The sequence below is a fragment of the Alteromonas sp. BL110 genome, from assembly GCF_003443615.1.
Classification (GTDB): domain Bacteria; phylum Pseudomonadota; class Gammaproteobacteria; order Enterobacterales; family Alteromonadaceae; genus Alteromonas.
Genome location: NZ_CP031967.1, coordinates 4382760 through 4440430, shown reverse-complemented (window position 1 = coordinate 4440430; position 57671 = coordinate 4382760). Strand labels below are relative to the sequence as shown.

Sequence of the window (57671 nt, the reverse complement as noted above, 5' to 3'; positions counted from 1 at the left end):
GAAGAGTTTCCTGACTGGCTTGAGCGCACCATAAAAGCGCTTTATCAGTCTAAGCGGCAAGGCTACGGCAATGTGACCATTGCCCAGTAAAAACGGATTATCCTACAGCTAAATAGAAAAGTAGATGTGCGAAGCCTGAAAAACCGGACTTCGCATGCCTAAACATCCCTTAAATTATTGGCTCATAATGCCATTGATGCGAATCGTAGTGAATTTGAGCGCGATCGTACTCTCGCTCAGAACGCCAATTTCTATTATTTAGCTTAGCGGAAACACCAGGGTAGAGCCTCTTGTTTGCAATAAGCTTAATATCCGTCTGATAGTTTTCTTTCGCGGCTTTAACGTCGTTAGCTTTATTCTCTAGCCACTCAAGAAGCGCGCTTTCATTGTTAAAAAGCTCCAGGGCCTCTGCCGCCTTGCGCTGTAGTTCTTTAGGGATCTTCTTACCCTGAATAAGGGCAATTTTTTCTTTGTGTTTTAAGTTATTCTCTCGAATCTGCCTTAATAACTCATCAAGTGAATCTTTGCGCTCGAGTAGTTGGTTAAAGCCTGGACTGAAATCGACTTTCAACGTGCTTCCTGAAACCGCACCCAGCGTACCTGCTTCAACACGGTCTTGACTAATAATGTCACAGGCAAATAAATTACCCATGGGTTTATCAATTTGCCCCACGATTACCGCACCACCGCAGCGCAGTCGGCTGTACGCAAGTTGCCTGCCGACCGTAATATTTCCAACGCACTGAATATCAATGCCTTGACCATGCTGAACGTGAATGCTTCCCGCGGCTACGAGTTTGCACTGGAAGTCACCTTGCTTATCGTTCACCTTACCCATGGCACCTTCGGTAATAATAATGTCACCGCCAGACTCAATATAAGCCGACTCTACGAAACCGTTAATAGTAACGTCACCTGCTGCTTTAATTTGCATTTTCTCGGTGACATCGCCATTGACTAATACAGCACCTTCATAATTTACATGCCCTGACCCGACGTTAACGCCATTACAAATAAAGGTGTCATCAATATTCATAACTTGGTCACGGTATTTAGGCATCCCTGAAATCGCCGACATTAATAGATTTGCGTCGCTATCAGACAACACCGTTCCTGTACCCATTTTAAAATCCACCCATTCGCCTTGAGCGGCAGAGATTGTGTTTCCTTTCACATCAAAGCCTGAACGCCCTTTAGTAGGTGGAGTACGGCGCAGAACAGGCGTGTTTATTTTCACGCATATCACTTCGCCTAAGTTGCGCATGTCAACGCGTTCGCCTTCGTTTGTTTGCGGTTTAAGTATTCGTTCGAGCGCGTTTGGAACAAGGGGAATAAACTTTGAATTTTTTCCATTTCGGGCAGGAAGCCCTTTGGCGATGGTTTCCTCTAAAACGGTGCCGGGTGCAGCATTCCTAGCTGCTTTTAGCATCGCGTCTATTTTCTTAGTGCTCACACCTCGAATCACTCTATTTTTAACCGCTAACGATTTAACTGTCGCGAGAGATGGGAGTTTGCCGCCATAGGGGGTAGTAAGAACTAAGTTTGCGATCATGCCATCTTCAGGCACCCTAAATTCAACTTCTGCGTTTTTGCGTTCGCCAATACGTTCTTGAACCACGGTCCCATCACCCGTCTTAAAGTAATGGTTTGCCGTCTCACAGGCAGATTTCAACGCTTTTTCTGACACATAAAGGCGCTTGGTTTCGCCGCTTTCCAATTGCTGCCTAACTTCACGAATATCCACTTCTGATGTAAATTCAGAAGGGGTGAGCATAATGTTTATATAGGTTCTTGATTTGTCGAAGCTTATTGTAACGCCATTCATGACTTCTTATTCCCTTACGCGCGTGTATTGTTATTATCGGCGGATGTCATCAATTCCTTGACTACGTTTTATCCTTTACCGCCTCAGTTCAACTATCATTAATTTATGATGTTATAAAACCTCCGTCAAAGGTTTTTAGCATACTGATACAGGGCACGCAGTATGGCCTGCTTGTCAGGGTTGTCACTGTGTTCGTGAGCTAACGCCTCAAGCCTCATCAAATAGTTTTCTAAGGTAATTGAGCCGCCAAACGCGGGGTCTGTTAGTCTAGCTTGACGGTGATACTGCCACTTTGTCATCTCATCAGCGGTGAGCGTATTAGGGTAGTTGCGCGCACGATAACGAAAAAGCTGTTTTCGCAAACCTTCATGCTGGGTTTCACCGCTGAGCGTAGCGAGGTCGTCAGGCTTAGCATTAATAACACGCTCGCACCAACGTCTATCTTCGTCATTTAAAAAACCACCGCTATACAAGGCGTGATCTATGTCATGCTCTGTACTGTTGAGTTCTTCGTCGTACACATTTACAAGCTTAGCAGCAAGATCAGTAGAGCCTGCGAGTGTTTTGTAATTGTCTAGGCAGCGTTCTCGATCAAGACCTAACCTAGCGGCGTTTTCTTCAGTCATCGCTTTGGCTGTGGTAATAAAAGGGGAGCGATTAATGTGAATGAGTTTAAGGCCCGGGCGATCTTTAACATCTGAATACGTATCCGCTGGTGCGTAAAGCGCCTGTCTTATCTCTTCGGCCGAGTCGTTTAGCAAGCTGTCTATATCATGGGACAAATCTATTGCTATAAACGCATTAGAATTGGTTGGGTGCTTAGCGATTGGCATTACCCAAGTGCAACACCCCTGAGAGGCCGGTAATTTAGAGGATATGTGCAAAAGTACTGAAGGTTTGCTTAAGTCAATTTGCTGCATAACCGTATGTTTATTGCGTAGCGAGAGTGCATACTCAAATAAACGAGGCTGCTTTTCTTTGATAAGCTTTGCCAAGGCGATGGTTGCATAGACATCACTCAACGCATCGTGTGCATTTTCGTGACCAATGTTATTTGCAGCAGTGAGCGATTCTAATTTGAAGCTAGGTGTACCATCTTCTCGTTCTGGCCAATTAATTCCTTCAGGTCTAAGCGCATAACACGCTCTTGCCACATCAATAATATCCCATCGGCTATTTCCGTTTCGCCATTCCCGTGAATAGGGATCGTAGAAGTTACGGTAAAATAGATAGCGCGAGACTTCATCGTCAAAGCGAATGCTGTTAAATCCTACACTACAGGTGTTTGGTGTAGACATCTCTTGGTAAATTCGCGCTGCAAAATCCGACTCGTTCGAACCATCTCTTATTGTTTGCTGCGGCGTAATGCCGGTAACCAAACATGCTTCTGGGTGAGGTAGATAATCATTAGCAATGGCGCTCATAACGTTGATGGGCTTTCCAACAACATTTAAATCCATATCTGTTCTTACCGCGGCAAATTGGCAGGGGAGATCTTTTTGTGGGCTAGTGCCAAATGTTTCAAAATCGTGCCACAAAAATGTAGGTGCGTGCATAACCACCATTGCTTATTAGTAAAACCTTGCACGCAGTGTACACCGCGACAATTTTAATACCAAATGCTGTTGGTTTTATGCCCAACATTACAGAGGCTTAAAACGCTAAAGTGTCGCTGTAACTCACGGTTTTGTCTTTCGATTTTATATAAGGTTTTTCATTATAAACTTGCGCAACAAAACATCTCTGACTAGCTTTAAGTTATTACAAGTGATACGGAAATTATTGGCTTGTCGGTCCTACCATCTAAACCTGCGTTTAACGAAGCTAAAAGCACTTTTATATTGGCAGTTGTTCTTGCTACCTTGCTGATTGTGTTAGTTGTTAGTTTGTTTGAAAGCAATATAAAAGCGACGGCGGAAAGCCAGGCTTTTGAGGCTTTAGAGAAAAGCGCCTTAAGCGTGGAAAACGTCGCCGAAATGCAGGTGGTGAAATATCTTAATGCGCTTAATTTTTTGCATCAGACACCGCCAATAAGCGGCATAGTTCGAGCAACCCAGAATGATAAATTAGACCCTAAAGATGGCACAACGCTCGACCAGTGGAAGCATCGCTTAGAAACCATATTCGTTGCCTTTATTGAAAACAATAGAGAGATTGATCAGTTAAGGGTCATTAAGGCAGATGTAGAGGGAAACGAATTTTTAAGGGTGGAGCGCGAAGGCGGGAGTGTTCTAATCGCCAATAGTAGTGATTTACAGGCGAAAGCATCACGAAATTACTTCATTGAAAGTGTAAAAAGTAATCAAGGCCAGTTTTACATTTCGGGTATTAACTTAAATCGCGAATATGGAAAATTGGAGTACCCTTACAAAAGCGTAATTCGGCTTTCCTTACCCATCTTTAGTGAAAGTGGTGAGCGTTACGGTTTATTAATTATGAACGTCAATGCGCAGTACCTGCTTTCTCAAATGACCCAAACGTTGACTACCAACCAGACGCTTTACGTCACTGACCGTGAAGGGTATTTTGTATTACATCCTGACGGTCAAAAATCTTTTTCTAAAGACTTAAACCCTTCTGTAACATGGCAAAGCGAATTCTCTGTACCCCAATTCAAGGGGCGAACCAAAATTACGCCTGAAGATGAAACTCAGGGCGTACACTATGCTGTCTCTCGGGCGTTCACAATTGGTGCAAAAGATCAGAGCGCTACCTTTTATCTTCACATACTTCTACCGCAATCCGAAGTTAGTGCGCTGATAAACGAAAAGCGACTGAGCGTTTATAGCGTGATTGGCATCGTCTCGATTATCTTTGTCAGTATTTTGCTTTTTGTATATCGCAGCAATACAAAGAATATTGAATTAGCTAAAGTGCGCGGTGAATCTGCTGCTATTGTCGATATTTCAAAAGATGCCATCTTTAGTGTGGACTCCACCGGCATTGTCAAAAGCTGGAATAAAGCTGCGGAGTCACTTTTTGGGATCCCTCCTCAAATAATCATCAATCATCACTATTCATCTTTTGCTCCATTATCCTTGTTAGGACTAGAAGATGTGCTTGTTAAAGGTGGTAAGCAAGTCACCTTTAACAAGCCTTATGTCGATGACGATAACGATGAGCATTCGCTATTGATCACCGCGTCGACGATATGGGGAGAGCATTTACAGTTTTCAGGTGTTGCCGTAGTAATAAGAGATGTTACAGATGAGCAGAAAGCGAAAGACGCTATTGAACGAGTCAACTTAAGGCTTGAAGAAAAAGTGGTTAGTAGGACAAAAGAGCTAGTTGAGGCCACGCAAGAAGCGCGTAAAGCAAGTAAGGTAAAGAGTTCGTTTATTTCTAATATTAGTCATGAAATGCGCACACCCCTTAACGGGGTAGTCGGCTCATTAGCTCTATTAAAACGCCAACCACTTAACGAAAAGGCAGAGCAGTTGGTTTCTATGATGGAAATCAGCTGTAACAACTTAAACGTGCTTATAAACGATGTACTGGATCTTTCAAAAATAGAGGCGGGAAAACTGGATATTAACCAGCAAAGTTTCGAATTACTCTCACTTATCGAGTCTATTGCTAAAGTGTTCGCTATCAAAGCGGCAGGTAGAGGACTAGAGTTACTGGTGGATACATCAGAAGTACCGAAAATAGAAATTAACTCAGATCCCCACAGAATTAACCAGGTATTGAGCAACCTGCTAAACAATGCGATTAAGTTTACCGAAACGGGGCACGTTAAGCTCACACTGTTTTTGAGCGAACCGGTATCTGGTGTGCAGCGGTTACATTTTAGTGTTGAGGATACGGGGGTTGGTATAGCAAAGGACAACCAGCCCAAGCTTTTTTCTGCCTTTACCCAGGCTGATGCCTCAGTGGCGACACAATACGGCGGTACAGGGCTAGGATTATCTATTTGCAAGCAGTTATGCCAATTATTAGGTGGGGATATTACCTTTGAATCGGAGTTAGGAATGGGAAGTAAGTTTTCGTTCTATATTTCGGTTCCCGATACTGCATCAGGTAAGTCAGCAAACTCCGACCAAATTGAACGAGAAGAAAAGTCACTACTTAGTCATATTAAAGTGGGTGTCTCTTCTGCTTATTTACCGCTACAAGCGCATATAGGTAAACTTGCTGAATACGTAGGTGCTACTCCACACGTATTAGATACACCCGCTAGCGCGATTCCTTGGGAAGATTACAACATTCTTTTACTAGATGAATCGAGCGCTTTAATTGGTGAACTCGATAAAGAATGGGAACGCTGCGAAAAGGACGGAAAAGCTAGCAAAATGCCCGTTGTCTATATTCTTCAAAAGTTAGAAGGCGCTCCGTATGAGTTTACGCATTTAACGCCTTTGTATTTACCCAAGCCCCTGTTCCGCTCTACGTTTGTTACGGTTAAGCAAGGTTTAGATGCTGTTAAATATAGTGGTCTAATTAATAAAGCTACTTATGAAGACAGCCATAGCAGTACATTAGAAGACGAAGCTAGGGCCGAAGAGCAAGTCAAACCACACTTTTCCATAGAGAACTCACGATTACTTATCGTTGACGATAATATGATAAACAGAGAGGTGGCTAAGGGCGTATTAGAGTGCTTACCTTGTAAATTATATACCTGTGCTGACGGGGAAGAAGTGATTGCTTTTCTGCGCAAATGCGATGACAAAGGCCGTCGCATTCACAGTATTTTGATGGATTGCCAAATGCCTAAAATGAATGGCTACGAGGCAACTCGTGCTATTCGAGAGGGAAAGGCAGGCGCCATGCATGTTGATGTACCCATCATAGCGATGACGGCAAATGCTATGCTAGGCGAGAAGGAAAAGTGCTTAGCAGCAGGGATGAACGACTTTGCAACCAAACCGGTTATTGCAGATGTACTCATACCGAAAGTAAGGCAGTGGCTAGTTAATCAAGTGACCAAGCTAGCTGGCATCGAGCTTAAAAATTCAGAAATTGATACCCAAATTGGCGAGCGCACAAAAACTCCTCTTTCAAAACCCCTAGAGCAAACAAGTAATAGTGCGTCGGTGCCGCCCTTGGTAGACAGCCTGCTTGGCGCTATCGATAGAGACTTGGAGCAAAGCGCTGATGAGTCTATGAACGTAATAAACCATTCACCGGAAAATAATGCTAGCGATGATGTTTTTGTTCAATCTGAACTTGGCGACGCGTTAGGTAAGCCTGAAAGTATTTCTAACGAGAGGGCGAATGCAATAGATAATGACTGTTGGGAAAAAGAGGATGCGATAGCTCGCATTATGGGAGATAAGGCGTTGTTCTCGCGGGTTTGCGAGCTTTATTCTCAAAGCGCGCCTGAAAAATTTAAGCTTTTAGATAGGGCCGTAGAGGAACAGGATTTTGCACAAGTACAAGTCCTCTCTCTTAAACTTAAAGGAATGTCTGCAGATATTGGTGCAGTGCAGTTACAAAAAGATTTTGAAGCACTGTGGGAGTTATCAAAAGTAGCAGATTGGGTAAAAGTAAAGGCGTTAATCCCATCTATCGGCGACGATCTCAATACCTTTTTAGAACTTCTTGAAGTAGCCTAGATTATCATCTTTCAGTGTGTCATCTTAATTCGCTATAAATACGATAATAACGTCGCTTAATTGTGTTGGTTTATATGCCTCGAAAATAAGCGGTGTTTTTTCACTTTTAAAGGAGTTAACCGTTTGAACCTTTCTCGCATTTTCCATCAGTCCAATAAAGTTCGACATACGCTGTGTGCAATCAGTGCTTTAGCAGCTTCGCTAGCAATTGTTAGTACTAACGCATCAGCGGCTAATACTCACCAACAAAGCCCAAAGGTTGCCATCGCCATTCATGGCGGAGCGGGTACCATTTTAAAGTCGTCGATGACACCTGAAAAAGAGGCGAATTATATAAGAGTATTAACTCACGCGGTAAGACATGGTTATACCTTACTTAAAGAAGGTGAAAAAGGGGAAGTCGCGGTGGTAGAAACCATCAAAATCCTGGAAAGCTCACCATTGTTTAACGCCGGTATCGGGGCTGTGTACACGTTTGACGGTGAACATGAACTCGACGCGTCGATAATGCATGGTGGCAGCAAAAATGCTGGAGCGGTGGCGGGCGTGAAAACAATTCGAAGCCCAATCGAAGCGGCACTTCTTGTAATGAACGCATCTCCTCATGTCATGCTATCAGGAGCAGGTGCTGAAGAATACGCGAAACAAAACGGTCTTGAGCAAGTGGATAATTCGGTTTTTGATACTGAGTTTCGCAAGCAGGCTTTAGATAAAGCGAAAGCTCGTATGGAGCAAGCCTCTATTGGTTACGGTTTACAACAGGGTAATGAGCGCTTTGGAACCGTAGGGGCGGTGGTATTGGATAGTGAAGGCAACATCGTTGCAGGAACGTCAACAGGTGGGATGACGGCGAAGCGATATGGACGCATTGGCGATTCCCCGGTTATTGGTGCAGGCACCTATGCTGACAATGAAAGTTGCGCCGTATCGGCTACCGGGCATGGCGAATATTTTATTCGGTACAACGTGGCCGCAGATATTTGTGCGCGAATGAAGTATCTGGGGGTAACGTTAAATGACGCTGCGAATTCAGTGGTCAATGACGTTCTGATGAAAGCCGGTGGTGATGGTGGAGTAATTGCTATTGATGCAAAAGGAAACATCGCGATGCCGTTTAATTCAGCGGGTATGTATCGCGCGAGTATTGACATAAATGGCGAAGTTACCGTGGCGATTTATAAAGACTAAACATTTAAAAGCGGTTGTTACTTTAATGTTAAATTTACTGGCTTGTATTCAACGAAACGTCTAATCTTAAAGTGATAGCGAAAATTGCTTTCACGTGTGGTTAATAATAATTGAAGTGCCGTAACGCCCAATAGTCGCAGTATCGGTCACATTAGGCGCCACGGCTGGAGAATCGAAAATGGAATCGTTGCAAGTCAGTGATTATATGAATACTCACCCTGTCAAGCTTCATGTCGATATGCCGGTAGCGCAGGCTGTTGAAGTGCTATTAGCTAATGGGCAAAGTGGTGGGCCTGTACTTGATGTAAAGGGAAAAGTCGTGGGCTTTTTATCCGAACAAGACTGTATCGCTCAAATGATTGCCTCTAGCTACTATCGCGAACAAATTTGTAGGGTAGGGGAAATCATGAAAACGCCGGTGGTTTCGGTTAAGCCTTACATGTCAGTAATAGAACTAGCGCAATTGTTGCTTAAGGAAAAGCCACGGGTTTACCCGGTTGTAGATGATGATGGCGTGCTTTTAGGCTCAATTAACCGAACGGCCGTGCTTCGCGCTATTGACGTTCAATTAAATGACGGGTACCAGCGAGCGGGTTAGCTAATTTGGCAACGCAGTATCCGATTGTTAGTGCGGCCTTAGTGCTGCCGGCTCTAAGCCATTTCTGATTAAGAGACCTTGTATTGTTAAAAGAGGCGATAACATGTTTAACGCCTCTTTTTAATTTCTCTTTTTACTAACGTTATCTGTTACAAAACTACATAAATCTATCGGTATCTTCAGCAAGTTTTCTTATTGAATTTTTTAGCGACGTACCACTTACTAACTTGAAGTTCTGTGTTTGGCTGGGCATTACGTTTCGGCCATCTTGAACCACCCAAAGGCCCTCGGTAAATCTTTCCCCAAGGTTCGCATTGGTTACATCAAGCCCATCTGTTTCTGATGCGCCGTCTATTTGCCGGGCCTTGTCGGCAGTGATTTGAATGAGTCCAATAAACTTAAGTGCATCAGGTTTTTCGCGGTGAATTTTATAGATAGCGTAACTATCATTGCCCTGGCTAGAGGCAATAAGGTAGGGTTGGGCGTCTACATCGAAAAGGCCCAGCCCTTCTACATCTGATTCTACAGGCGCCACTATTTTCGCAATGAAGCGAGGCTCTTCGTTACTTGAGCTCACGTTCAAAGCCCATATACCAGCGCCTTCTTCACCGAGGTAGGCAGTATTTGTTTTAGTATTTACCACGCATCCTTCAGGTTGTGAAGGTAGCGAAAATGACTGTGTTAAGCGCCCATTGAGGGTTTTGGCTGTATTAATAGATAGATGATATCGTTCAAAGCGTCCGCTGGTATCGTTTGCAAACACTTGGGCTACGCCGTTTGATACAAACATACACAAGCCATAGATATCACTAAGCGTAGTGCTAATATCACCAAGGTGAACCATGTCCCCGCGTTTATCTATTTCAAATACTGACAGACTGTTATTTGAACGGTTTGATGCTACTGCAATATCAAATGTCGAAGTATCACTTTTTTGAACGTCTTTTGTTTCAACAGATACACGGTATCCCACGTCAACGTTATTTACTCTGCCTACAGGCAGGCTTTGGATTAGCTTACCGGATAAGTCGTAGCTATTGAGGGCTCCTTTTTTGTCTGTGCCGAAAACGCGACTTTGCTCTGGGATGAGTGAGTTAACCCAAATGGCTGGGTCGTCAGCAGCATCACCATAATTTTCTACCGGTTCGGTTTCGATTTCAGGTGTAACACTGATAATTCCATACTCACTTTCGTTTGTATTGGTGGCTTTTGTATGGGTGTCTCTGCTAGTGACGTTTGCAAGACCGGTGTCGCACTGACTATTGAGTAGTGCGTTGCTTAATTCTGATGAAAGCTGTGTGTAAAAAAAGTTACCTGATTGGTCATCATCAACAATAAGAGAAATGGTTTGTTCTTCGCTATTTAGCGATAAATGGACGAATTCAGGCTGAACAAAGGTAGTTTTACCATCTGCATTGTTTACCTTAAATGCCGAGTTGCCATCTCCTACATCATAAACAAGCGAGACAAACTGCGTCAGACATGGGGCTTGAAACCACACTCCGCTGACAGCGGGGCTAACCCAAGCGGAGACTCCCACGCTATCTTGCTTCGATATTGAGGGTAGAAACAAAGCAGAGACACCCATGTTTCCTTGCGTTGGTGTAACCCAAGCAGAGACACCCATGTTATCTTGCGTTGGGGTGGAATGCATTGGGGTGACACCCATGCCGTCTTGCATTCGAATGGATGGCAGGGTTGCCACACCTTCAATAGCAACATCTTGATTATAAAAAATGAGGTTTTTCGCTAGCTCACTTTCAATATTGGTATCTAGCTGCCAAACGCCGGCATATTCGTCGGCTAGATATAAGGTTTCAGTATCGGTATTTAGGGCGCAGCTTTTAATACCCGGTCCTATCGCAAAGTCGCGAAGCGACAAAAAGCTTCCGTTGTGAACTTCATACTGATGTAGTGTGCCAGTAGCATCAATGTTGATGATTTCTAATTCACCATCACCCAATGTTGCAGCGCAAATAGCTTCAGACCCTTTAGTTAGTTGCTTTGATTGTTGGTTAACGTCAAGGGTCTCTGGGGTAATGCGGTAAGCTTCTATGTATTGAGTATCGTTGTTAAACATTACCAAAGACACCCATTGCTTCGTTTGATGTAATACAACTTCAGCATTTACTACGTTGTAATTCCCCGCAATGAATTTTTCCTTTCCCAACGAATTACTTAATGAGACACCCTCGAGTTCTTTCACGATAATATTGATAACATGGGTGTCTATGTAAGTGTTTTTCTCAGTTTTTACGTGGGTGTCTATGTTGTTTGTTATGCTTGTATGGATGTCTTCGTAAGCACCTTTAGCCCGTGTTCCTTTCTGAATTTTAGGGCGGGGGTTCTTGCCGCTATTGTTGACATGGGAGTCATCATAAGTAAGTTGCTGGGTACTAGCATGGGTGTCTTCGTTATTTTTGGCTTTGTAGTGCAGGGTTAGGGTAAAACCGCTTTCAAGCTTTGTTAGCGGTAGTACTAATTCGTGGTCGTCGTTTTTTGTTAGCCAGTTGTTGCTGTCTGCGGCAATATTCGCTGTATTGGCGGCTGCGCAACTAAATAAAGCTAAACATGCGCTTAAAATCGTTGCTATTTTACTTTTAACTCTATAAGAGTATTGAATGTGACGCTGTTTGGTCATTGTTATTATTGTCCTGAAACTTTCTAAGTATAAGCACATGCTCTACCGTACAAGTAAAGCATGGTCTTAAGAGAACTAATTGAAATGGGGAGGCCAAACAACATATGACCTCATCCTTGCTAATTAACTATTGATAAACGTACTTAATTAAGCTGCCAGGTAAAGCCAAGCTCAAAGGTGCGCCCGTACTCTTCATACTGTGCATTTTGGCTGCGCGTATCAAAATAGTTGTAGAAGGGTTCGTCACCCAAGTTAATGCCGTTGAAATAGACCTGTAAGCTATTGTTAATGTAGTAGCGTGCCATGAAATCAACCTGAATGTGGTCGTCTTCGAATCTCAGCATGTCGCCATCAATTTCTTCGAAATTGTCACTCTTATAGGTGGTAGCTAAACGCACGCTGAAGTCATTGGCTTCGTATCCAATGGTTAAGTTGCCAATGCGGTCTGACTGGTTCGGTAAATGAGTTTCGAATTTTTCGCCGTCTAAGAAAGTTGTCGCTTCTGAGTCGGTAAAGGTGGCGTTAGCAGAAACAATAAAGCCGTTATTGAAAGCTTTTACCCAAGAAAGTTCTAAGCCCGTTAAATTGGCAGAGTCACCATTTATTGGCTGTACAACTTCTTCAAAACCCTCCCAGCCTGTGGTGCCAGCAACATCAGCATATACAACAAAGTTGTCAATATTCTTGTAGAACAACCCTGCTGACATAACGCCAATATCGCCTGGATAGTATTCAATCGATAAATCGAGGTTTTGTGCTTCATAAGGCTGAAGCTCCGGGTTGCCAACTTCGGCTGCGCGCTCAGTGACAAATGCGCCATCGTCTTCTTCTGTTTTGCTCTCAATGATTTGGAATGCCGCTACGTCTTCAAATTTAGGTCTTGAGATAGTCTGCGTATAAGCGGCGCGAAGCTGAAGTTTATCTGAAAAAGTATACCTAGCGTTCAAGCTGGGTAACCAGTGGCTATAGTCACGCTCCGCTTCCCATGGTGTGTTAACGACTTCTTCAACGTCGGTTTCTTCGTTTTCTACTAGCTCTACTCGCATACCAGATGTAGAAAAGTCGGTGCGCTCATAGCGAACACCCGCAACAAGATGAAGCTTATCAATGTCTACGCTACCCATGATGTAAGCAGCAAAAATATCTTCTTCATTTACATAGGTAGCACCGCGAGACTCTACTTCAGAATTTAGGCTGTCTAATTCTAGACTACCGCGGTTGTCGTTGAAGTAACTGCGCATTTCACCTCGATCGAGCCCTGGTCCGAAGTCATCGAGTGAATAGCCTGGACTTGCAGCGCCAAACTGAGAAGCATCTACCTCGTCAAAGTCACCGTCGAAAATTGCAATGCTGCTGTCTCGGTCTTTTTCTCGGCTGCGGTATTTAGACCCCATTTTTAATTCGCCAATGTAACCACCAAGATTAAGAGGGCGTGCTACATCGAATTTAATGCTGGTTTCGGTGTCTTTAGTATAGTTATCTTCAAAGCTAATCTCATCGACCTCGTAGGTTGATAAGTCCATGGCATCCGCGTTTTGTGAGACAGTAGGGCGAATTGTGTTTAGGTCTGCGTCAATACTGTCATTTTCAGTTTTAAAGACGTAGTACAGGGCGTCGGGTTCGTCTTCATCAGACTTCGCATATCCAAGTTGCCAGTTGGCTGCCCAAGTTTTTAATTGATGTTCACCACCTAACGCCACGGTAAATATACTTTGGCTTTCGAAACGGTCTTTACTTTCTCTTTCTATTTCCGAGTCTTCGCTATCGAACGTAAATATGTTGCCCTGGCGAAATTCATCGTCAGAAAACTCGCTATAGAGTGTGCGAAGAAAATACTGGTTGTTGAAATCGGGGCGAAAATCAATATTTAATGCACTACCTAAACGCTCGCGGGTGATGGTGTAATGACGCTGTTCAAGTTCATCATCACCATTACTTTCTACATTGTCTGAACCAAAGTCTCTGTCAAAATAAGAGACAGCGCCAGCCACCCCCCATTTTGATGAAAGTTTTTTGGTAAAAGTCCCGGACAACTTTGGACTGATTTGATCACGCAAGTCGTTTTGACTTGCCTGTACCGTCACGCTAGCGGTATCGCGCGCTTTGTCAAAGGCGCTTACGCTCTTAACGGCTACCGAGCCACCAATTGCATCGCCGTCCATATCTGGGGTCACAGATTTAGATACTTCCAAGGTTTGAATAAGCTCAGACGGAATTACGTCGAGTGCCACTGAACGTACCCCTGACTCCGGTGAAGGAATATTTAACCCGTTGATGGTTACGTTATTCAGGTTAGGGTCGATTCCACGGATCCCAACGAAACGACCTTCACCTTGATCTCGCTCGATAGATAAGCCAGGTAAGCGTTGCAGCGACTCTGCAGCATTTTGGTCTGGAAATTGTCCAATAGCATCAGCTGATATAATGGAAGAAATGCGGTCTGATGCTCTTTGCTGATTGATTGCGCTTGCTTGTCCGCTTCGTTGTCCGCGTACCAATATTTCATCAATAGTGTCTCCGTTGCCAAGCTCTACAGCTGCGCGGGCGATGCCGTTATCTGTCACCTTAATATCTTGAGTGATGGTTTGTTCACCAAGGTAAGAAACTTCTAATGTGTAAGTACCCTCGGGAATAGATGGAAAGCGAAACGTACCATCTCTGCCTGCTTCGGTGCTAAGTCCTAATTCGATAATTTTTATTTGTGCTCCGGCATAGCTGCGTGCCTTCGCAGCATCTTTAACGGAGCCGATAATTATGCCATCAGAAGCTGAAACAGGTGAAGCCACGGTGAGACCCAATGCCGTTATGCAAGCAAGTGTAAGAGATGAATAGGCGGTTTTAATTTTCATTTATTTTCCAGTCAATTAAACAGTCAAAAGGCGTGTTAAGTACGTGCTAAGTTAATGACTAAGTACCCTAAGAATGCTGCATGACAGTTATATGACGATTTGATGGAATAAGTAGGGCGCTTTAGATAATTGTCACTTATTCGCAATTGATTGAGCTAAATTGACCCTTAATCAAGTTGCTGATTTTGTGTGATTTACGCTTTTATCTAGGCGTTTCTTGAATAGGTTGCCATCAAGATGTCACATTGATGAGCCAAACTGACCCTCGACAGTTTCAGCAGAATTGGGCAAGACTCTCGTTCTATTTTGAGCGCTTTCGCACGTAAATTTGATATGTGAGGTCGTTCACCACGAGGTAACCCCAAAGAGAGCAATATGTTTACCTTTTCAAACGCAACACAATTTCGCCATCACAAGCTTTGGCTACTATTTACGGCAAGCGTAGTAACGCTTGCCGTTTGCTTAGCGTGTATAATCGGAGACGTGAAAGAAAGCGCTGTGATATCAAACCTAGATATTTTAGGGGAGGGAAGTATCGCTTTTTTAACCTTAGCATGGACCCTTGCTGCCCTTGCTAGCCGTCCTCCTGGAAAAGTAACTAGCCTTTTAACAATAGGGCTAGGCTTGTTTTTGTTTTCCGCCAGCCTGGACTTTTTAGATGAGTTTTTTCATTACCCAGAAGACGCTTACTGGATAAGTATGATTGAGTCTTATCCAGCAGTCGTAGGAATGGTGGTGATGACAGCGGCGCTTTACCAATGGCACCTAGAGCAGCGCGCATTGAACTTGCAATTGCGGCGCAGGGAATGGGATTTTCGCGATCACGACGCCATAGACCCTATTACGCAACTTTACCGCGCAGAGTATTGGAGAGCACAAATTAATAAGCAACAGCACTCCGGTAAGTCAGCCGTTCTAGCCATCATTGATATTAATAATTTCTCTCTGTTTAATCAGAAGCATGGGTACTCGGAAGGCGACAGATACCTGCACGACATTGCGCAATTAGTAATTTTGAATTTACGGCAGCAAGATTTAGCTTGTCGCTATGCAGGTGATCGCTTTGCGATTTTAATGCCGGATATTTCGCCTATGCAGGCTGACCTAATTCTCACTGATATTAAAGCGAGTATCCAACACCTTGCTTTTAGGCACAGTCAAAATGCAAATGCAATTTACACCACCGCACGTAGCACTCAAGTAACTCTGTTGCCTAACCAGCGCATAGCAACCGTGCTCAACAGTATGCTATTGGATCTTGAGCGAACTCATGATAGTGCAGCTTAGTCAAAGGGGTGTGAAGGGTAAATGAAGATACCTTCAGTAAGTTATTTATGGATTTAACACTACCATTAGAAGCACTGCGTGCACCTAAGTGCAGAGATGCTCACACTGCAGAGGCTGAGCATAATTGCCCTAAAAACTATTCTGCTATGGGTGCCTCTGTAAAAAGATATGCTGATGAGCTTGGCATGGGTGTCTCTGTAAAAGGACATGCTGATGAACTTGGCATGGGTGTCTCTGTAAAAGGAGATGCTGATGAACTTGGCATGGGTGTCTCTGTAAAAGGGGATGCTGATGAGCTTGGCATGGGTGTCTCTGTAAAAGGGGATGCTGATGAGCTTGGCATGGGTGTCTCTGTAAAAGGAGATGCTGATGAACTTGGCATGGGTGTCTCTGTAAAAGGAGATGCTGATGAACTTGGCATGGGTGTCTCTGTAAAAGGAGAGGTTGACGAGCTTAGCATGGGTGTCTCTGTAAAAAGAGATGCTGATGAGCTTGGCATGGGTGTCTCTGTAAAAGGGGATGTTGATGAGCTTGGCATGGGTGTCTCTGTAAAAGGGGATGCTGACGAGCTTGGCATGGGTGTCTTTGGTAGTGCAAGCGTAGTGATGTCTGTTCAAGATAAGGCGATTCTTGGGTGCTGGCTGGTGCGGGCTGCTATGGATGTAGCACTTTCGCGAGGTGCTAATAAAAATAAATTGCTGCGTGGTACTGGTATCTTTGAGGATGCGTTACAAAGTAATTTGCGACTAAGCATAAAACAATATGTATCGCTGTTAAATAATGTGCAGGCCCAGACAAAAGGTAGCGACGTTAGCTTTTTGCTCGGTGGCGCATTAGCGTCGCAGTGGCAGTGCAGTCCTTTACACGTATTAGCGGCATGTGAAAACATAGAAGCGCTACTTTTTCATCTCACTCAACGCCAAACATTTAGATGGTGTAACCTTCCGCTGTGTCAATTCCAGCGCTTCGAAAGCACAAACACGATAGTGTTGGTGCCCCGGTTTACTGGGGTTAGCAGCAAGCTATCTTTATTCGCTATGGAAATGGCATTTGCAAGTATCGTTTCGCTGATGAAAAGCATTTCGAATAAGCGGATAAGTTTGTCTTTTACGTTTACGGGTAGTCGACCAAAGAACATCGCGGATTATGAAACACACCTAGGGATTAAATTAACGTTCAATAGTCCTTTCAACAGTATTTGTATTGAAAAAAATGTATTGCTACAGCCCTTAGAGCCAGTAAGTAACGCAGCAAACGAATCTGAACCACAGTACTTCTCAAAAATTCCATCAAACAGTAGCGCAAAGCTATTCAGAGAAAGGCCGCTAACCGAACTGCAACAACGTCTTTCTTTGCCTGATTATGTCAGACATTACATCTTTGCATCTTGCACAGAAACCGCAAACATCGGTTTACCTGAATTAGCAGAAAAGTTGGGTATCAGCGTAGCGACCTTGAAGCGAAAATTAAAAGAATTTGGTGTTAGCTTTCGCTCGTTAGCTGAAGAAGTGCAATGTAATTATGCAGTGATGCTTTTGTCCGTAAATAAAGTTAGCAACGAGGTTGCTGCAGGTGCAATGGGCATAAACGACTTAACTAATTTTCGCCGTACCGTAAAGAGACTTACCGGAAAAAACCCCAGCGAACTGCGCGGTGAACCAAGACCTTAAAATCTAAAAATAGTAGAAATAACCATCAGATGAGTTAGTCGTTGGAAAGTAAACTGCTTTTCAACGCCCTTAAAACCTTTTATCCTTTGCTGCCTTAGCTTTTCACCGTCAAAGACCGTTGGAAGATAGTCTCGTTGAAGCTTTTTTACGCACTCGCAACCGGCAGATGGCTTTCAGCGTAGCCTTGAATCTGTTGCTAACACGCAATCAAACCCAAAAAGAGAGTTTTCTGTGCACGAAAATAACGACATTGCACCAAATTCTATTATCCCAAACCCGTTAGGTTTAACGCCTATTTTGCTTTTTGTGATCCTTGTTGTTGTAACAGGTATCACCACAAACGATATTACCGCAATGCCTATTTTGGTAGCGTTTTTCATTAGTGCCGGGTATGGCTTATGTTTGAACCCCAAAGGCAGGAAAGTTAGCTTTTCTGAAAAAGTACAAACCTTTTGTAAAGGCGGTGGCGACAAGAACATTATTCTCTTAGTGCTGATATTTTTGCTGGCAGGTGCATTTTACGCAGTAACCATTGATATTGGTGCACGAGATGCCACGGTGAACATGGCGCTGCAATTTGTGCCTTCCGCACTGATATTGCCAGGCCTATTTCTAATTTGCTGCTTTATATCATTTTCTATGGGCACGTCTATGGGCACTATTACCGCGCTCTCGCCAATTGGGGCTGGCCTTGCCACAAGCCTAGGGCTGCCGGTGGAAATGGCGCTGGGTATTGTAGTGGGAGGCGCTATGTTTGGTGATAACCTTTCATTTGTTTCAGACACCACCATTGCAGCAACACGCACGCAAGGCGTACAGCTAAAGGATAAATTCAAAGCAAACTTAATGGTTGCCGTGCCGGCCTGCATAGTCACTATGGCGTTACTGCTTATAGTCGATGTTGATACTTCTGGCATTGTTGAAGGCGGCAGTTATGATTTTTGGCGTATAGTGCCGTACTTATGCATTATCGCGTTTGCGCTAACCGGGTTTAACGTTATAAGCGTACTTGCAGTGGGTATTGCCAGTGCGTGTGTAGTAGGCTTGGTTCAAGGTAGCTTTACGCCACTTTCGATGATGCAAAGCATTCAAAAAGGAATGGGCTGGATGCAAGATTTAGCCATGATTGCCATAACCATAGGTGGCATTGTGGCACTTATGCATGCAAATGGCGGTATCACTTGGTTAATTGAGCGTTTAACTCGCAAAGTTACGTCTAAGAAAGGCGCGGAATTTAGTATTGCTGGTTTAGTCAGCTTTTTAGATATTACTACGGCCAACAATACCATTGCCATTGTTACCGCAGGCCCTATTGCAAAAGATTTGAACGAAAAATACGGCGTAGACCCGCGCCGTACCGCCTCATTACTGGATATCTTTTCGTGTAGCTTTCAAGGCTTGGTCCCTTACGGAGCACAGCTCTTAAGCGCAGCAGCCGTAGTGGGTATTTCACCTTTGGCAATTACGCCGTATTGCTGGTACCCCATGCTTATTTTTGTGTTTGGTGTGGCGGCCATTTGGTTTGGCTTTCCTCGTTTTACAACAACTCAAGACGATGAATTAACCCAAAGCGCTTAAATTCTCGTAACGCTTAACGCACTGGCTTTTTAGGGCGGTATCTTCTAGGATCACCGCCCGAATTTTATTGATGATTAGAAACACGCTTTAGGATGTCACTTTGTCTTCACCACTTGCAATAAAACCTCTTTACAACAAACTTGATGATTGTTTAAGCGCAGATAAATTTCGTTTAAAGCGCAGGATCACGCAGCTTGCGCAGAAAGTTAATGATGCATCTGGCGGTAAAGGAAATGGAAGGAAAGAGGCGACAAATAGTTCAAGCTCTGAAGTGCAAGGCAATGCACAACAAACGTCTAAAGTAGTCAGTAATGCAAACAAACACGCAAACAAGCAGAGCGACGCACAAAAGAACTCAGTTAGCGAACAAAGCCTAAAAAAACAGTTCGAGAAACTAGAAAACGACATCAATACATCAATAGAAAAGCGTAATTGGCGTCAAAATAACCTTCCTAAGGTTGAGTACCCGCCGCTGCCGGTTAGCGATAAAAGAGAAGATATCAAAGCCGCGATTGCCAATAACCAAGTGGTTATTGTGGCCGGTGAAACCGGGTCAGGTAAAACCACACAGCTACCTAAAATATGTTTAGAACTAGGTCGCGGTGTGAATGGCATGATTGCTCATACTCAACCAAGGCGTTTAGCAGCAAGAAGTGTGGCTACACGTATCGCCGAAGAGCTAAACACGCCACTTGGCGAAAAGGTAGGTTTTAAGATTCGCTTTAGCGATCAGGTAAGCGAGCGAAGCTACGTTAAACTTATGACCGACGGTATGCTGCTTGCTGAAATGCAGCAAGACCGTTTCTTAAATCAGTACGATACTATCATCATTGATGAGGCTCACGAGCGAAGCCTTAATATCGACTTCTTGTTAGGTTATCTGCGCCAATTGTTGGACAAGCGCCCTGATTTAAAACTTATCATTACGTCAGCGACCATCGACCCAGAACGCTTTTCTAAACACTTTAATAATGCGCCCATTATTGAAGTGAGCGGTCGTACTTATCCGGTAGAGATTCGTTACCACGCGCCTGAAGACAATGATGATGATATTGATCAAAGTGATGCCATCGTCAATGCTGTCGACGAGCTAATGCGTGAAGCGCCGGGTGACATTCTGGTGTTTCTAAGCGGTGAGCGGGAGATACGCGACACTCAAGATGCCTTGAGCAAACAGCATTATCGCAATACCGAAATTGTACCGCTTTACGCCAGGTTATCGGCTGCGGAGCAAAACCGCATATTTCAATCTCACAGCGGCAGGCGCATTGTACTCGCTACCAATGTCGCTGAGACCTCATTAACCGTGCCCGGTATAAAATACGTAATAGACCCCGGGTTTGCCCGTATTTCACGCTATAGCGCCAGAAGTAAAGTGCAGCGACTGCCTATTGAGCCAATCTCTCAAGCCTCAGCGAATCAGCGGGCAGGGCGATGCGGTCGTGTGTCTGATGGTATTTGTATTCGCCTTTACAGCGAAGACGACTATTTAGGGCGTCCAGAGTTTACTGATCCTGAGATCCTCCGCACCAACTTAGCGTCGGTTATCTTGCAAATGCTTGCAGTGGGGTTAGGTGATATCGCCGCTTTTCCGTTTGTTCAGCCGCCGGACAACCGTAATATTAATGATGGTTTTCGCTTACTTGAAGAAATCCAAGCGATTGCGAAAGGCAAAGCTAATAGAAAAACGAAGCAAAGCGGTAAGATGCAGCTTACCCCGCTTGGTCGTCAGATAGCTCGTTTACCCATCGACCCTCGCTATGCACGCATGGTAATCGAAGCCGAGCGCACGAATGCACTTAGTGAGGTGATGGTGATTGCGGCGGGTCTTTCTATACAGGACCCGCGGGAGCGCCCACAAGAAAAACGACAGCAAGCAGATGAGAAGCACAGCGAATACCATGACAAAGATTCAGATTTTATTAGCCTTTACAACTTGTGGGTGGCGTTTAGAGAACAGCAAAACGCATTAAGCCAAAACCAGCTACGCAAATGGTGTAAGCAGAATTTTATCAACTATTTGCGTATGCGCGAGTGGCAAGACATCGTAAGCCAGCTTAAAAAATCAATTGCTGAGCTGGGATTCGGTATTTCTAAACAAGAAGCCGACTACCAGGCAATCCACCAAGCCATCGCCAGCGGTTTGTTGTCGCACATGGGCTTTAAAGATAAAGACCGTGAGTATATGGGGTCACGCAATTCTCGCTTTCTAATTTTCCCTGGTTCAGGATTGTCAAAGTCTCAGCCAAAATGGGTGATGGCAGCCGAGCTAGTAGAAACATCTAAGCTATTTGCCCGTATGGTGGCAAAAATAGACCCAGCGTGGGTAGAGCCTTTGGCCGAGCACGTTGTGCAAAGAAGCTATTCAGAGCCACATTGGTCTAAAAAGCGCGGTGCGGTTATTGCGTTTGAAAAAGTTACCTTGTTCGGACTGCCAATTGTCATGAAGCGCGCGAAGGTTTATAGCCTTATTGACCCACCGATTTGCCATGAATTGTTTATTCGCGAAGCGTTGGTAGAAGGTAACACCAAGCTAAACTACGGCTTTTTACAAGAAAATCAGGCATTACTGGAACAGGCTGACGAATTCGAGCAAAAGACTCGCCGTCGCGATTTGATTGTCGATGATGAAGAGCTTGTAAGCTTTTACGCTCAACGTATCCCAGTTGAAGCCAATAATGATGCAGCGTTTAAGAAATGGTTTAGACAGCATGGCAGCAACGACAGTTTAACCTTTAAAGAAGAAGACGTGTATCGTCAGCAGCCAGGACAGTCGGTGGCGAACGCGTTCCCTGATGTATGGCGCCAGGGCAATATTACGCTGCCGCTACGCTATAACTTCGAACCTAACGCTGAAGATGATGGTGTAACCGTGGTGATCCCGCTCCCAGTACTTAACCAAGTTGATAATATCGGTTTTGATTGGCTAGTACCGGGGCTAAGACACGACCTTATCGTGGGCTTAATTAAAACCTTACCTAAACGCTTGCGACGCAATTTTGTGCCTGCGCCTAACTTTGCCGAGGCCTGCCTTGCTGATATTAGTGAAACTGACAAAAATAATCGCCCCGTGCCTTTGTTAGAAGCAGTTACTGATAAACTTCGCAAAATGACTGGCGTTGTTATTGAAAGCGAAGAATGGAATCTAGCTCAGCTCGATAAGCATTTAAAAATGCACTTTGCGGTAGTGAACGACAACGGTGATGATATTGCCAAAGGTGATGATCTGCATGCGCTTAAGCAACAGTGCGCAGGACAGGTTAAGCAAACCTTTGAGAAGGCCGCAACACCCGAATTAGAGCGCAATAACATCGAACAGTGGGATTTTGAAAGCTTACCGGAAACCTTTGTGCAAAAGGTAGGCGGGTTTGAAGTACAGGCATTCCCAGCACTAGTGCAAAAAGGCGATAAGGTCGATATTGCGTTAATTGAAGAAGCCGATAAAGCGCAGGTGCTACATAAGCAGGGTGTTAATGTATTGATTAAAAATGCCATGCCGTCGCCGCTTAACTATTTGCAAAGCAAATTACCCAATAAAGCCAAACTAGGTCTTTATTTTAACCCTTTCGGACAAGTTAAAGCGCTGATAGATGATTGCATCTTTGCGGGTATCGACTCCATTGTCAGCGATTATTGCAAAACCAATAACACCGACATCCGCAGCAAATCGGACTTTGATGCCTGTTTAGAGATTGCTCGTGCCAATATCAATGACAGAGTGTTAGAAATTGCCAAGCAGGTGGAGCAGGGATTAACCCTTGCCCATCAGTGCCAAAAGCAAATGAAAGGTAACGTGCCGCTGACCATGATCAACGCTTTAGGAGACTGTAAAGCGCACCTAGCGTCATTGGTGTTCCCTGGCTTTGTTTCTCAAATCGGTGAAGGTAGGCTGGACGACTGGAACCGGTATATCAAAGGTTTATCCCGTCGTCTGGAAAAGCTGCCTATCGATCCTAACAAAGACAGAATGCATCAAGTAACGGTAGAAAAGTCGATTAAAGAATGGGAAAAGACGTGCAGTAAATATCCCAAAGGTAAAGTGCCGCAGGCCCTTAACGACGTTCGCTGGATGATAGAGGAATTGCGTGTTTCTTTGTTTGCGCAACAACTTGGTACGGCGTATCCCATATCAGCGAAGCGCATCACCCTTCACCTAGCGGACTTTTAATGGCGGTTTCGGTATACAGTATGTCCAACGCATAGACTCCCAAAAGCGGTGTGTTTTCTATTAGTTGGTTTATTTAAGTTTACCCCCCCAAAAAAGCGTATTACGGGGCTTAATAAATTGTATCTAATAAGCATATGCCGGGCTGTTTTATCGATAGTAAAAGATCATCGTTGACTCATTGAGGTAGGACCAATACTACTTTTGCAATATTGTTGAATGAAATTTAGACAGTTCGATTGACAAGTTATCGCCATCAACCTATAACAACAATTGTAGTCGTCAGCGTAATGCTAAAAATCAGGAGAAGTAGACATGTTGGGATACGACGATAAGCGAAATTTTTTCAGGATGATGGTAAATTCGCCGTGTCAGTTGCAAATTACTGATGATGAGTCGAGCCGCACCATGCAGGCGATGTGCAAAGACATAAGCGCCACAGGTATGTCTTTAGAGGTTGACGAACCTTCAATTGAGGTAGGGACGCAAGTGAGTGTTGCTATAGAGTCGTCTAGCTCACAAATCCCCTCTTTAGCGGCATTAGCGACGGTTGTGCGCTGTGAACCTGAATCTGATTCGAGCTGTATCATAGGCGTCGAAATTTCTCAGATGAAATAGACTTATCACAGGTGAAAGGGCGACATTAATCTTCGCCTTTTCATTATTATTACAAGCGTCACACAAGGGCGCTTCAAATATTGTATTGCCTAAAATACAATTTTCCCCTCACATTTTAATAGCAGTCCGTCTGTTTTGCTCACCTTCAACCTGTTTCTTCAGTGTCAGCTCTATCACCCATCATTCAATAAATCGAATAAGCCGTTCAGTTTTTTCTATTTTAATTCTCGCCCTTAATTGATAATAATTCTCATTACTGCGGAAGCAAACAGATTTAAACTTTTGAGAGAGCGATTATTATGAAAAAGACAATTACCTTTGCCGTTATGCACTTTTCAGTAGCCTTTACTGTAGCCTACCTATTGACAGGTAGCTTGGTAGTAGGCGGTGCGGTAGCATTAGTTGAGCCAGCAATTAATACTGTGGCGTTTTACTTCCATGAAATGGTATGGAAGAAGTTAGAGGACAAAGAGGAGGTTGCTGGAGGGCAAACTAGTCAGTCTTCTGAGCAGCTATCTAATGGCTTTTCAAATAATGATGTGACTTTTGCTTCTTAAAATACAGGTTTTATTGCTCGCTTTCTAAGCTATTTGCATAACCTATCGTTAATTCAATAAGTGAAATCAGCGCCCCGGTTTTTTTTACAGCAAGGGCGCTTTTTCATTTTTAGTCGTCGGTGACTTCGCAGACTAAACCTTTCAAATAATAGCCTTCAGGGTAGCTACCAATGATAGGGTGGTCAGACGCTTGATTCAGCCTTGCTATGATTTTTATAGTACGTCCAGCATCAAGGGCAGCGTCGGCAACAACCTTCTGGAATAAATCAGCGGGCATGAGGCCAGAGCAACTAAACGTAAGCAGCAGCCCGCCAGTTTTAACCGCGTGGATGCCATACATATTAATGTCTTTATAGCCACGAGCCGCGCGGTTTAGCGTAGCTTTGCTGTCAACAAATTTTGGTGGGTCGAGTATGACCATATCGAACTGTTTGCCTTGGTCGTGATACTCTCTAAGCGCTTTAAATACGTCTTTGTTGACGAAATGCGCTTTGTCTTCACTCAAATTATTGATTGCTACATGATGTTTAGCCAAATCTAAAGCTGGCTGTGATACATCAACGTTAGTAACAGACTTAGCACCGCCTGAGAGGGCATAGCAAGAAAACGTACCTGTGTAGCTGAAACAGTTGAGTACGTCGGCATCTTTCGCATAGTGTGCGGCCGCTGCGCGGCTATCACGCTGATCGAGATAAAAACCGGTTTTATGACCATGTTCTATATCAACAACGATATTGATGCCGTTTTCTTTTACCGTAACCTGCATGGGGGGCTCGCCGTGAAGCACACCTGTTACCGGCTCTAACCCTTCTTTTTTGCGTACATCAACGTCGCTGCGCTCATAGATGTGAACTTCAGGCATTAGCTTTGTGATTGCCCACACTATCTTATCTCTGTGCTTTTCACCGCCAGCGCTTAGAAGCTGCACCACAGCAACGTTGTCGTAGAGATCAATCGTAATACCGGGAAGACCGTCACTTTCAGACGCTATCCAACGAAACGCATTCGTTTTGGTTGGGTCAAACAAGCGCTTACGCAGCGTAAGCGCAGTCTCTAAACGGCGCAGGAAAAAGCCGTTATCAATGCTTTCGTCTTTTCTGAACGTCCACATTCGAACGCGAATTTTAGAGTTTGGAGAGTAGGCGCCTCGCCCTAACCAATCGCCTTCAGAGTCGAACACATCTACTGTATCGCCAACCCGCGCACGGCCTTTTAGCTCAGCAACGGCGCTCTCGAAAATCCAAGGGTGTTTACGGCGAAGTGATTTATCTCTGGATGGTTGTAATATGACCTGTGCTGACATGTAGGCTCTCGTGCTAATTTAAACAATGTATATCTGTTGTAAGCAATATTAGGCGCTTACGGCAACAGTCGCGATTATACGCATTTTAATAGGTTCTGTGTTGAATATTATCTATGCCCACTTGTATAAACTTAAAAGACCCCCAAACTGATTAACATAAAAGTACGTAGTCAAATTACGATTAAAAGTTTAAGACTAGGATTGGATACAAAGTATGCGCTATGTGGATTTTGAAAAAGGATGCAGCCCCAGCGAACTGGTAATTAAGGAATGCAATGGGTTGTTGCTGACATCAGGAAAAGTAAAAGTAGAGGTAAAAGCCTTCGGTGTAAATCGAGCAGATACGTTGCAGCGTCAAGGTAATTATCCACCTCCGCCAGGGGAAAGTGAGATCCTCGGGTTAGAGATTGCAGGCGTTGTAACAGAAGTCGCCAGTGATGTTAGTACCTTTAAAGAAGGTGATGAAGTATTTGGTTTGGTCGCAGGTGGTGGCTATGCTACTGAAGTCATTGTTAATCCTGCCCACCTAATGGTTATCCCTAAGGGCATGCCATTTTTTGAAGCAGCAGGTCTTGCCGAAGTTTTCCTTACCGCATTTCAATGTTTACGCACTATTGCTCATATTAAACCAGCTGAACGCGCCTTGATACACGGGGGCGCAAGTGGTGTGGGGTTGGCCGCCACTCAGCTATGTCGATATTGGGGCGTACACAGTGCCGTAACAGCGTCAAGCCAAGATAAACTTACCCTTTGTGAAAATAATGGCGCAGAGCATCTCATTAACTACAAACAGCAGCAGTTTGATGACGTTCTAAAAAAAGTATGGCCTGAAGGCGTTGATATGGTACTTGATATGGTCGGTGGCGATTACCTTAACCGAAATCTTAAAGTGCTGAAGCAAGATGGCAAAGTGGTTTATCTGGCCATGCTGGCAGGACGGTATGCTGATAACCTTGATATGGCCCTGCTTTTAGGAAAAAGAGCGTCGATTATTGGCACAACACTGAGAAATAGAAGCGACGAGTATAAAGCGGACTTGATACGTGACTTTTCCAACGTATGTTTGCCCGCTTTTGAAAATAAAGAGCTAAATGTCAACATCGATACCCATTACAATATTGATGATATCGATAAGCCTCATGCGCGATTGGAAAACAACGACACGCAGGGCAAGTTGGTCATTTCTTGGTAATAGTTCGTGGTAAAAAGCTCTTGGTAAAAGCTCGTGTCAAAAGCTAGTGGTAGACGTCCTTAGTAAAAGCTATGGGTGAGAGCTTTTACTAAAGGCTCTCACTAAAGACGCTTTGCTAAGGTATTCTATTTTCCAACAAAACCTTCATCTGGCTTTGTTGGCTTCGCTTCTGCAGCACCGCGGGCAAGGTCATCGCAACACTCATTTTCTGGGTGTCCTGAATGACCTTTTACCCAATGCCAGTTTATCTTGTGCTTTTTTACCGCATCGTCTAAACGCTGCCACAAATCTGCGTTTTTAACCGGCTTTTTATCAGCAGTGCGCCAGCCGTTTTTACGCCAGTTATGAATCCACTGGTTAATACCGTTTTTTACATACTGACTGTCGGTAGTTAATTCAACATTGCAAGGCTCGCTTAAGCTATTGAGGGCTTCAATAGGCGCTAACAGCTCCATACGATTATTCGTGGTGTGGGCAAAGCCGTCGCTCAACTCTTTTCTGTGTTGTTTGTAAATGAGTACAGCACCGTACCCGCCCGGGCCAGGGTTACCTAGACACGAGCCGTCGGTATAAATGTGAATGGTCTTTTGAGCCACAACGTTTCCTTTAGTTTAACTCGCTAAATTTATCTTGTGTTTTCCCTTAGCGGATTGCAAAGGGGTTGATATACTATCAAAAAATGAAAGTGTAATTATAGTAGAGGTTCCATGCGCCAAATTGTTCTCGATACTGAAACCACAGGTATTGACCCCAAAGAAGGCCACCGCATTATCGAAATAGGGTGTGTTGAAGTCGTTAACCGCCGTTTGACGGGGAATCATTTTCACGTTTACATCAACCCGGGCCGGCATATTGAACAAGAAGCAATTGAAGTTCACGGCATAACCAATGAATTTCTTGCCGACAAGCCTACGTTTTCTCAAGTTGCCCAGGAATTTGTCAGCTTTATCAAAGGGGCGCAACTTGTTATTCACAACGCACCATTTGACGTGGGCTTCATGGATCACGAGTTTTCAATGGAAGCCTCTACAAAAGGCGTCATCACCAGCCAAATATGTGATGTACTCGATACGCTGACCCTTGCTCGCCAAATGCACCCCGGACAGAAAAACAACCTCGATGCATTGTGTAAACGCTACGGTATAGACAACAGCCACCGTACGCTTCACGGGGCTTTGCTGGATGCCGAAATTCTCGCCGATGTCTATTTATTAATGACCGGTGGGCAGACCAAGCTTAAATTGGCGTCGAGTTCAGGTAATGATGCTGACTCAACCGCGATTCGCAGAGTTAAGCGAAGTGCAAATAAATTAAAGGTTATTAAAGCTACCGCCGATGAATTAAAACAGCATGAGGCTCGTTTGGACATTGTAGAAAAAGCGGGTGGCAAATGTTTATGGCGTCCTCAGCCTGAAGAGGCCCTAGCTAAACACGTTTAAATAGAAATAAAATAGCCAAACAGTGCAGGAGCAGCGTAGCGTGAGAGTGTGGTTTTATTGGGGAATTATTTTATCGCTTTTTATACACTTAAGCACTGGCGCTCAGTCGCAAGAAGACGAACGCGATGCCGCTCGGCAGCTCGCCGATAGCGCAATTCAGAGCCCTCAGTCAAAGAATCAAGATATTGATACCTCGCCGCTTACTGACTTAGGCGACAGCTATACAAACTCAATAAAGCTTTTACAAAACCGATTTCGAGTAGATTACAACGTCGAAGAAATCACTATGGTCTTTTTCAGAGAATATGGCTCTGCCCCGGTTGTACTTGTGAGACCTGATGGCTCCAAGCTGTTTCAGGGGCGAGTTGATGAAGAGAAAGTGGAGTGGTTCGATGCCGATACCTTCGACATGATAACCATTAAAAACCCAGTTCCAGGCCCTTGGCAAGCGGTGGGGCAGGTGTTGCCAGAAAGCCGCGTGATGGTCATATCGAATATAGAGTTACATGCCGACCCTTTACCTGACGTCTTATTTGCCGGTGAAATTCTAAAATCTACGGCCTACCTCACTAACAACGGCAAGCCAATTGACAACAAGCAGTTTAGAGATGTCGTTGAGCTTGATATTGAATTTAAAAGCACGAACAATCCTAATTTCGGGAACTTTGGCACCGGCGATCAGAATATTGCGACATTCCAAGACGACGGCCGCGGAATGGATGAACGCCCAGGAGATGGTATTTTTACCGGGCAGTTTAATTTGAAAATAGCGGCGGGAGAGTGGAAGCCGGTTTTTCGTGTTAGTACCCCCATGTATACCCGTGAGCAAGAAAGCCAACCTATTGTCTTACATAACAACCCCGTTTCTATTGACGTAGAAATGAATGGCGGTGGTGACGGCTATCACAAAATCATCATTGATGTTGATCGGGAGCTCGTGGATATCGAATCCTTGCTTGTGGATGGAAAAATAAAGTTCCCTAATGCGGACATGCAGAACTTTTCTTTGACTGAAGGAGGCAGTGAGCCTCGCGAGCATTTAATTGTTGCCTATGAAGAAGGCATTTTTAGAGTAAAGATTACGGCATACGGAACAACAATGAATGGCCGGGACTTTATTTTAGATGTGCCTGAATTTAGTTTTGTTGCTGAGGGGCCGCCCGAGCCTGAGGTTGAAGACCCATTAATAGATGGAAAAGACCCAATTGTTGATGGAAGTGCACCATTAGTTGCGACACCTGAGTTAAACCCTGCCGCTATGACGCAAGATGAAGAATCTTCGCTAAATGGGCAAGAGGAAATGGATAATGGAACCTTGACCCTTATTTTGATAGCGGTTAATGGGTCAATTGTACTTATCGGTGTTATTGCTGCCGCGGTTATCATTTTCATGCGTAAGAAGCGCACGTCTCCTAAATCGTCGCCTTCACCAACAAAGCAACCTTCTGCTACGACTGATGCTGATCTTTCTATGGAGGAAAAGCCGAAAGGTTTGAAAAAGTTATTCGGGATGTTTAAAAAGGGCAGCAAACCGGAAAAATCTTAATGTGTGTTTTATCCCAGTTGTGATTATGCGATGTTAAATTGTTCACTTTGAATTTTATTTCGACATAATGTCTATTTAACAGGCAAACAAACCGCAGATGACAATTTTATTAATAAAAAGCGTTGACTCCACATGGGGGAATACGTATTATCTGCGCCGCAGTCAGGGGACAGGGCAACAACAGCCAAGTCAACTCACTGATAACATTGAAAATGTGGAGCGGTAGTTCAGTTGGTTAGAATACCGGCCTGTCACGCCGGGGGTCGCGGGTTCGAGTCCCGTCCGCTCCGCCACTCTTTCAATGGTATAACTAAAAAGTCTTCGGAGCGGTAGTTCAGTTGGTTAGAATACCGGCCTGTCACGCCGGGGGTCGCGGGTTCGAGTCCCGTCCGCTCCGCCATTTAGTTATACAGCGCAATCTCGATTATGTGGAGCGGTAGTTCAGTTGGTTAGAATACCGGCCTGTCACGCCGGGGGTCGCGGGTTCGAGTCCCGTCCGCTCCGCCATTAATCGAACCATGCGCGCTTTTCATTATTGCGGAGCGGTAGTTCAGTTGGTTAGAATACCGGCCTGTCACGCCGGGGGTCGCGGGTTCGAGTCCCGTCCGCTCCGCCATTAATGAACAAGATCCACAATAAGCTTTTAAAGTAAGATAATCTCTCCCCTCAAAAAAAGACTACGCTTTTCAGTAACCTCTTTAGTTATTTCTCTCACAAAAGTACTTTTGTATTTTGCGTAGTTGCTTTTAGCAAGGCGCTCCAAACAGTTTTCATTTCTATATTTCCTTGGTTTTTGAACCTTTCATTTTTATTCTTAAAAACCACTCATTAACCATTAAAACTATCTAACAAACAGTAACATGTGCCCTAAAGTCGTAGTGTGTTTTTTTAAAACTGTACTACAGTTAAGTCGTTAGAGTTTTACAACAACGGAAATTATGAATAAAAGCGATCAAAAACGGTATTTTCTGGCAGATAACTTAAAGGCGATTGGTGTTTCTCTGTTAAGCGTAGCCGTCGTTACACTACTTCTTGCGATAGTTATGTTTGTGTTTATCAAAGAGCAAGAGGAGAGCCGAGCTAAAGAGATCCTTGATAATGTTCGCATTGTCTTTAGAGATGCCGAGATTACCCTTGATTATCTCAATGCACTGCCTTATCAGTCTTGTGAAATCGAGAACTTGACCGAAATGCGCAAAACTCTCTTTCGCTCCCGTTTTGTAAAAGAAATTGGCTTCTATGAGAATGGCGGATTGTTGTGCAGCACCTATCTGGGTATTCTTGAAGAGCCTATAAAAGAGGCAACCCCCGATTTTTATACCCAACTTGGTGATGCATTCTGGATTAACACGCCGCTACAGCTTTTTGATAAGCAGGCGACAGGCACCATTGTTCAACGTGGACGCTATAATGCAGTTTTAGATATGGATAGTGTCATTGGCTACAGTTTCACCCAAGATTGGCAGCTTTTTTATAATGGCGATCATTTTTATCATATGGCGGGTAATCCAGGGCTGGTAGATACTACGCTTAGTCAAGATGATATGGATGCGCGCACTGGCTATTTTTCATTACAGTTCATAATGTGTGACGAACGTTACAATAATACCTGTTTAAAAGTTAAGTCTGATCACGGAAGGGTATTAGATTTACACACGGGTAAGCTTGTTTTGTTTGTTTTCGCTATGCTGATGACGGCCGCACTGACCCACATGCTTGTGTTTAATTATTTACGTCGTCGTCGTTCTCTAGAGTCCAGAGTAAGCAAAGGTTTAAAAGAGCATAAGTTTTATAGTCTTTATCAGCCATTTGTCGATTTAGAAACGGGCAAAGTCATCGGCTGTGAAGTGCTAAGTCGCTTTGAAGACGAGTTTGGGCCAATTTATCCCGATGAGTTCATTCCACAAGTCAAAGAGCAAAATATGACGTGGGAATTTACTGTCGATATGATTACGACCGCGATGAAGGAGCTTAACGAAAATCCTGATATCCCAAATGGGTTTAAAGTGTCCTTTAACTTGTTTCCTTTCGACTTTACAAGGGAAGACTGTTTAGATTTAGATTTTGCAATGGAAATGAATGTTAAAAACTTTAAGTTAGTGCTGGAAATTACCGAAGATGAACAGATAGCAACTCATAGTGCGGTTAAGCATATTAAATCGTTAAAAAGTAAAGGGTTCTTATTTGCTATTGATGATTTCGGCGTGGGGTACTCTAACCTAAGCCAGCTAAAAACCTTGAACTGTGACTATCTCAAAATTGACCGAAGCTTTGTTATGGATATGGAAGACAACAGTATTCGTTCGTCGCTTATTCCGCATATTGTTAGTATTGCCGAGGGGCTTAATGTCGACTTGATCGCGGAGGGCGTTGAGAATATTGACCAATCAAATGAATTAAAAGGTTTAACTATAGGCTTCGGCCAAGGGTGGTTGTTTGGCAAGCCACAGTCTGCCGATGCACTTGCTAAAAGCGTCCAAGACACACAATAACACGTTTTAGCGCTGTTATTTTTCAGTTGGTGTTGGTAGTGTTTAGCGCTACCATTCACCGTCTGGAAACCATAGAAGAACAGTCGCATGCGAGACGTGCTAATTTGCAGCAATATTAATAAAACCTATCAAGATGGCAGTAACGCCACCCCCGTATTACACGATGTTTCTCTTTCGATAAAAGCTGGTGAACACGTTGCCATTTTAGGCAGTTCTGGTTCAGGGAAAAGTACGCTATTACATATACTTGGAGGGTTAGATAAACCATCCAGCGGAGACGTTGAATTTAATGGTAAATCTCTTGGAAAACTTTCTGGTAACGCGTTAGCTAAACTTCGCAATGATGAAATGGGGTTTATTTACCAATTTCATCACCTGTTGGGTGAGTTCACGGCCTTAGAGAACGTAGCGATGCCGCTTAGAATAAGAGGACTGTCGACCAAAGACGCCCATACTAAAGCCCGAACCATGATGGAAGAGGTTGGGCTTTCCCATCGGATAGAGCACTTACCCTCAACCATGTCGGGAGGCGAGCGACAGCGTGTGGCGATTGCCCGAGCGTTAGTTACTGAACCTTCAGTCGTACTCGCTGACGAACCTACAGGGAACCTGGATGATTCTACGGGTGAACAAATTTATAAGCTTTTGACAAGTTTAAGTGAGAAAAAGGGTACAGCTTTTGTCGTCGTTACTCACGACATTGCACTTGCTGCAAAAATGGATAGGGTACTAAAGATTAAAGACGGCCGGTTGGCTAGCGAAGCTTTGCCTGTGGAGAGTCAAGATGCTCGCCCTTGAATTGGCTAAGCGATTTAGAAAAACGCGTTCCGAACAGCGCTTTATTTCGTTTATTTCGATGTCTTCGACTATCGGTATTGGGCTTGGGTGTTTTGTTCTTATCGTGCTGCTAAGCGTTATGAACGGTTTCGAAAAAGAGCTAACGAGTCGTATTTTAAGCGTTGTGCCACATGGCGAACTATATAGTAAAAGCGAAAGTGGAATAGAGAATTTAGATGCTCAGCTTTACCGCTTTTCACAAGATAGCCGTATTGCCTCGGTTATCCCTTACACAGGGCTAACGGGCATGCTGCAGTCAAAGGGCGAATTGAAGGCCATTAGCGTTACCGGTATCCCTGTTAATCAAGTCGGCGATAAATATGCCGAAAGAGTGGCGAATAAGGATTGGGAACGGTTTTCATCACAGGAAAATGGCCTCATTGTAGGGAAGGGCATTATGTCGTCAATGGGTCTTGCCATTGGCGACACAGTTCAACTATTAATACCGCAAACTACGCAAGATTTAACCTTTAAAGCGCCTCGCTCTATTACGCTAACTATCTCGGGCGTGTTGTCTGTTGGTGGCGAACTCGATAACCAGCTCGGGCTGATGCATTTAGCGACCGCATCGGAAGCTATTGGTATTGCATCTAAGGCTCAGGGGATTCAGTTTACCCTTAACGATCCTTTTTTAGCATACGATACCATGCGAGATATTGGTTATAGCTACCCCCAAGCCGTTTATATGTCTGATTGGACACGTACTCAAGGACATTTATACAGCGACATTCAGCTTGTAAGGGCAGTGGTTTATATTGCGCTTACACTAGTGATTGCCGTTGCTTGCTTTAATATAGTGTCATCATTGGTTATGGCGGTAAGAGACAAACAAGCTGCTATTGCGATATTGAAAACAATGGGAGCCACAGACCGTCTAGTTCGCAATACGTTTGTGCTTCAAGGGGTTATAAACGGGATTGTTGGCATTACCGTTGGCGTCATGCTTGCCTTGTTGGTTGCACCAAATTTGTCAGATATTGTTCGCTTTATCGAAACGTCATTGCATGTAGAGATCTTGTCTGGCGATATCTATTTTATTGATTTTCTACCTTCAAGCTTGCACTGGCAGGATGTTGTCGTAACGGTTGTTGTAGCCATGTTTTTAAGTGTAGGTGCAACTCTGTATCCAGCGCAAAAAGCTGCGAAAGTGTCGCCATCTTCGGCACTTCACTAGCTAGTTACAAAATGAACTATTACGGGGCGATTATAGTTAGCTTACGCATCACCGACCAGTAACGCTCGGCAACCTTGTTGTTTAAGCAACATAGGCAAGGCGTAAGAAGGATACAAATGTTGGCCTGATACATCCGGGGCTAATGTCCAAAGGGCTAACAACACGACTTTAACCAATAAAAAGGCCAGCAAATTATGCTGGCCTTATTTGTTTTTAACTGCTGTGCTTGTGCTGCACTTACAGGTGCACTGCACGCTCAGCGGGCTTTAAACCTTTGCTATTTGTTCTTTTCGAAATGTTCGAAATTAACATCTTCTTGTTTCAAACCTGCTTTTGGATTGTTATAAACACTTTCATCTAACGCGCCTTCGCTTTTGGCGACAACGCACGACACCATACAATCTCCGGTAATATTTACCGCGGTACGTGTCATATCAAGCAGCCTGTCGACGCCGATAATAAGTGCAATACCTTCAACGGGTAAGTTTACCTGCTGCAAAACCATCGCCAACATTATAAGGCCAACGCCAGGTACACCAGCAGTTCCGATAGAAGCAAGTGTGGCGGTTAATACAACCATCATATAGTCGCCTAAGCTTAAATCGACGGCGTAAACTTGGGCAATGAATACTGTTGCCACACCTTGCATGATGGCCGTACCGTCCATGTTAATTGTTGCGCCCAAAGGCAGAGTGAATGAAGAAACTGAATTACCCACACCCAATTTGTTTTTAGCGGTTTCCATGGTGACAGGCAGGGTAGCGCTACTGCTTGATGTACTAAAAGCAAAGAGGGCTGCGTCACGCATTTTTTTCAACAGTATGACAGGGTTCAAGCCTGCCAAAACTTTGAGTAAAACAGAATAGGTAACGAGGCCGTGAAGGATCAGAACGCCAAATACTAAGAAGAAGTACTTCGCCAAGCTCAATATGGTTTCGCCGCCAATGGTTGAAAAGAGCTTTGCCATCAGTACGTAAACACCATACGGCGCTAGGTTCATGATGATTGTAACCAAGCGCATGATTACCGTATTGATATCTTCAAAAATAGCGGTAAGGCGTTTGCCCGCATCACCCGTCATCGCCATTGCTATACCAAAGAGTACCGCGAAAACAATGATTTGAAGCATGTTTCCCTGAGCCATAGAGTTTATGGGGTTGCTAGGGAACATATTAACAATAACGTCTGAAAGACTAGGGGCTTCTTTCGCTTGGAACGAGGTTTCCGTGGTTAGATTCAGTCCATCGCCAGGAGAGACCACTAAAGCTATACTCATGGCTAGTGTTATGGCGATGGCGGTTGTGACAACATATAACCCAACCGATTTTGCACCCAGTCTTCCCAACTTACTTGGGTCTGATAAGGTACTAGTTCCACAAATAAGAGAAACAAAAACGAGGGGAACCACCAGCATTTTTAAGCTAGCGATAAATATTTGGCCGAGAGTTGAAAATATACCTTCAACAAGAATGTTATACGTTGAGAGCTCAAAACCGAATACCGAAAAAGTAAAATCTCCGCTATCATCAAACAATAATTGGAGAAATACACCAGTCAAGATACCGGCAGCCATGCCGATAAATATGCGGGCGGTTAAACTATACTTGTGTGCAGATGAAGACATTAATGTTTCCTGTACATTTTTATATTTTTAATCTTTCGTAGTGTGCCAGATTCAGTTGATTTTTAAACATAAAAAACGACGCAATTGTCAATAAAAGAGGTTCAGGAACGAATTATGTCGACATTAGCGAGAGCGCTAAGCCTAATTAGCGCAATATTTATGCTAACAGCATGTGGTGGAGGCGGTTCTGCAGTCTCTCGGGATAACACGGATAATGGAAGCGGAGACGACGGTACTACCACATCTACTTATTCGATAGCTTTAACATTAGAAAATGAAAGTGGCGCAAGCGACAACAACTTATCAGAAAACAACAGCTTGTATGCAGTAGCAACGGTAACGGATGACGAAGGAAACCCGTACTCTGATGCATTGCTAACTTTTACGTTGAGCAACGAGGAACTTGCCGAGTTTGGCAACGACACGGGTACTGCGCGCACCAACTCAAGTGGTGTCGCCAGAATTCGTTTAAACGCCAGTACGGCTTCGGGCGATGGTGAAATTACCGCAGCGCTAGGCAGTGGCGAAACAGGAAGTACGACGTTTTCTGCTACAGCGGTAAGCGCGACAGAACCTACTACTATTAGTGTTGCTCTATCGTTGCAAAATGGAAGTGGAGAGGCCGATAATAACCTTTCATCTAGCAATGCTTTAACGGCAGTGGCAACAGTAACTAATTCATTGGGTGAGCCTCAGGCCGACCTTCTGCTTACCTTTTCGTTAAGTAATGATGAGCTTGCCACCTTCTCAAACGATACGGCGACGGCGTTAACAAATGCCGAAGGTATTGCGACAATAGACATGTCGGTTGGAAGTGCCTCTGGCGACGGCGAAGTAACGGCTACTCTACCTACTGGCGAGACAGACTCTACGACCTTTAGTTCTGAAGGTAGTACCACAGTAAGTGAAGAGCCTGCGTCTCTTGAGCTTTTCGCTGACAGTATTCAGCTGGCATCTAGCGGTAGTGATGAAGTCGAACTTATAGCGTTAGTTAAAAATGAGCAAAGCGTGTTGATGGAAGGGGTCGAAGTGAGCTTTTCTGCAGCAACAGGTGATGGCGTTGAACTTCAATTAACACAGCCTGAAACCCTTGCCGATGGAACAGCTCGTGCAGTACTGACATCGCAAAACGACAAATCAAACCGTACTATTACTATCACTGCTGGGGCAGGTAGCCTCACTGAATCTGTTGATATCACTATTACTGGGACAGAAGTGACTATCAACGGATCATCGTCGGTCATTTTAAACGATACCGTTGAATACACAATTCGTCTTCAAGATTCCGATGGCGAGACTATCAAAAACGAAGACGTTGTCTTAAGTGCAACAAACGGTACCCTTGGCAGTACCACGGTAAATACCGGGGCTAATGGTCAAGCAACGGTATCCTATACAGCCTCCGCTTCTGGAGAAAATACCATCACGGCATCAGCGCTTAATGCTGAAACAAGTTTTACGGTACAGGTTCAGCAAGACGAATTTAACTTCGTTAACTTGCCCACTGAAGAAGTGCCGTTGGGCCAAGTACAGACAATCACTGTGCAGTGGCGTCAAAACAATACGCCAGTAGTGGGTGAAGAAGTTACTTTTAGCGCCTCTCGTGGCGTAATTGACGGCAACTCAACAGTACAAACTGATGCAGAAGGACAGGCAAGTATCGATATCAGCGCCAACAATGCTGGTATTTCTTCAATCACGGCAACGGCAAGCGACGGAAGCGGCAATGTGTTGGTTTCAGCACTTACTCAAATTGAGTTTATCGCTACTACACCGCATACACTTATTGCTGATGCATCGCCTGACATTTTAGGTCCTGATGGACAAACCAGCACTATTAGCGCGGTGGTTCGCGATGTAGATGGTAATTTGGTAAAAAACAGCGTGGTCAATTTTACTGTCTCTGACGTGTCTACCGGATTTGTATCACCGTCTCAAGCAACCACTGATAGCAAGGGAATAGCGACAACAGTCTTTACGTCTGGCTCAGTTTCGACCTTAGAGTCCGTAGTGATTACTGCGTTTGTTGCTGATGATTCAGCGATTGATGATCAAGTCACCTTGACTGTGGGCGCTCGTGCATTCGATATTTCTTTGGGCACGGGTAATGAGCTAGAAGAACCTACTTCTACATCTTACTTGAAGCGTTTCAGTGTATTTGTCTCTGACTCTGCTGGCCAACCCGTTAGCGGCGTGAGTCTAACTGCATCAGTGGCGCCGGCAAAATATGTGGATAATGGCGAATATCGCACAGGGTTCTGGGTCTATGATGACGATGAATCACAATGGATAGCAATAATTAATCAAAACTGCCTCACTGAAGATGTTAACGATAACGGCATCTTGGATACAACACCAACTAATGAAGATACCAATGGCGACGAGATGCTTACCCCTGGATTGGTGGGAACCATAACCTTTGCTAACGGCAACGCCGAAACAGACGAAAATGGTTATGCAGAACTGGAGTATCGTTACCCAAGCAGCTATGCGATTTGGTACGATGCAGTTATTTCTGTTTTTGGCCAGTCCACAGGGAGCGAGGCGCAGGCATCAATGAACTACACGTTAAGTATTTCGGCAGACGATGTGACCGATGAAGGAGCGTCACCGCCAGCCAATCCATTTGGTGTGACTGATCAGTGTACGCTTGTTACCCCTTAAGGGTATGCGCTAATACAAAGCATAAAAAAGCCGGCTGATAGCCGGCTTTCTTTTTAGTTTTCTAAACGTTAAATCGCCTACCCCTGCTGGAACGGATAAACCGAACCAATCTTCAGTATTTGCGTAAGCTCGTCAAGGGCAGTGCGAGACTCAATGAGTAGCTGAGGGTCGCGCAAGTCGTCTTCGCTCAATTCATCGCGATAATGTTTATCGACCCACTCGTTTAAGCGCGTAAACTGTGTATCGTTGATTAGCGTGTTCTGATTTACTGCTTCAAGCTCTTGGTCGTTCATAGCAACACGCAGACGCAGGCAAGCAGGTCCGCCGCCGTTGCGCATACTCTGTTTAACATCGAAATAGTTAACCGACTTAATGGGAGTACCCATTGTTACTAGCTTGTCTAAATAACGTTTGACCGCTTCATTTTCCCGACATTCCGTAGGCGCGATTATAGTCATGTCGCCGCTTGGAAGCGTTATAATTTGCGTGTTAAACAAGTAGGTTTTAACAGCATCTAGAACAGACACCTCCGCGGTCGGGACTTCAATAAAGTGAAGTGGCTCGCTGCCAAATTTGGCTTGAAGCTCTTTAAAGCCCTCTTCTTTTTGATAAAACGCTTGTTCGTGGAAAAACAACACGTTTTGGTTACCTACGGCAATTACATCATTGTGAAATACACCTTGGTCGATAACATCAGGGTTTTGCTGCATGTAAACCACGCCCTCGTCATCTAGGCCATGCAAACGCGCTACGGCTTGGCATGCTTCTAGTGTTTGGCGAGCCGGGTATTTGGTTGGTGCAGGTTTGCTGGTATCAAAGGCATGGCGACCATACACAAACAGCTCTACGCCAGCCTGCCCGTAATTGCTGCAAAGCCGCGTATGGTTGGCCGCCCCTTCGTCACCAAAATGCTCGTTGTCTGGCAGGTGCTGGTGATGGGCGAAGTGTTTTTCATTGGCGAATGTGCCGCGCAAAATATTGCCTGTCACCTGAGGCTCTAACGAGCGGTGAAACTTGTTCGTTAAGTTTGCAGGGGTAAAGTGAACGCGACCATCGGCAGTATCGGCGCTAGGAGACACAGTGGCGGCATTTGCAGTCCACATGCTACTAGCAGAGCAACAAGCTAGGAAAATCTCGCGAGACTGCTTTGCAGCGCTTTCTAGCACGCGAGCATCAGAACCAGTAAAGCCTAAGCGACGCAGTGCAGCAATATCAGGACGTTCTTGCGGCGCTAACACACCTTGAACCATTCCCATATCGGCCAACGCTTTTGCTTTTGCTAGACCCTGTTTTGCCGCCTGTTTAGGACTGCTCTTTGCATTCGCATTGTTCAGGGAAGCAACATTGCCAAAGGATAATCCGGCATAGTTATGGGTAGGTCCAACAAGACCATCAAAGTTAACTTCAAACTGCTTCATACTTTCCCTCATTCTTGTAGTTTTTGCTGTTGACCCCATATGCTACATTCTTACAGACACTGCGATTAATTTGATAGCAGTGGTAGCGCTTTCGCTTTCGTACAGGGGGCAAACGCAGCACTTCTTTAAACCTGAGCGCGTTGTTAGGTCAGGTTGGAATGGCTGGCATTATACGGCTTTTAAGACCGATGCCAATCGCGGTGGTCATTATATGTACAGTTTTTGTGCGTGTTTAGAGCGGTGGGAAGAATAAGTATGAAGAAGATCTTGTTTTCCATTCACTTTGTAGATATATGTTAAAAAAGAGCGAGTACCCTATATATAGTGTCGGGCTGCTCCAATTTTCAGAATTTGACGTAAATAGTCATTAAAAATCAATAGGTTTAGTTCAATTATATGGCAAAATCACTGGTCATAGTCGAGTCACCAGCCAAAGCAAAAACGATAAATAAATATCTTGGCAAAGATTTTATCGTAAAAAGTTCGGTTGGCCATGTGCGAGATCTTCCGACAAAGGCATTAGGCAAAGTAGAGCCTAAAAAACCGGCTAAAGAACTCAAAACTCTAAGCGATGAAGAGCGTCAAGAATATCTTCGTCGCCACGAATATTTGAAGCTTGTAGACAGAATGGGTGTGGATCCAGAGAAAGACTGGAAAGCTCACTACCAAGTGCTACAGGGCAAAGAAAAGGTCGTCAACGAACTCAAAAAGCTTGCAAAAGATGCTGACACTATCTATCTCGCAACGGATTTGGACCGCGAGGGAGAGGCGATTGCTTGGCACTTGCAAGAACTGTTAGGCAAGAAAGATAAGACTTATCAGCGAGTGGTATTCAACGAAATTACGAAGAATGCCATTCAAGACGCGTTTTCAGATCCCGGTGAGCTAAATATATCTCGCGTTAATGCGCAGCAAGCACGCCGTTTCCTAGACCGAGTTGTGGGCTTTATGGTGTCTCCACTGCTATGGAAAAAGATTGCGCGCGGTCTTTCAGCGGGGCGTGTTCAATCGGTAGCGGTTAGGCTTGTTGTCGAGCGAGAGCGCGAAATTAAAGCCTTCGTACCAGAAGAGTTCTGGGACGTACACGCTGATTTGACCAGCCAGCAAAAAGCAGCACTTCGCATGTTGGTTGCCAAACATCAGGGCAGTGCGTTTAAGCCAAAAAACAAAGCTGAAACAGACAAGGCGCTCGCTGACCTTGAGGGTGCGAACTATACGGTGGAAAGCCGTGAGTCGAAGCCAACGCAGAGTCGACCTTCAGCGCCATTTATTACCTCTACGCTGCAGCAAGCTGCGAGCACGCGTCTGGGCTTCGGTGTTAAGAAAACCATGATGATGGCACAGCGTCTTTATGAGGCGGGTTACATCACTTACATGCGTACTGACTCGACCAATTTGAGCCAAGAGGCAGTAGACAGCGCGCGTGCGTACATTTCAGACAATTTTGGTGGAAAATACTTACCTGATTCGCCAATTCGTTACGGTAGTAAAGAGGGCGCGCAAGAAGCGCACGAAGCAATTCGTCCTTCAAATGTGAGCATTAGTGCGGCGAGCCTAGGTGATATGGAGCGCGATGCACAGCGTCTTTATGAGCTTATCTGGCGCCAGTTCTTGGCTTGTCAGATGACGCCTGCGAAGTACGATGCAACCACCATTAAAGTGGCGGCAGGAGACTATGAGCTCACAGCAAAAGGTCGCGTACTTAAGTTTGACGGTTGGACGCGTGTACAGCCTCAGCTTCGCAAAAAAGGCGATGAAGAGCTTATGTTGCCTGATGTGCAAAAAGGCGATGTTCTGGACTTAAAAGCGCTCGACCCTAAGCAACACTTCACTAAGCCAGTAGCGCGATTTAATGAAGCGTCTTTGGTAAAAGAGCTTGAAAAACGGGGCATTGGCCGCCCTTCAACCTATGCTAGCATCATTTCAACGATACAAGATCGTGGCTATGTGCGATTAGAAAATAAGCGTTTCTATGCCGAGAAAATGGGCGAAATCGTAAATGATCGCCTGATGGAAAACTTCGACGATCTGATGAGCTATGACTTCACGGCCAACATGGAGCAGCATCTAGATGATATCGCTGAAGGCAACAAAGATTGGAAAGATGTTCTTAATGAGTTCTACAGCGGATTCTATGGAAAACTGCTAAACGCGGAAAAAGATCCTGAAGAGGGCGGTATGCGCCTAAATCAGGCCATACCTGCGGGTATTGAATGCGATAAATGCGGCCGCGAAATGAATGTGAGAACGGCTTCAACCGGCGTATTTTTAGGCTGTTCAGGTTATAACTTACCGCCTAAAGAGCGCTGCACCAATACCATGAACCTAACGCCTGGCGATGAAGTGGTGAAGGTGGATGATGAAGAAGAGCTTGAAACGGAAGCGCTTCGCTCTAAAAAGCGTTGTCCTAAGTGCGGAACTGCTATGGACAGTTACTTGGTAGACGAAACCCGTAAGCTTCACGTTTGTGGTAATACACCTACCTGTGATGGAACCTTAGTCGAGGCAGGCACATTTAAAATTAAAGGCTACGACGGCCCAATTATCGAATGCGATAAGTGCGGCAGTGACATGGAGCTTAAGAACGGTCGTTTCGGTAAATACTTCGGCTGTACTAATGAAGAGTGTAAGAATACCCGTAAGCTGCTCAGAAACGGGGAAGCAGCGCCACCGAAAGAAGATCCGGTCGATTTGCCTGAACTTCCTTGTGAAAAGTCAGATGCCCACTTCATGCTACGCGATGGGGCCTCGGGAATTTTCTTGGCAGCGCATAACTTCCCTAAATCTCGCGAAACTCGTGCGCCGAAAGTGGAAGAACTTGCACGCTTTAGAGATAGAATTTCGCCGAAATTCTATTATCTTGCTGATGCGCCAAAAACAGACCCTGACGGTAACCCTGCGATAGTTCGCTACAGCAGAAAGACCAAACAACAGTATGTTATGTCTGAAAATGACAGCGGAAAAGCAACGGGTTGGTCAGCATGGTATGACAATGGTAAATGGCAGGAGCAAGCAGCGAAAAAGCCTGCGGCTAAGTCAAAAGCCAAGAAAAAGTAATTCAAAGCAAATATAATACTTTGAAGCCTAAGCAGTAAGCCCGAATTTATTCGGGCTTACTACGTTTTGAGAAATTTTTAGAGACTTGCAATACGCTTCATGCAAGGTTTACTACTACATTAATAGAGAGTGAGTTATGGCCTCTTTACAAGATCAACTTCTTAAAGCCGGATTGGCTGATAAAGCGTCTGCAAAGCAAGCACGCGCTGACAAACGTAAAAAGCAAAAACAGAAAAATAAGCAAAAGCAGCCGGTGGTAGATGAGGCAACTTTGGCGGCTCAGAAAGCGGCGGAAGAGAAAAAAGCTCGCTCTCGTGAGTTAAACCAATTGCAGCAGGAAGAACGTGAAAAACGTTCTATCGCGGCTCAAGTAAGACAGCTTATCAACGTTAATAAGCAGCCTCGAAAAGGTGAAACTGTACTTAATTTTACTCACGATAACGTGGTAAAACGCATGTACGTGAGTGAAGAAATGCACAAGCAAGTGACAAAAGGTCGTTTGACTGTGGTATTACTCGATGATGCTTACGAACTGGTTCCAACGCCAGTGGCTGACAAGATTGCTCAGCGTGATGAATCTTCAATTATATATCGCGCCGATTTAGATAAAAGTGGTAGCGACGGAAAAGACGAAGATGAAGACGACTGGTATGCCGACTACGAAATCCCAGACGATTTAACCTGGTAGTTTTTCTAAACTCACCACCTTTTGTCTTTTAGCAAAGCTAGGTGGTGAGTAAATGCTTAGAACCATTATTTCACTCACTAACGTTTTAACAACCTTTCCTAATACCCGTTCTCTATTTTCATGTTTTTAGCGCAATTGAACTTCAAAGGTACTTCATTGTTATCGATGTTTTTTTTCTAACATTTTGTAATTATGAAAGAAAATATATAAATAGTTCTCTTCAGAAAATCTTATTTCGGCCGTAAGATTTAAATATCAAGGAAAGATGTTACTTCTACTTTCTAGGCTATAGTTATTAATGCGCATAAGTATCGCTGTCCAACATTATTTTCGTTAGGTGTTGTTTCTTAATTCAGGAGGGAAGCCATGAAGGGTTTACCGAAGCTGGTCCTAGGTGTCGTAATATCACTTTGCATGTCACTACCTGTAAATGCTGGGCTATTCAACATCTCTATTAATAATCTTGGAGGGCTAACGCCTTCACAATCAAGTGCGTTTGATGATGCAATTATGTATTGGGAGTCTTACTTAATAGGCGTTCAAAGCTCGTTTGATCATAGTATTGTTATCGATGCCAGCGGTGCGCCAATTGATGGAGCGGGCGGAATATTAGGTAGTGCTGGTCCGTCGAGTGTTACTCAGCTTTCCGACAGCACTTACGTTTATGCAAATAAAGGTCGCATGCGCTTCGATACAGCAGATTTAAATAACATGGAAAATAACGGCACACTTTTCGATGTTATCGTGCACGAAATGGCTCATGTTATCGGGTTTGGCACTTTGTGGACGACTGATTTTTTTATCGCAGGGAGCCAATCTAATTACGTCAATGGCACAGGGCGCTACACTGGAGAATACGCTTTGGAAATCTACCGCCGTGAGTTTGTCGAAGACGCCACCTTTATTCCTGTTGAACTCGGCGGTGGAGACGGTACTGCCAATAGTCATTGGGACGAGCCTTGGCCTGGTGGCGCATCAGACTTAATGACCGGCTATTTGGGGCCCTATCCAATTACCCTAAGTGATACTACTGTCGCTTCGTTTGCTGACATTGGTTATTTAACTACCGTCACGCACCCTGTCAGCGAAGCCACAACGATATGGCTGTTTCTACTTTCTTTAGGGTTTATAATAAGAAAAAAGCCCATACGGTCTAGTGCGCGCTTTCTGCAAATTGTATAACCTAATATCTTCACTTAGTGCTATGGTGCGTTTATGAAGTTGCGTGTCATCGTTATTCTTGATTATAGAGAAAAATCACCTCTTGGGCTTGCAATAAACAATAGAAAAACAGGCGCTCCTATTGCTAAGCAGTGCTTTACATTTTTAAGCGGAAATAATGAGGGAAAGCTTGATAAGAGAGAAACGAGAAGTAGATAAAGTGAATAAAGCTCTTATCGGACTAGTGTTAGCGGGTGGCCAATCGCGCAGAATGGGACAAGATAAAGCCCTTATGCGTTATCAGGGAGCCACGCTTATTGAGCATGCTTCATCGCTGTTAAAGGCTGCAGGGTGTGATGAGGTGTTAATCAGCCGCAATGCGCCAAATTTTTTAAATGATAAAATTGACGATGCAGGTCCACTAGGTGGTGTGCATGCAGCACTGGAAGTTTTATGTAATTCAAATGCGGGCAAGGGTAGCGCTATTGAATTGCTTGTCCTTCCTGTGGATATGCCCCAGATGACGCCTCAGCTTTTGAAGGCGCTAGTGTCAGCAGGGCGGGAAGCCCAGCGTTCGGTTTATGTGGAAAACCGCTTTTTGCCTTTTTACTTGTCTGTTATGCACAATACTAACGCCATGTTAACTCATTACTTGGTTGACCAAAACAAGCGGCGTGTGGTGGGTTTCTTAGAAACCCTAGATGCCGTTGCTCTTGAAGAAGCTAATTTTACGCGCACAAAAAGAGTAAATGGCGATCAAGAAAAACAGAGCGATGAGATAACCCGAGTGAATGAAGCGCAATGGCTGAATGTTAATACGCCAGATGATTGGCCTGATGACAAATAACACCGAATACCAAGCATTAGTTTTAGATGGCGTATCTAAAACTCAGCGCTTTACTCTTGCTGAAGAGGTCGCATTGAGCATCAGTTACAACGGTATTAACTATGCAGTAATGCTTGTTACGCCCAAAGATATTGAAGACTTTATTGTTGGCTTCAGTTTAAGTAACGACATTATTGAACACCCCCGCCAGCTTTATGGTATTGAATTGACATACCACGAAGAACACATCAATGCTGAAGTGGATATTGCTAACCAAGCTTTTTGGAAGTTAAAAGAAAATAAACGGCAATTGGCAGGGGCATCGGGCTGTGGGCTTTGTGGTGTCGAAGCGTTGGATAACGCTTTGCCTCAACTCCAACCTTTAGATCCATTGCCTCTACCAGAAGCAAGCTGGTTTGAAGGGTTGCGAGACCTAATTTCGCAAGCGCAAGCCCTAGCGCAGCAAAGCGGAGCAGTGCACGGCGCGCTCTATATTGATGCCAAGCACAATGTACTGGCGTGTCGTGAAGATATAGGAAGGCATAACGCTTTTGATAAGTTAATTGGGGCAATTGCGGCTAATAAACTTTATCAAAAGGATTGCCTTGTAGTGCTAACCAGTCGCTGCAGTTTAGAATTAGTGCAGAAGGCGATAAGAGCAAAATTACCTTTGCTTGTAACCCTTTCAGCACCTACTGCATTATCCGTCAAGTGGGCTAACCGCTATGGTGTCACCCTTATTCACGTGCCTAAGTATGACCCTCCGAGGGCCTATGCGCCGCAAGCTAATTAAGTTGCCGCAAGCTAATTAAGTCGCCGCAAGCCAAATAGATTACCTCAAGCTAACTGACCCCTAAAACGAAAAAAGACCCCGATAGGGCTCAAGACAGTTAATTATCATAGACGTTTTATCGGGGTCTTTAGGCATAAATCTATACTGCAGATACTGCTATTCGTCCATCCGACTCGGACTTTGAAAGCTTGATAGCAATAAACTTTGAAGTTGGCGTGAAGGTGCCGTCACCATAGCTTTCCAGTGGCACTAACGGGTTTGTTTCTGGGTAGTACGCGGCGGCTTGGCCGGGCGGTATGTCATAAGCCACTAACATAAATTGTTTAATCTGGCGTATTTTGCCGTCGTTCCACATAGAGGTAATGTCGACTTTATCGCCGTCTTTAAATCCCAGTTTTTCGATATCACTTTCGTTAACAAAAAGGACATCACGGGCGCCAAACACGTTTCTGTAACGGTCGTCCATACCATAGATAGTGGTGTTGTATTGATCGTGAGAGCGCAGCGTTTGCAAAATAAGGTCAGGCTTTTCCCCTTGAGTAACTAGGTCTGCATTTAACAGTGAATTTGGCAGCGAGTTAACGGCAAATTCAGCCTTGCCTGAAGGTGTTAACCAGTGCCGTTCGCTAGCTGCGTTACCTAGGTGAAAGCCGCCGGGTTGCGCAAGTTTGTTATTAAAGTCTTTAAAGCCGTCTATCGTATCGGCAATAAGTTCGCGAATGTTATCGTAGTCGCTAATTAAGACATCCCAGTCTACCGGCGTGTTACCCAGCGTCGCTTTCGCGATACCCGCGATTATGGCTGGTTCCGAGCGAAGTTCAGGCGAGCTCGGCGGTAGCTGACCGTAGGATATATGAACCATAGAAAACGTATCTTCAACGGTTACGCCCTGTTGTCCATTGGCCTGCATGTCCACTTCAGTTCTACCTAAGCAAGGCAAAATAAGTGCATCTTTGCCGGTGGTAAGGTGAGAGCGGTTTAGTTTGGTGGCGATATGTACCGTTAAGTCGCATTTTGATAAGGCAGCATGTGTACGAGGCGTATCTGGTGTTGCTTGGGCAAAATTACCTCCTAATCCGATAAATACCTTGGCTTCGCCTTTCTCCATTGCCTGAATGGCCTGTACGGTGTTATGGCCATTTTCTCGCGGTACCGCAAAATCAAACTTATCTTCTAACGCGTCGAGTAACGCCTTAGGCGGCGCTTCGTTAATACCTACTGTTCTATCACCTTGCACATTGCTATGACCCCGCACCGGCGATAGTCCTGCGCCAGGTTTGCCAACGTTTCCTCGTAATAACTGAACATTCACAATTTCTTGAACCGTAGCAACGGAATGTTTGTGCTGTGTAATTCCCATTGCCCAGCACATGATCACCCGCTCTCCACGCTTGTACATAGTAGCCGCGTGGCGGATGTCGTCTTTAGATAAACCGCTTTGTGCTTCAATATGTTCCCAACTTGTATTGTCGACTACAGCTAAATAGTCGTCCATGCCGTTGGTATGCGTATTGATAAAATCGTGGTCAAACACAGGAGAAGCGTTTTCCGCTTTTGCTTCCTGCTCCCAGGTTAGCAACCATTTCGCAATGCCCCGCATGACTGCCATATCGCCGCCAAGGGCAGGCCTGAAGTAAGCGGTATTAGTTGGCGTTGAGCCATTGGTTAGCATTTCTATGGGGTGTTGAGGATGCTGGAACTTTTCTAGCCCGCGCTCTTTTAATGGGTTTAAGCAAATTACCTGGGCGCCTCTTCGCACAGCGTCGCGCAGAGGCTCTAACATGCGTGGGTGGTTAGTGCCCGGATTTTGCCCGATAACAAATATCGTATCCGCCTTTTCAAAATCGTTGAAAGTGACTGTGCCTTTACCTACGCCTATGGTGGGTTTCATACCTTGCCCCGAGGCTTCATGACACATATTCGAGCAATCGGGAAAGTTATTGGTGCCAAATGCACGTACAAAAAGTTGATATAGGTAAGCGGCTTCGTTACTTGCTCGACCCGACGTATAAAATTCGGCTTGATGTGGTGAGCTTAGATTATTTAAATGTTTGGCGATGAGTGCAAACGCATTATCCCAGGAAACGGGTTCGTAATGATCAGTCTCAGCGTTATAGCGCATAGGGTGGGTAAGCCTTCCCTGTGACTCCAGCCAGTAGTCGGTATGTTTTTTTAGTGAACTTACAGAATGGTTTGAGAAAAATGCAGGATCAGCATGACGACCAGTAGATTCCCAATTCACTGCTTTAGCGCCATTCTCGCAGAATTTGACTAATCCACTTTCTGGTGACTCTCCCCACGCGCAGCCCGGGCAGTCAAAACCTTTATCTTGATTAGTTTTAAGCATTGCCCGTAAATTTTTTAGCGGCTTCTCACTTTGGATCCAGCTTTGAGTTACGCTTTTTAAAGCGCCCCATCCACCAGCGGGTTTGTCGTAAGTTTTGATGTTGCGCTTATCACTCATATTCTGCCCCTGTGCCCGCGCGGGTGTTTGCTCATGTATACAAGACCTAGTAGCAAAGTACCTTAACTATTTTTAAATGGTGTTCCAATTAATTACGCCGACTAAATTATAGGGTTCATCAATTAAACGCTTATTTCCAGTCGCCAGTCTGAAGTGCATAGGGAGACCTTTCCGTTATCTCATGGGAGTAGGGGTATATTCCCGCAATATGTGTAACCGATACTACCGATAAGGACACAAAACGCTCCGCTCCTTTAAACGCAGTTCCTTTGAACTCAGTCTCTTTAAACACAGAAGCTTTAGATTCAATCGGTTCGACCTTAGCTTTAGCTTTTACGAAAAAAAGGTCACCTGTCTTATTGTCCCAAAAACACAAACCTACGCGCGGGTCCAGTAGGATGTTGCCCAAAGTATTAAAGAACTTATTTCCGCTAAAATCTGGGAAGGTTATTGTATTTCCTTTCACGTTAACAAAGCCTGCTTTGCCCCCTCTGTGAGAAACGTCCAATCCTTCGTTTGCTTCTTGTCCCAGAGAACTATGCCTTGAAGCAATAAAAAATGTCTCAGCGCTTTCTATTATTGTGCGAGCTCTGGTGTCTATTACATTTGTTGTGGTAGTGGTCATATTGACGTTGTAAAACACGTTACTCTCTGGCTGTCCACCTATGACAAGACGTCGCTTTTTTGTCGTGTTTCGTTTATGAATATACTGAGGGCAGTTACCAAAACTTTGATCCACCAGTACCGTAAGATTGCCTTTTTTCGCGTGGCTTATCGTACCGTTTAGGCGATTTCTCCGCCTCGTGGCATATTCAATCCCGACTATGCCGATTTTGCTTCCTGCCATCACATCTAAGTTCAGTGAGTTTTGTATCATGTTTAAGACTTCATCTGGCAGGTGAAATCTTAATTGTGTGGGAGAAGGGCTTTCTATTAAGTCATCCTCTCCCCAAATTGGCATGGCTACAGGGTAGCCTTCGTCATCTACCAAAGCGAAAACGGTGAACGGACTTGATGTGAAGAACAGCCTGTGTTGCTCTGGCATGTAGCTACGGATAAAGCCATTGGTTCGCTCGCCGATTTCCTTATCAATACCCAGCTTCTTTTGCAGGGCGATTTCACCATAGTGAAACGCAGGGTTTATTGACGATAGCTTAGGTAGTGACATAACGACCTCCTAATTGCGTGCTGGCGCAATGTCGGATGATGGCATTGGAACAAAACCGTTTAAGCTTTCGATAGCGTTTAGCCATTCAGTTATGTAAGGATACTTTTCCAGCGATATGCCACCTTCAGGGGCGTGAGCCATGTACGAATACATAGCGATGTCTGCGGCGGTGACGTGATTTCCTACTAGAAAAATACTTGTTGAGTTTGATAGATATACTTCCATGTTTTCAAGCAATGTAGCGCTTGTAGCAAGTACAGTGGGAACATGAACTGTTGCGCCAAACACGTATTCCAAGCGAGCGGCGGCGGGCCCCTTGGCAAGTTCACCTGCCGAGACGGACAGCCAGCGTTGGATACGCGCTTTTTCTTCGGCATCCTTTCCCAGCCAATAATCGCTGTCTGCGTATGCGTGGATTAAATAAACCAGAATGGCATTTGAGTCAGCTAGAGTAATATCGCCGTCTGTTATCACGGGGACTTGTTTGAAAACATTAAGTACACTAAAGCGCTCACTTTTGTGCTCGCCACTAGCCATATCAGGTTCAACGGTTATAAAGGGAATGGCGTTGAGCGCCATAAATAGCGAAACTTTATGACAGTGGCCAGACTTAGGGTTTTGAATCAAAGTAATAGGACGTTGGGGTTTAACTTTATTTATTTGGTGCGTCATGGGTTTACTTCTCACAATAGACATAGTTAGATTAATGCCGTCACTGAACTTGTTTATAGTTCAAGCTCCGACAGTGAAGGAAAGTCGTCGGGGCGTCGGTTACCATCCCAGGTAAATTTTCTATCACCCTCAGCAATAGGAAGTTCGTTAATACTGGCTATACGCTTTTCCATTAGGCCTTCTAAGTTGAACTGCCAATTTTCGTTGCCGTAAGCTCTGAACCACTGTCCAGAATCGTTTTTGTACTCATAGGCAAAGCGGACCGCAATACGGTTTGCGTTGAACGTCCATAGCTCTTTTACCAGTTTATAATTAAGCTCTTTGTTCCACTTTCTCGTTAAAAAACTTACTATTTGAGCTCGCCCTTCAATGAACTCTGCGCGGTTGCGCCAGCTACAGTCAAAGGTATAAGCACCCGCAACTTTTACCGGATCTTTACTGTTCCAAGCGTCTTCAGCAAGGCGCACTTTTTGCGCAGCGGTTTTAAGTGAAAATGGTGGTGTTGGCGCTCTCATAAATGTCTCCCCTTGTTATCGGTCTGTGGTTTATCAATATTGTTTTAATTGAAAGTGCGAATAAGGTTATGGGAATACTAATGCTTTCCTTTTATTTAATAATTGGCTATTTTTAAAATTCATAATTTCAAAAAGTGAAATAATATGGATAAGCTTTTGTGTATGAAAGTGTTTGTCGAGGCGGCTAAATCGGGTAGCTTTGTAGGGGCTGCAGACACTTTGTCGATGTCAGCGCCTGCCATTACTCGCTGTATTGCACAGTTGGAATCTCAGTTAAATACAAGGCTTTTTCATCGCACAACACGGCAAATAAAGCTGAGCGAAGTGGGAGAGCATTACTTAAGTCATGCCTCACGTATATTGAACGACATTGAACAAAGTGAAGCTGCCGTATCTGGCTTAGATCTCGCGCCACGAGGTGAACTCAATATAACTGCGCCTATATTATTCGGAGAGCGTTACATAACGCCGATTATTTCTCAGTTCCTAAAGGATTATCCTAATATTTCAATTAACGGTCATTTTCACGATGACGTCGTGAATCTGATTGATAATAATATTGATGTAGCAATACGAATTGGTAAGCCGAAAGATTCATCGCTTTATGGTGTTACTGTTGGGTATGTAAGGCGCGTAACCTGCGCAGCACCTGCTTACCTAGAAAGCAGCGGGCCCATCAAGAAACCGGAAGATTTAAAACAGCATAGCATTTTGTTTCCTACACGATTCAACGAACCTGCCATATGGACCTACCACAAAGGTGGCAAAGCTATACCTGTTAAGCTTACGCCTCGCTTTCAGTCTAACCAAAATAGAGCGGCAATTAATGCTGCAAAAGATGGTGTAGGTGTTGTACGGCTTATGTCTTACCAGGTTGCTGATGCGCTTAAAAGTGGTGAATTGGTTAGCTTGTTAGAAGATGTGGAAGATAACAAGTTGCCTATCCAAGTGGTGAGTGTTGAAGGACGAAAAAAACTCACCAAAATTAAAACCTTCATCGACTATGTAAAGGCCGGATTAGCAAATAACGAATATCTTAACCCTTAGTGAGCATCCAAAAGGTTAGGGGAATTGCGATGGGGAAAGCTGCTTACCATCACAAAATAAAACCGTTGTGCTAAGCGAAAGCGATTCTGTTTAAAGTGAGCTTGATACGCTTTGTGGGTAAATACCAATGGGGTACACTACTACGACAGGTCATGAGCTTTAGTCTTTTACTATCGCGCTTTTAACAACAAACGTTACCGTGCAATATAAGAACGTTAATAATAGAAATTCATCGGGGTAATATGGTTTCTTGGCAATCACTCACTTTTAATGAACTTACGAATCACCAACTCTTCGACCTGCTTAAGCTGCGAGTCGATGTTTTTGTTGTTGAGCAAAACTGCCCCTATCCAGAACTAGATGAAAAAGACCGTCATTCGCAAACCCATCACTTAATGGGCTTTGAAAATAATAAACTTGTGGCGTGTGCACGATTACTTGGTGAAGGTGTCAGTTATCCATCTGTCAGTATCGGCCGTGTTGCGACGAGTAAAGCCTTTCGGGGGAAAGGAGCGGGTAAAGCCCTTATGCGTGAAGCCATTGATCACTGTGAAGCATTGTGGCCAGGCTGCGATATTGAAATTGGCGCCCAAGAGTATTTAAAACGCTTTTATGAGAGTTTTGGTTTTGAAGCCACATCAACCATGTATTTGGAAGATGACATCCCTCATATAGATATGAAAAGAGCAGGTACGGCAAAAGCGTAATTCGGTGTCTAGCTCGAAAAATCGGTTGGCATGACCTGTAGCTTTGGCTCAGGCGTATAGCCAGAGTATTAAGCGGCCTTGGTTACTCATGCCCACCGATAAGTGGTGCTTTTATATGCACCTATATACTATCAATTAAAAACCGAATGCTTATTTCGCTTTTGGTAGTTGAGATACCAACTCATTCAACCCGCTCACTACAGTGTCAGGTGATAGCGCTAAAGGATAGAGCACTTTGCCGGGGCGAGCGATAAATGCAGCTTGCCAGCCCGCTTGTTTAGCCCCAGCAATATCCCACCCGTGAGCCGCGACCAACATAGCGTCTTCTGCTGCTATGCCCATTTTTTCAATAGCCCACTCATAAGTGCGTGTATCGGGCTTGTACAAGTTAATATCTTCAACGCTAAGTCGCTCGTCGAAGTAAGACAGTAGGTCTGCATTTTTAAACTGAGTATACACGCCTTTATTAGACGAATTGGTAAGGCTGACCAGTTTATAGCCCTTGTCTTTTAGCGCCTGCAAGCCATCGCGTACGTCTGGGTGAGGGGGAAGGCTACGCAAAGGCGTGACAATCGCCGTTTTAGCCTGCTCTTTAGTTAATTCAATACCTTCAATTTCAGCGACCATCAATAGTGAGGCAACGCCAATCTCTCCAAAGGTGTGAAAGCGACCAGTGGTTGAGTCGACCAGCGAGTGATGCAGCATGGTAGAGAACCAAAGCGGTAACAAATCATCTCGCCCTCCTAATGCTTCACCCACCGAACTGCGCATAGCGGTAAGGTCAAGAAGGGTCTCGTTTACATCAAAAAAGATAACTTTGGGCGCGCGCAATTCTTTCTTATCTACCTGAATTGCATCGGTATTTCCTGTTTGCGCAAAAACAGGTGATGACAGCAGACCTAGGCCTAAAGCGGTTGCACAACATATCCGTGATAGTAATGATGAAGGTGAACGAGCCATGATTATCCTTAATTAATATTTGAACGAGTGTTCAAAATAAGATGGATAAGGCTTTAATGCAATAGCTAATGAGACGAAATGACGGTTTTCTGATGGTTAACCGATCCCCATTACCCTTAATGTTTTGATAAATTTGGCGTCCTTGCTTTGAAGTTTTTATCCATCCTGCTGAGTAAAAGCGACTATAAGGCGCCGATGAAGGCTTTTTGCGAGCTTTTACCGTTTTTGCGGGTTAAGGGCTTACCTCACTATGTATTAAGGGCTTTGGTTTACACTTTCTGCTTTAAGGCGGCTAAGGCGATATTAGTTTGGTACTGAAGCTCTGCATCTATTTTCCAGTGTTTTGGGCTCCAGCCAGATAAGAAACGATAAAAGTCAGCGCAGGCAAAGGGATACAGCATTTTCCATTCAGCAATAACGTACTGAATGTCAATGCTTGTAAAATAAGAAGGAGCATCATGGTGTGACAGGCGAGCTTGTAGTGCGCCTTCTAGTGCAACGAAATACGTATTGAGTAAAGCGTCCCTATGGGCTATATGGGTCTCAGTGGGTAATGCGCTACCCAAAAAGTAAGCCACATCTTTTATTCCAACACCATAACCAACATACTGAAAGTCGACGGCGGCACAGTCAGAAAAATCTTCGGTAAAACAGAAGTTAGCCACTTTAGCATCGCCATGCACTAGTGTTTGATAGTGAGCACTGGCTAAAGTTTTAGCTATAGTAACGGCGTTTTGTTTTAACAGACCCTCTGGCATGGCTTGGAACTCATCTTCACGTGTAGCTAAGTGCCAATAAGTACCTTCAGGCCACAATTGTAAATTTCGGCTATCAAATTCACTTCTTACATTAAGAAAACATGCGTGAAAGTGAGCTAGCCATTTTAAAACGGTTTTGCATTGCGCTGCGGTAAGTGAAGTCGCGGTGCGAGAATAACCAATGCTTGCTAAGTCCTCCATAACAAGAAGGGAGGATTCGCCGTGTAGGTCGTGTCTTATATATTTGGCAGTGGGGCAGCCACTAATAATTTGCGTTTGTACTTGGCTATAAAAACAGTTTTCTACCTTAAAAGATTGGCACTTGCGGTCGTGGCTCGCGTCGCCGTTCCAGCCTTTGGGGTGTGATAGCGTGTTTGGCGGTGTGGCGCATTTTACCACAACCTGGGTAACCCGTTTGTGGTGGTTGACTTTGTGTAAGGCTCTTGAGCTTTCTTGCGATTGCTGACTTGGTTCTGCACGAACAGAGCCATTATTTTTACTGTCATTTACGGTGCCGTCACTGGAATAGTCTAGCGTGGCACGAAAGCACGCACCGTAACCACTCCAAAGGGGCTGAATTAGTTGTGTGTTTAATATTCGTGCGTTACACACTTGGCTTAACCAATCGATATATTGCTGGTTTACCGTGCCTGACATTTTATTCTCAATTCCGACTCTATTTTAAAAGTACACTAACAAACAAAAAAGCCGCTCGAAAGCGGCTTTTACATGCATTAGCTAGTAAAACACTAGCGGCTGAGATTTATTCAACCACTGTTGCGTCTTTAACAACGTCACTTACTGATTGAGGAAGTGTTGTAGTCGCTGATGCGTGCGAGTTTACGTGCGACATGGCCGCAGTCTTACCCGATACTGCCAGTGCAGGTCGTGTGTCGTCAGCCTTTGCTGTAAGTGCAACATCAACAAATGTGTCGTCTACTACCGCAGGCAATGCCATAGGGTGAGATGCACCACGCTTGCCTTTTCCGCTAGCGGCCAGGCTAGTCGAAACAGGTGCTGCCTTCACAGTGCGCTTTTCTTTAGCAGCAGGCTTAGCGGCTTTTACATCTTGCGCTGGAGCTTCAGATCCTGCTTTTGCAGGTGCATCTGCCAAGTTAATTTCAACTTGTTCTGGCGATGTTGTTTCATCTTTTGCTTCTGACGCTGGGCTTGCACTCTCGGTATCGATAGCTTCACCTGTCGATTCAGTGTCTACTGCAGACGAGGTTTCTTCAGGTGCACTTGCTCGCTCAGCACTTTGTGCTTCTTTAGCCTGTTCGGTTTTAGCGGTAGCGTTATCTTCTGCTGAAGTTGCTTCAGTCGTAGAAGAATTATCTTCCGCTGAAGGCTTATCTTCCGCTGAAGGCTTATCTTCCGCTGAAGGCTCTGCATCAAACTGAAGTTCGTCCTGAACGGCTTCAACATCAAGCTTGGCTTTTTCTTGCTTGCCTTGGTTAGATGCTGGCTGCTCGTCGGCTGGCGCTAGTTGACCAGGCTCCTGTGCTTGCGTTTCTTCAACAACAGGCGCTTCAGCTTTAGCTGTCGCAGCAACTTCAACCTCAGGTGCTTGCGGTGAAAGCTCGCCAGGTTGCTTAGCTTGAGTATCTGCATCGTCAACTTGCTGCGCTTCTTTCTTGCGACGTTGACCAGCTGCACGAACATGGCGAGGTGAACGGCGCGAACGGCCACGACCTTCACGTTTTTGACCTTGTTCTTCGTTGTGAGCTTCAGTGTTGTTATCAGCAGTCGCTTCAACGCCTTCAACCGATTCGTTAGCTACTGGAGCTTGACTATCACCCTTAGTCACATCCGATTCAGCACTAACTGGCTTAGCGTCAACAGGTTTGTCAGCTACTTGTTGTTCCGCTTGCGGCACTGGCTTCTTAGCGTCTTGCTTAGACTCGCTTTTATTTTCAGCTGGCGCTTTTGTTTTCTCTACTTTCGGTGCTTTAGGCTTTTGCTGCACCGGTGTCTCTTTTGGTGCAGGGGCCGACTGGGTTTCGTTTTGTTCTGCAGTATTTACGACAGTGTCGTCTTTCTTCACACGAACGCTACGGCGCTTGTCACGGCGTTTTCTGCGTTCAGCCACTTCACGCTTCTTCTGCGCTTGGTTTTCTTGCTGCTCGCCTTCGTGTTGATCTTGCTTAGGCTTTTGTTGCTCATCGCGAGGTTGTTGGGCTTTACGCGGCTTACGGCCTTTGCTATTGCGCTTGTCGTCTTGGTCCTGGCGCTGGTCTCTTCGCTGTTCTTGATTCTGATCTCTTCGTTGATCGCCGCGAGCTTTGCGATTGTCTTTCTGTTCGCCATCACGATTTTGATCTTTATCTTGGTCTCGGCCTTTAGACTGGCTGCCACGGCGATTGTTTTTATTGCGCGGCTTACGACGACGGTCGTCGTTATTGCGACTGCGGTTATTTCTATTTTGGTTACCAGACTGTGCTTTCTTGTCTTTATTGGTTTCTTCTTCGCTTTCGCTACCAAACAAATCACTGATCCATTTGCCAAAGCGAGCAAATAGCGAAGGCACGTCGTCAGCTTGCTTTGCTGGCTCTTCTTTAGGCGGTACAACAGGTGCAGCCGTTGGCGCAACTAGCCCTTTAAGCGCAGGCTCTTCGCGCTTAACTGGCGCCGT

At 44.7% G+C, this 57671-nt stretch carries 40 protein-coding genes and 4 tRNA genes (2 of these 44 cut by a window edge); 29 read left to right on the top strand and 15 right to left on the bottom strand.

Translation table 11 applies throughout. From position 1 onward, the window contains the following. Nucleotides 1–90, top strand: the final stretch of a protein-coding gene (locus D1814_RS19290) for a diguanylate cyclase (RefSeq protein ID WP_118495249.1). Its footprint begins 1311 nt before the window's first position; 90 of the gene's 1401 nt are visible here — the last part of the coding sequence; its start codon lies off the left edge, out of view; the stop codon is at nt 88–90. 79 nt (nt 91–169) lie between these two features. On the opposite strand, the gene D1814_RS19285 is transcribed toward D1814_RS19290, so the two are convergent. Next, on the bottom strand, nt 170–1825 hold the full coding sequence (locus tag D1814_RS19285; protein ID WP_118495248.1) for a FapA family protein: 1656 nt from the start codon (nt 1823–1825) through the stop codon (nt 170–172). 125 nt (nt 1826–1950) lie between these two features. Then, complete coding sequence (gene sbcB, locus D1814_RS19280) at nt 1951–3381, bottom strand: exodeoxyribonuclease I (RefSeq protein ID WP_118495443.1); 1431 nt, start codon at nt 3379–3381, stop codon at nt 1951–1953. Between the two features lie 231 nt (nt 3382–3612). Here sbcB and D1814_RS19275 point away from each other — a divergent pair, with 231 nt between their 5' ends. The 3 genes from D1814_RS19275 (at nt 3613) to D1814_RS19265 (ending at nt 9169) form a co-directional block, all read left to right on the top strand. Continuing rightward, on the top strand, nt 3613–7383 hold the full coding sequence (locus D1814_RS19275) for an ATP-binding protein (RefSeq protein WP_118495247.1): 3771 nt from the start codon (nt 3613–3615) through the stop codon (nt 7381–7383). Between the two features lie 123 nt (nt 7384–7506). Then, a complete protein-coding gene (locus D1814_RS19270) occupies nt 7507–8571 on the top strand; it encodes an isoaspartyl peptidase/L-asparaginase family protein (RefSeq protein WP_118495246.1) in 1065 nt (354 codons plus the stop codon). A gap of 178 nt (nt 8572–8749) precedes the next feature. Further along, nucleotides 8750–9169, top strand: coding sequence for a CBS domain-containing protein (locus tag D1814_RS19265; protein WP_118495245.1), 420 nt, complete (start codon nt 8750–8752; stop codon nt 9167–9169). 157 nt (nt 9170–9326) lie between these two features. Here D1814_RS19265 and D1814_RS19260 read toward each other — a convergent pair whose 3' ends face one another. Together D1814_RS19260 and D1814_RS19255 are read right to left on the bottom strand one after the other, a co-directional pair. Then, nucleotides 9327–11810: a phytase gene (locus tag D1814_RS19260; RefSeq protein ID WP_118495244.1), complete on the bottom strand. Its 2484-nt coding sequence runs from the start codon at nt 11808–11810 to the stop codon at nt 9327–9329. Nucleotides 11811–11953: 143 nt separating this feature from the next. Beyond that, nucleotides 11954–14659: a TonB-dependent receptor gene (locus D1814_RS19255; RefSeq protein ID WP_118495243.1), complete on the bottom strand. Its 2706-nt coding sequence runs from the start codon at nt 14657–14659 to the stop codon at nt 11954–11956. Between the two features lie 375 nt (nt 14660–15034). On the opposite strand from D1814_RS19255, the gene D1814_RS19250 reads away from it, so the two are divergent. The 6 genes from D1814_RS19250 (at nt 15035) to D1814_RS19225 (ending at nt 24534) form a co-directional block, all read left to right on the top strand. Further along, entirely contained in the window at nt 15035–15946 is a 912-nt protein-coding gene (locus D1814_RS19250) for a diguanylate cyclase domain-containing protein (RefSeq protein ID WP_118495242.1), read from the top strand. A 458-nt stretch (nt 15947–16404) separates the two neighbouring features. After that, nucleotides 16405–17616 carry an AraC family transcriptional regulator gene (locus D1814_RS19245; protein ID WP_409049195.1) on the top strand — a complete coding sequence of 404 codons (1212 nt, stop codon included), beginning with the start codon at nt 16405–16407 and terminating at the stop codon, nt 17614–17616. 231 nt (nt 17617–17847) lie between these two features. Further along, the gene (locus tag D1814_RS19240; RefSeq protein WP_118495241.1) at nt 17848–19194 is read left to right on the top strand and encodes a Na+/H+ antiporter NhaC family protein; all 1347 of its coding nucleotides are present in this window, start codon (nt 17848–17850) and stop codon (nt 19192–19194) included. 100 nt (nt 19195–19294) lie between these two features. Then, entirely contained in the window at nt 19295–23362 is a 4068-nt protein-coding gene (gene hrpA, locus D1814_RS19235) for an ATP-dependent RNA helicase HrpA (RefSeq protein ID WP_118495240.1), read from the top strand. A gap of 312 nt (nt 23363–23674) precedes the next feature. Further along, entirely contained in the window at nt 23675–23977 is a 303-nt protein-coding gene (locus D1814_RS19230) for a PilZ domain-containing protein (protein ID WP_118495239.1), read from the top strand. Nucleotides 23978–24276: 299 nt separating this feature from the next. Continuing rightward, entirely contained in the window at nt 24277–24534 is a 258-nt protein-coding gene (locus D1814_RS19225) for a DUF2061 domain-containing protein (protein ID WP_118495238.1), read from the top strand. A 109-nt stretch (nt 24535–24643) separates the two neighbouring features. Here the strand turns inward: D1814_RS19225 and D1814_RS19220 are convergent, their stop codons facing one another. Next, nucleotides 24644–25837 carry a class I SAM-dependent rRNA methyltransferase gene (locus D1814_RS19220; RefSeq protein ID WP_118495237.1) on the bottom strand — a complete coding sequence of 398 codons (1194 nt, stop codon included), beginning with the start codon at nt 25835–25837 and terminating at the stop codon, nt 24644–24646. Between the two features lie 214 nt (nt 25838–26051). Here D1814_RS19220 and D1814_RS19215 point away from each other — a divergent pair, with 214 nt between their 5' ends. Beyond that, a complete protein-coding gene (locus tag D1814_RS19215; protein WP_118495236.1) occupies nt 26052–27029 on the top strand; it encodes an NAD(P)H-quinone oxidoreductase in 978 nt (325 codons plus the stop codon). Nucleotides 27030–27154: 125 nt separating this feature from the next. Here the strand turns inward: D1814_RS19215 and rnhA are convergent, their stop codons facing one another. Next, on the bottom strand, nt 27155–27625 hold the full coding sequence (gene rnhA / locus D1814_RS19210; protein WP_118495235.1) for a ribonuclease HI: 471 nt from the start codon (nt 27623–27625) through the stop codon (nt 27155–27157). Between the two features lie 111 nt (nt 27626–27736). Between rnhA and dnaQ the strand changes: the two genes are divergently transcribed. From dnaQ to D1814_RS19165, 9 genes are all read left to right on the top strand, one after another. After that, nucleotides 27737–28468, top strand: coding sequence for a DNA polymerase III subunit epsilon (dnaQ, locus tag D1814_RS19205; RefSeq protein ID WP_118495234.1), 732 nt, complete (start codon nt 27737–27739; stop codon nt 28466–28468). A gap of 40 nt (nt 28469–28508) precedes the next feature. Next, the gene (locus D1814_RS19200) at nt 28509–30014 is read left to right on the top strand and encodes a TIGR03503 family protein (protein ID WP_118495233.1); all 1506 of its coding nucleotides are present in this window, start codon (nt 28509–28511) and stop codon (nt 30012–30014) included. Between the two features lie 216 nt (nt 30015–30230). Beyond that, nucleotides 30231–30307 (top strand) — tRNA-Asp (locus D1814_RS19195). A gap of 30 nt (nt 30308–30337) precedes the next feature. Continuing rightward, a tRNA-Asp gene (locus D1814_RS19190) sits at nt 30338–30414 on the top strand. A gap of 30 nt (nt 30415–30444) precedes the next feature. Then, nucleotides 30445–30521 (top strand) — tRNA-Asp (locus D1814_RS19185). A gap of 32 nt (nt 30522–30553) precedes the next feature. After that, nucleotides 30554–30630, top strand: a tRNA-Asp gene (locus D1814_RS19180). Nucleotides 30631–30952: 322 nt separating this feature from the next. After that, the gene (locus tag D1814_RS19175) at nt 30953–32506 is read left to right on the top strand and encodes an EAL domain-containing protein (protein ID WP_118495232.1); all 1554 of its coding nucleotides are present in this window, start codon (nt 30953–30955) and stop codon (nt 32504–32506) included. 87 nt (nt 32507–32593) lie between these two features. Next, entirely contained in the window at nt 32594–33304 is a 711-nt protein-coding gene (gene lolD / locus D1814_RS19170; protein WP_118495231.1) for a lipoprotein-releasing ABC transporter ATP-binding protein LolD, read from the top strand. Further along, entirely contained in the window at nt 33291–34517 is a 1227-nt protein-coding gene (locus D1814_RS19165; RefSeq protein WP_118495230.1) for a lipoprotein-releasing ABC transporter permease subunit, read from the top strand. The genes lolD and D1814_RS19165 overlap by 14 nt, the downstream gene beginning before the upstream one ends. A 277-nt stretch (nt 34518–34794) precedes the next feature. Here the strand turns inward: D1814_RS19165 and D1814_RS19160 are convergent, their stop codons facing one another. Further along, nucleotides 34795–36141 carry a dicarboxylate/amino acid:cation symporter gene (locus D1814_RS19160; protein ID WP_118495229.1) on the bottom strand — a complete coding sequence of 449 codons (1347 nt, stop codon included), beginning with the start codon at nt 36139–36141 and terminating at the stop codon, nt 34795–34797. A gap of 114 nt (nt 36142–36255) precedes the next feature. Between D1814_RS19160 and D1814_RS19155 the strand changes: the two genes are divergently transcribed. Beyond that, nucleotides 36256–38805: a beta strand repeat-containing protein gene (locus D1814_RS19155; protein WP_118495228.1), complete on the top strand. Its 2550-nt coding sequence runs from the start codon at nt 36256–36258 to the stop codon at nt 38803–38805. A gap of 77 nt (nt 38806–38882) precedes the next feature. On the opposite strand, the gene astB is transcribed toward D1814_RS19155, so the two are convergent. After that, on the bottom strand, nt 38883–40223 hold the full coding sequence (gene astB / locus D1814_RS19150) for an N-succinylarginine dihydrolase (protein ID WP_118495227.1): 1341 nt from the start codon (nt 40221–40223) through the stop codon (nt 38883–38885). Nucleotides 40224–40619: 396 nt separating this feature from the next. Here astB and topA point away from each other — a divergent pair, with 396 nt between their 5' ends. The 6 genes from topA (at nt 40620) to fdhD (ending at nt 46748) form a co-directional block, all read left to right on the top strand. Then, entirely contained in the window at nt 40620–43280 is a 2661-nt protein-coding gene (gene topA, locus D1814_RS19145) for a type I DNA topoisomerase (RefSeq protein WP_118495226.1), read from the top strand. 136 nt (nt 43281–43416) lie between these two features. Beyond that, nucleotides 43417–43968 carry a DUF2058 domain-containing protein gene (locus tag D1814_RS19140; RefSeq protein ID WP_025254953.1) on the top strand — a complete coding sequence of 184 codons (552 nt, stop codon included), beginning with the start codon at nt 43417–43419 and terminating at the stop codon, nt 43966–43968. A 366-nt stretch (nt 43969–44334) separates the two neighbouring features. Beyond that, entirely contained in the window at nt 44335–45150 is an 816-nt protein-coding gene (locus D1814_RS19135) for a leishmanolysin-related zinc metalloendopeptidase (protein WP_118495225.1), read from the top strand. 33 nt (nt 45151–45183) lie between these two features. Next, nucleotides 45184–45348 (top strand): hypothetical protein, encoded by a 165-nt coding sequence (locus D1814_RS19475; RefSeq protein ID WP_162889807.1) that lies wholly within the window; start codon nt 45184–45186, stop codon nt 45346–45348. A gap of 1 nt (nt 45349) precedes the next feature. Next, nucleotides 45350–45976, top strand: a complete 627-nt coding sequence (gene mobA / locus D1814_RS19130) for a molybdenum cofactor guanylyltransferase (RefSeq protein WP_232368932.1) — start codon at nt 45350–45352, stop codon at nt 45974–45976. Beyond that, a complete protein-coding gene (gene fdhD / locus D1814_RS19125; RefSeq protein ID WP_118495223.1) occupies nt 45966–46748 on the top strand; it encodes a formate dehydrogenase accessory sulfurtransferase FdhD in 783 nt (260 codons plus the stop codon). Before mobA ends, fdhD begins: the two co-directional genes overlap by 11 nt. A gap of 139 nt (nt 46749–46887) precedes the next feature. Here the strand turns inward: fdhD and D1814_RS19120 are convergent, their stop codons facing one another. The 4 genes from D1814_RS19120 to D1814_RS19105 all read right to left on the bottom strand — a co-directional run bounded on the left by D1814_RS19120 (nt 46888) and on the right by D1814_RS19105 (nt 51567). After that, entirely contained in the window at nt 46888–49212 is a 2325-nt protein-coding gene (locus D1814_RS19120; RefSeq protein ID WP_118495222.1) for an FdhF/YdeP family oxidoreductase, read from the bottom strand. A gap of 130 nt (nt 49213–49342) precedes the next feature. Then, nucleotides 49343–50380 (bottom strand): pyridoxamine 5'-phosphate oxidase family protein, encoded by a 1038-nt coding sequence (locus tag D1814_RS19115; protein WP_118495221.1) that lies wholly within the window; start codon nt 50378–50380, stop codon nt 49343–49345. A 9-nt stretch (nt 50381–50389) separates the two neighbouring features. Continuing rightward, nucleotides 50390–51052: a glutathione S-transferase family protein gene (locus tag D1814_RS19110; protein ID WP_118495220.1), complete on the bottom strand. Its 663-nt coding sequence runs from the start codon at nt 51050–51052 to the stop codon at nt 50390–50392. A 53-nt stretch (nt 51053–51105) separates the two neighbouring features. Next, a complete protein-coding gene (locus D1814_RS19105; RefSeq protein WP_118495219.1) occupies nt 51106–51567 on the bottom strand; it encodes a nuclear transport factor 2 family protein in 462 nt (153 codons plus the stop codon). 144 nt (nt 51568–51711) lie between these two features. Between D1814_RS19105 and D1814_RS19100 the strand changes: the two genes are divergently transcribed. Both D1814_RS19100 and D1814_RS19095 read left to right on the top strand, forming a co-directional pair. Beyond that, a complete protein-coding gene (locus D1814_RS19100; protein ID WP_232368931.1) occupies nt 51712–52614 on the top strand; it encodes a LysR family transcriptional regulator in 903 nt (300 codons plus the stop codon). 242 nt (nt 52615–52856) lie between these two features. Next, nucleotides 52857–53321 (top strand): GNAT family N-acetyltransferase, encoded by a 465-nt coding sequence (locus D1814_RS19095; RefSeq protein ID WP_118495218.1) that lies wholly within the window; start codon nt 52857–52859, stop codon nt 53319–53321. A 150-nt stretch (nt 53322–53471) separates the two neighbouring features. Here the strand turns inward: D1814_RS19095 and D1814_RS19090 are convergent, their stop codons facing one another. The 3 genes from D1814_RS19090 to rne form a co-directional block, all read right to left on the bottom strand. Further along, nucleotides 53472–54281 carry a haloacid dehalogenase type II gene (locus tag D1814_RS19090; RefSeq protein ID WP_118495217.1) on the bottom strand — a complete coding sequence of 270 codons (810 nt, stop codon included), beginning with the start codon at nt 54279–54281 and terminating at the stop codon, nt 53472–53474. A 269-nt stretch (nt 54282–54550) separates the two neighbouring features. Next, on the bottom strand, nt 54551–55696 hold the full coding sequence (locus tag D1814_RS19085; protein ID WP_118495216.1) for a phosphotransferase: 1146 nt from the start codon (nt 55694–55696) through the stop codon (nt 54551–54553). Nucleotides 55697–55802: 106 nt separating this feature from the next. Then, nucleotides 55803–57671: the 3' portion of a ribonuclease E gene (gene rne, locus D1814_RS19080; protein WP_118495215.1), read on the bottom strand. 1542 nt of this gene lie beyond the right edge of the window; 1869 of the gene's 3411 nt are visible here — the last part of the coding sequence; its start codon lies off the right edge, out of view; its stop codon occupies nt 55803–55805.

Bases quoted from the DNA above. Each gene is read 5' to 3' on its own strand.
- D1814_RS19215 (WP_118495236.1), top strand. From the start codon at position 26,052: ATGCGCTATGTGGATTTTGAAAAAGGATGCAGCCCCAGCGAACTGGTA.
- D1814_RS19155 (WP_118495228.1), top strand. From the start codon at position 36,256: ATGTCGACATTAGCGAGAGCGCTAAGCCTAATTAGCGCAATATTTATG.
- D1814_RS19220 (WP_118495237.1), bottom strand. From the start codon at position 25,837: ATGTCAGCACAGGTCATATTACAACCATCCAGAGATAAATCACTTCGC.
- D1814_RS19100 (WP_232368931.1), top strand. From the start codon at position 51,712: ATGGATAAGCTTTTGTGTATGAAAGTGTTTGTCGAGGCGGCTAAATCG.
- topA (WP_118495226.1), top strand. From the start codon at position 40,620: ATGGCAAAATCACTGGTCATAGTCGAGTCACCAGCCAAAGCAAAAACG.
- D1814_RS19175 (WP_118495232.1), top strand. From the start codon at position 30,953: ATGAATAAAAGCGATCAAAAACGGTATTTTCTGGCAGATAACTTAAAG.
- D1814_RS19120 (WP_118495222.1), bottom strand. From the start codon at position 49,212: ATGAGTGATAAGCGCAACATCAAAACTTACGACAAACCCGCTGGTGGA.
- D1814_RS19285 (WP_118495248.1), bottom strand. From the start codon at position 1,825: ATGAATGGCGTTACAATAAGCTTCGACAAATCAAGAACCTATATAAAC.
- D1814_RS19265 (WP_118495245.1), top strand. From the start codon at position 8,750: ATGGAATCGTTGCAAGTCAGTGATTATATGAATACTCACCCTGTCAAG.
- D1814_RS19165 (WP_118495230.1), top strand. From the start codon at position 33,291: ATGCTCGCCCTTGAATTGGCTAAGCGATTTAGAAAAACGCGTTCCGAA.
- dnaQ (WP_118495234.1), top strand. From the start codon at position 27,737: ATGCGCCAAATTGTTCTCGATACTGAAACCACAGGTATTGACCCCAAA.
- D1814_RS19160 (WP_118495229.1), bottom strand. From the start codon at position 36,141: ATGTCTTCATCTGCACACAAGTATAGTTTAACCGCCCGCATATTTATC.
- sbcB (WP_118495443.1), bottom strand. From the start codon at position 3,381: ATGCACGCACCTACATTTTTGTGGCACGATTTTGAAACATTTGGCACT.
- D1814_RS19255 (WP_118495243.1), bottom strand. From the start codon at position 14,659: ATGAAAATTAAAACCGCCTATTCATCTCTTACACTTGCTTGCATAACG.
- lolD (WP_118495231.1), top strand. From the start codon at position 32,594: ATGCGAGACGTGCTAATTTGCAGCAATATTAATAAAACCTATCAAGAT.
- D1814_RS19475 (WP_162889807.1), top strand. From the start codon at position 45,184: ATGAAGTTGCGTGTCATCGTTATTCTTGATTATAGAGAAAAATCACCT.
- D1814_RS19115 (WP_118495221.1), bottom strand. From the start codon at position 50,380: ATGTCACTACCTAAGCTATCGTCAATAAACCCTGCGTTTCACTATGGT.
- D1814_RS19225 (WP_118495238.1), top strand. From the start codon at position 24,277: ATGAAAAAGACAATTACCTTTGCCGTTATGCACTTTTCAGTAGCCTTT.
- D1814_RS19250 (WP_118495242.1), top strand. From the start codon at position 15,035: ATGTTTACCTTTTCAAACGCAACACAATTTCGCCATCACAAGCTTTGG.
- D1814_RS19140 (WP_025254953.1), top strand. From the start codon at position 43,417: ATGGCCTCTTTACAAGATCAACTTCTTAAAGCCGGATTGGCTGATAAA.
- astB (WP_118495227.1), bottom strand. From the start codon at position 40,223: ATGAAGCAGTTTGAAGTTAACTTTGATGGTCTTGTTGGACCTACCCAT.
- D1814_RS19085 (WP_118495216.1), bottom strand. From the start codon at position 55,696: ATGTCAGGCACGGTAAACCAGCAATATATCGATTGGTTAAGCCAAGTG.
- fdhD (WP_118495223.1), top strand. From the start codon at position 45,966: ATGACAAATAACACCGAATACCAAGCATTAGTTTTAGATGGCGTATCT.
- D1814_RS19230 (WP_118495239.1), top strand. From the start codon at position 23,675: ATGTTGGGATACGACGATAAGCGAAATTTTTTCAGGATGATGGTAAAT.
- D1814_RS19090 (WP_118495217.1), bottom strand. From the start codon at position 54,281: ATGGCTCGTTCACCTTCATCATTACTATCACGGATATGTTGTGCAACC.
- D1814_RS19245 (WP_409049195.1), top strand. From the start codon at position 16,405: ATGGGTGTCTCTGTAAAAAGAGATGCTGATGAGCTTGGCATGGGTGTC.
- D1814_RS19110 (WP_118495220.1), bottom strand. From the start codon at position 51,052: ATGACGCACCAAATAAATAAAGTTAAACCCCAACGTCCTATTACTTTG.
- D1814_RS19095 (WP_118495218.1), top strand. From the start codon at position 52,857: ATGGTTTCTTGGCAATCACTCACTTTTAATGAACTTACGAATCACCAA.
- D1814_RS19135 (WP_118495225.1), top strand. From the start codon at position 44,335: ATGAAGGGTTTACCGAAGCTGGTCCTAGGTGTCGTAATATCACTTTGC.
- D1814_RS19105 (WP_118495219.1), bottom strand. From the start codon at position 51,567: ATGAGAGCGCCAACACCACCATTTTCACTTAAAACCGCTGCGCAAAAA.
- D1814_RS19260 (WP_118495244.1), bottom strand. From the start codon at position 11,810: ATGACCAAACAGCGTCACATTCAATACTCTTATAGAGTTAAAAGTAAA.